Genomic DNA, 54,522 nt, shown 5'->3' with positions numbered 1-54,522 from the left:
CACATGAAAAATTCGGTTATATGCAGGGGCTTGCATTAAAAGAATCACTTTCTGTCCAAAACCGCGACAATCAATGGAAAGTCAGAAAACCGCGGTTTGTCATCGACCTGAACGAAACGAAAGACGCCATCACCCGCTTTGCACCCGGAATCTGGGAAGAGTTGCGCGGATTGCAAGAAGCGCTGGAATGGCCGATGGAAAGAGTTTTGCAGGAATTTGGCGGCTACCGGGTGGACTGTGCAAAATCAGGCTGCTCGATTTTAACAGGCGATGGCTATCTTATCCGCAACTATGATTACCATCCAAAAACCTATGAAGGCCGCTATGTCCTGTACCAGCCAAGCGATCAGGGATACGCGATTGCCGGGCCGAGCCAGCGCGTCACCGGACGGATGGACGGCATGAATGAAAAAGGGCTCGCCATCGGCTATACGTTTATCCATCGAAAAAGTCCCGGCGACGGGTTTATTTGCTGCATGATTGGCAGGCTGCTATTGGAATCATGCGCAAATATTGACGAAGCCGTTGCCCTATTAAAAGAAATTCCGCACCGCCATTCATTCAGCTATGTAGTTTACGATAAAAGCGGGGAAAACCGGATTGTCGAAGCATCTCCGCGCGCGGTCGCCGTGCGGAACGGAAACACTTGCACCAATCATTTTGAAACCCTCGGCAAAGAAAACCGGCATCATCTCAACGATTCGATGCGCAGAACCGCCATTTTGGAACAGGAAAAAGGGCATCTGTCCAGCGCCCGGGATGCGTTTCAATTATTAAACAGCCGGGAAAAAGGCGTTTTTTCAGAATTATACAGCAGCTGGGCAGGCACGATTCATACTTCCGCTTACCTGCCGAAGCAAATGGAAGCCTGGTTCGCTTTAGGCGGGGACTGCGAACCGGTGAAAATCGACTTTGATAAATGGCTGTCAGGAGAAGACTTGCCCATTGAAAAGATCACCGGCGAAGTGGATACGGATATTCCCTTCCTCCATATGGACAAAGGGGCCGACTGGTTTCGAAAATAATCAAAATAGCGGCCATGGCAGCAGGAATCCTTGCCGGAAAAATCGCTCCGGCTGCGAAAATGGAATCATCAGGCGCCCTGGGTCGTATGGAGCAAAAACCATGGACTCTTTTTTCATGGGCCGCCAGCATTGGAAGCGTTCCCACTGTATCGTGTATATTGTACTCCAGCTGGGAAAATTTTATTTATGCGTTTACTGTCCAATTGGCAGAGGAACGAGAAAGCACGGCAAAAACCGGATACCCAATCAGGTTCCGGTTTTAATTTGCCGTCTTTTCTTCTGAGATCTTGCGCAATGCTACCTTTTCCTCCTTTTCCCTTTGGGAGCGCTTTAAAAAATACGGAAGCGCAAGCAGCTGATAAGCATTGCAGATGAGAAGCGGGAAAAGCATAAGATAAAGCGAGGTTATGCTATTGGCACGCAAAGACGGCACCCATTCGAGAATGGTCACTGCCACCATGAAAAAGAAGGCAGGAATAAAAGTCCTTGCACTTTTCGCCTGCTTTGTCTTAGCAGCTGCCGCCGCGAGCGCGGACACAAGGATCAGTGCCGCAAACAGCAAGGACTGGCGGGTATCCGCGCGGAAGTACACAAAATCGAACAGTACATAACAGGCTGCTACGAGCTGAACGGCCTGCCAAACAAGCCGCGAACGGAAAATATCAAGCCCGAGCTGGTGCACGGTTAACCAGGCGAAGAAACCGACCTGGCTGACAAGACTGAAAATCAAGCCCAACCCCGCAAACCAGAAAAACGCGCCGGCGATGGATAAAAGATCCGCCCGCGCAAAATAAGGTGCCATTTCCGGCCAGCGTACGAAAAACCCGAGAATCCCGGCTGACACCCCTCCGATTGCAAGAGCGGCAAAAAAGAAACGAACCCAGTTCCGGCTTGTCAATCCCCATCCCCCTTTGCCATTAAAGTACCTCTATTGTAACAGAGAATAATTAGAAAAATCCAGCACATCACGCCGGCTTTTCCCAAATGTACCGTTTTACCAATACGCACGATGAAGCCGGTTTTTGCAGACCTGCACGCCGGCCTTAGCGGGAAAAACTTCCACTGCTTTTAAGCCTCCCCGCCGGGCGCATAATCCGAAAAGAACTTCACATATTAAAGATAGAATGAAGAAGGGAGCCAAAAGCATGAAACCAAGAACCGTTTTGCTCCTGATCAGCCTTTGCGCTGCCCTTACAGCCTGCTCGGGCGAGGCTTCAACAGGCGGGCAAGCGGATTATAACCAGACGAAAAAAATGGTCATTGACATATTGAAAACCGATGAAGGAAAAAAAGCGCTGCAGGACGTGATCACAAGCGATGGAATGAAAAAGAATTTGGTCATTGACAAGGCGTACATGAAAGAAGCGATCGAACAAACATTAACTTCCGATAAAGGCAAGACTTTTTGGAGAGAGGCCATGCAGGATCCGAAATTTGCCGCCGCGGTTGCAGACAGCATGAAAACCGAAAACAAAGCGCTGTTGAAAAGTTTGATGAAGGATCCGGATTACCAGGCGATGATGATCGATATTTTAAAAGACCCGGCTTACGAAAAAGAAGTACAAACGATGCTAAAAAGCAAAGAAATGCGGAAAACCATGCAGGGTGTTGTCATTGATACGTTTAATGACCCGGCTTTTAAAGCGAAAATGGAAGACAGTTTACTGAAGGCAGCCAAAGCAATGAATGAGAAAAAGTAGCGGCGGGGCGGGTTCCGCCGCATTTTCTTATCATGGAAAAAATAAAGTTGGAACCAGTGGCGGCCGTTTGTCCATTTAGCAGGGCCTAATTGGACATCTCAACCCGCCCTGCCTGCTCTTTTGTCCTTCATCCCGCTTATGAAGGACATTTCAACCTGCGGCTCGCTGCCTTTTGTCCTTCATCCCGCTTATGAAGGACATTTCAACCTGCAACTCGCAACCTTTTGTCCTTCATCCCGCTTATGAAGGACATTTCAACCTGCAACTCGCAACCTTTTGTCCTTCATCCCGCTTATGAAGGACATTTCAACCTGCAGCTCGCTGCCTTTTGTCCTTCATCCCGGTTATGACGGACATCTCAACCTGCCCCGCTTGCTCTTTTGTCCAATTAGCCATCCTATCGGGACAAAACACACCGCCGACACCGATCTTTTGTCTATCCTGAAAATATACGCCGGCTGGTTTTCATTCTTCTGCTGGTGCCGCTGTTCTGCGGCATGGGCGTTCATTGGATCCCCTATTGAGACAAAACACACGGCCAGCCCAATTGGACACACCTTTCCAAATGCCGCTTCCATTCCTATGGGGACAGAGGCCGCCTGTTTTCCTTTCATTATGAAAAAGACGGCAAGGCACTCACAAGAGAAGTGTCTTGCCGTCTTTTTTCGGCAGCCTTGCGGAGGGGCGGGCTTTTCACGAAGTGGATGCTCCGCCGAAAATTCCTCCTCTGTTTCCGGCTGCTTCAAAACTGCGGGTTTTTCGCGAAAGGAAAGCTTCACTTTTTCAATTTGTCCACAATCTTTTGGGCAATCTCCCTGTAAATCTGCCCGAGCCGGTGGTCTTCAGCATAAATGGACGGCGCGAAATCATGTTCATTCCAGTCCGGCTGCTGGAGCGGGAGCTGGCCGAGCACTTCGGTCCGCAATTCTTCGGCAAGTTTTTCCCCGCCGCCGCGGCCAAATACATACTCGCGTTCGCCGGTCACCTTGCTTTCAAAATAAGCCATATTTTCAATGACACCGAGCAAATTGTGTTCCGTCCGGAGTGCCATCGCGCCGGCCCTTGCCGCAACAAAAGCCGCAGTCGGATGCGGGGTCGTCACGATAATCTCATTGCAGCGCGGCAGCATCGAATGGATATCGAGCGCCACATCCCCGGTGCCCGGCGGCAAGTCCAGCAGCAAATAATCGAGGTCGCCCCATTCCACTTCATGGAAGAAATTGTTCAGCATTTTGCCAAGCATCGGCCCGCGCCAGATAACCGGCGCATTGTCTTCTACAAAAAAGCCCATCGAAATGACCTTGACCCCGAACCGTTCCACCGGGATAATTCTTTCGCCGCGGACAACTGGACGCTGCATAATGCCCATCATGTCCGGCACGCTGAACCCGTAAATATCGGCATCAATCAGGCCGACCTTTTTCCCGAGGCGGGCGAGTGCAACCGCCAAATTGACGGAAACGGTCGATTTCCCAACGCCGCCCTTGCCGCTTGCAATGGCGATGAATTCCGTTTTGGCGGAGCCGAGCGGATTTTTGTTGTCTTCCTGCAACAAATCGCGGAACCGGCCGAGCGTCTCTTTCGGCAGTTCGCCGAAGCGGATGCCGACTGTGTTCGCGCCGATCCCCTTCAATGCTTTCACAATGGCCATCTGCAGCTGCAGCTGTTCGCTTGTGCCGGTTTTGGCAATCGCCACTTTGACACTGACATGCTGGATCTCTTCTTTGATTTTGATTTCGAGGATCCCTTTTGTTTCTTCCAGCGTTTTATGTAAAAAAGGATCTTCAAACCCTTTTAACACGTCGTAAACCTGTTGTTCCGTCAACATTTTCTACACCATCCTTAAAATGAAGTCGTTTCCAGCTTGATTCCAGTATACCATACAATGGCAGTGTTTTGCGCTGGAACGGCTCCGGATGCTTGTCATTTCTTTAAGTCCTTTTCTTTTGTAAAGTAGCGCATAATCCCTTCATAAATAGAAGCCGCCACCTTTGTCTGGTACGCATCGGATTTTAATTGCTCCCGCTCCCCGGGATTGGACAAAAACCCGATTTCCACAAGGCAGCCCGGTTTTTTCGCATGCTTCAGCAAATACACATTGGATAATGTTTTGGAAGCCCGGTTTGTATTTTCGAGATTCCGGACCAGCTCCGCCTGGATAAACGTGGCGATCCTTTTATTTTCAATCATGGTCGGGGCGTAAAAAGTCTGGGCGCCGTGCCACTGCGATTGCGGAATAGCGTTCAGATGGATGCTGATAAAAAGGTCCGCTTCCGACGCGTTAATCAGGGAAAGCCTTTTTCTTAAATCCTCCACTTTGCGGCGGCTGTAGCCCTTTGTCTCGTTATCAGCAAGGTCTGTGTCCGTTTCGCGCGTCATAATAACAAGCGCCCCCTGCTGCTGAAGATAGTCTTTGATTTTGCTCGCCACACTCAAGGCAACATCTTTTTCCAGCACTTCATCTCCCGTTGCCCCGCCATCCGGCCCCCCGTGCCCCGGATCCAAATAGATGATTTTCCCGGAAAGCGGCAGATTCCACGGGCGCCACGTATCTTTTTGGAAAAACTCAAACTGCACAAGTAAAAATAAAAGGGTGACACCAAGCAGAAACCCCGCAATTTTGATTTTCCGTTTCATCACAATCTCCCTCTCCCTGTCCTTACTGAAAAGTTATGGGACAAGGGAGGAAAATAGAACTGGAAAAAAGAGAGCCGCAAACGGGCATCCCCTAATGAAGCCGCAGTTTCCGCCTTTGTTCGCCTTTTTTAAAGCCGTAAGACCAAAAGTAGTCGGCAAACTGCTCGCATGTATAGGAAATGGACTCCTGCATCGTATCATTGCCGAATGTCCAATAAAGCCAAAAATTGTACAGCGTATCTGTAATATGCTTTAATTCGGTTTCGCACCGTTTCTTTGCCTGCTCGGCTGGCTCTCCGTAATACCCGAACCGGCTATAATGGCCGCCCAATAAATAGGCTTCAATGGCGACATCGTAACACCCTTCTTCGATCCCCTGCTCCATCCACGCTCCCCCGTTGATCCGGAACGAACCGAAATGGGACTGGAAGCTTTTCTTCAGCACTTCAACCGGCAGTTCGCGGAGCAAATTGCGTTCCGCTTTCATTTGCCTCTCCCGTCTTTTCGCAGACAGGGTGGTAATGACTTCATTCATCTCTACCCACTCCTTACCGGTATTGTACGCGGGTGTAGAGGCGTCGATACTTTATAATGATTTCCAAACAAGGAACCGATATCGCAACATGGGCGCGCGCTTTAAGCCAACACACCGCTCAGGGGCACGCATCCTTTTTTTCAGTATGCTCCGGCTCCTGGTCAAATCCCCGGTCATCAATCCGGCATGCCTCAAGCGGGATGACTTTTGTCCGCTTTACGAGCTTGTAGCCGAGCCAAATGATGGCAAAAAGCGGGATGCCGAGATACGCGGCAATGGCGCTCATCCAGTCGATACGACCGCCGAGGAATGCCTGATAATCCTGCGCAAGAATGACGATCACGCCGACAATCAGCGCAAAAATCGGGCCGAACGGGTACCATTTCGCATGGTAAGGGAGGTCGTCAAGTGAACGTCCCTGTGCGAGATACGCTTTCCGGAAACGGTAATGGCTGGCGGCAATCCCGAGCCAGAAAATAAAGCCCGTGACGCCCGCTGCATTCAACAGCCAAATATAAATGGCGCCGTCCCCGAATGCGGATGCGAGAAATGCAAGCGCGCCGACAATGGTCGTGGCAACAAGGGCTGCGACCGGCACGCCGCGTTTGTTCAGTTTGCCGAAAAACTTCGGCGCCTGGCCTTCATGGGCCATTGCATACAAAATCCTTGTTGAAGCATACAGGCTCGAGTTTCCCGCCGACAGCACAGCCGTTAAAATGACCGCATTCATTAGGGATGCAGCAAACGCAAGCCCCGCTTTTTTAAAGACAAGTGTAAACGGGCTCACCATTACATCCGTACTTTGCAAACTTTTTGTCGTATAAGGGATAATCAGCCCGATGACAAGAATTGCAAGGACATAAAACAACAAAATGCGCCAGAAAATGCTTTTGATTGCTTTCGGGACGTTTTTGCGCGGATTCTCGCTTTCCCCAGCTGCAACGCCGACAATTTCCGTCCCCTGGAATGAAAATCCGGCTGTAATGAACACGCCAAGCACGGCAAGCGCACCGCCGTGGAAAGGCGCATCCCCGATTGTAAAGTTTTTAAAGCCGGCCGGTGCCCCGCCCAATATGCCAAATATCATGCATAAGCCGGTAACAATAAAAAGGATAATGGTCGCCACTTTGACAAAGGAAAACCAGTACTCTCCTTCGCCATAGCCTCTCACGGACAAAATGTTCAAAAGAAAAATCACGAGCAAAAACAGGCCGCTCCACAACCAGCTGGGGCTGTGCGGAAACCAAAATTTCATGACCAGCGTCGATGCCGACAGTTCCGCTGCAAGACAAATGGCCCAGCTGTACCAATAATTCCAGCCGAGCGCAAAACCGAGCGCCGGATCAATAAAGCGGGTTGCATACGTACTGAATGCCCCGCTTGTCGGCATAAATGAAGCCAGTTCCCCGAGGCTTGTCATAATAAAATAGACCATCACACCGATAACCAAATAGGCAAGCAGTGCTCCCCCCGGGCCAGCCTGGTAAATTGCGGCGCCGCTTCCGAGAAAAAGCCCGGTCCCGATCGAGCCGCCGAGTGATATCATGGTCAGATGCCGTGCCTTTAAACGCCGTTTCAGGCCGGATTTTTGTGTTGCCATCGTATGTTCATCTCCATTTATCTATCATACGCATCTGGTTAAAATAAATCACAACGTCCATACCATAGCACAAAAAATTCCGGATGAAAACAGGATTTTGCATATTTCCAGCATTTTGTTGCATAATCTTACATACCTATGTAGAAAAACGTGCAGCAAGGTTTTGCACCTGCTGCACGTTTGCCGTTTATAAAACCGGCTGCTTTTCGATGTACCCTTTTTCTTCCAAAAAGCGGATTACCTGCCCGACAGCCTGTTCCAGCGGCTGTTTATGGGTTTCCACGACAAGTTCCGGATGTTCCGGGGCTTCATAAGGGGCATCTATGCCGGTAAAATTTTGTATTTCCCCATTGCGGGCTTTTTTGTATAAGCCTTTCGGGTCCCGCTGTTCACATGCTTCCAGCGGGCAATTCACGTAAATCTCTACGAATTCATTGCCTTCGACCAGTTCGCGCACCATGTCCCTGTCAGCACGGTACGGTGAAATGAATGCCGTCAGCACCATTACGCCGGCATCCACGAACAGTTTTGACACCTCTCCGATGCGGCGGATATTTTCTTTCCGGTCTTCCGGGGAAAACCCGAGATTTTTATTCAACCCGTGGCGGATATTATCGCCATCGAGGATATACGTGCGGATCCCCCGCCTGTGGAGTTCCTGTTCAACGGCGACGGACAGCGTTGATTTCCCCGCACCGGATAACCCGGTAAACCAGAGGACTGCGCTAGAGTGCCCGTTTAACCTCCGGCGGTCTTCTTTTTTAATTTGGGTTTCATGCCATGTGATATTGGTTGCTTTCGCCATGCGGCCGGTTCCCTCCTTATGATTTGCGGACGTTTAATTGTGCACTTTCATCCCTTTGATCAGCACTTCTGCCACTTCCGGCCGGGAAAATTCTTTCGGCGGTTTTTGGCCGGCGCGCAGCATTTCGCGCACTTTTGTCCCGCTCAAATGAATATGGTCTTCTTTTCCGTGCGGACAGGTTTTCGTTGTGGCCATATTGCCGCATTTCGTGCAGTAAAACGCATGCTCAAATTTTAAAATGGTAATGCCCAGTTCCTGCTCCACAGTGCTGATCAGTTCCTGTGCTTCATACGTCCCATAATAATCGCCGACGCCGGCATGGTCCCGGCCGACAATGAAATGGGTGCAGCCGTAATTTTTACGGACGAGCGCATGCAGGATTGCTTCCCGCGGGCCTGCATAGCGCATGGCGGCAGGGTAAATAACAAGGCGCACACGGTCTTTTGGATAATAATGTTTCAAAATCACTTCGTAACTTTCCATCCGGATATCCGCCGGAATATCATCGCTTTTTGTCTCGCCGACAAGCGGGTTTAAAAGCAGCCCGTCAACGATTTCAAGCGCGCTTTTCTGAATGTATTCATGGGCGCGGTGGACCGGGTTGCGCGTCTGGAAGCCGACAATCGTTTTCCAGCCGAGGGATGCAAACAATGCCCTTGTTTCTTTCGGATCTTTATAATAAGCGGCAAACTCGTCATGATTCGGGCGGTTTAAAAGCGTAACCGGCCCTGCAAGATATACATCCCCGTTTTCATATAAGCGTTTAACGCCGGGGTGCGCCGGGTCGGTTGTCCCGTAAACGAGCCTTGCTTCCCGTTCTTTATCCACTGTATACTTTTCTTCCAGTGTGAGCGTGCCATAGATTACGCCGTCTACGCCTTTTAATGCGAGCGTTTCGCCGGTATCAAACCTTTCCGCTTCCTCTTCTGTTACGGGAAGCGTGATCGGAATACTCCAGATAAGGCCGTTTGAAAGCCGCATATTTTCCACAACCGTTTCATAATCCTGCTTCCCCATAAACCCGGTCAGCGGGCTGAAGCCGCCGATGCCGATCAGCTCCAAGTCGGAGATGCTCCAGTCGGAAACGGTTAATGCCGGTAATTGTTCTGCCTGTTTTAAAGCTTCCGCACTGTGGTTTTCCCGGTTTACCAATATACCGCCGTGCGGGATGCTCGTTGAAAAAGCCATGTTCCAATTTCCTCCACTCGTTTACATTTTTCCTATAAAAACAATTGGAATACTTCCGTAATATTTATTTTAGCATTAAACAGATTATTTTTGCATTTATTTTTTGCAAATTTTGACGGATCATGGGTGAGCGCGCTGTCCTCTTTCAAATCGCTTCTCGACACGCTCATGATAGGCTCCGGACTGAAAAACTTCCTGCGATGTTGTTCCTTCAAGGGCAAGCAAGTATAATGCCTTTACATCCTCAGCGATGTCTTCACACTGCATAAAATCATCAAGGCTTGTATGGTTGTGGCTCGTTTGCAGTGCCGGGTCAATAAACGATTCGATTTTCTGCCTCAGCTCCGTTTCGTCTTCCTGCAACAGCAAATGAAGGGTGCTAGCGGGTTTTTTTTGGACATAAAAAAGACCCTCCCCACATAAGTGAAGAGAGCCTTTGAAATGCCAATAATTTAACGTTTCGAGAACTGAGGTGCACGACGAGCGCCTTTGAGACCGTATTTCTTCCGTTCTTTCATACGGGCGTCACGTGTCAGAAGGCCTGCGCGTTTTAACACTGCACGATATTCAGGATCAGCCTGCAGCAATGCGCGGGCAATACCGTGGCGGATTGCGCCAGCTTGGCCTGTGAAACCGCCGCCTCTTACGTTTACGAGAACATCGTAGCTGCCGTTTGTTTCTGTTATATTCAATGGTTGTTTAATCACTTCAACTAAAGCTTCGAACGGAATGTAATCTTTTACATCGCGCCCGTTAACCGTAATATTGCCGTTTCCAGGAACTAAGCGGACACGTGCAACAGAACTTTTGCGGCGTCCGGTCCCGGCGTATTGTACTTGTGCCAAAATAATGCCCTCCTTTTAAAATTATCCGCGAAGTTCGTAAACTTCCGGTTTTTGTGCTTCATGCGGATGCTCTGCGCCAGCATACACATGCAACTTTTTAAACATCTGGCGTCCAAGGGAACCTTTCGGAAGCATGCCTTTAATAGCAAGTTCCAGCATTTTTTCCGGATAGTTCGCACGCATTTCGCCTGCTGTGCGCTGTTTCAAACCGCCTGCAAACTGGCTGTGGCGGTAGTAAATTTTGTCTTCCAGTTTTTTGCCTGTCAATTCTACTTTAGAAGCATTCAGGATGATCACATGGTCGCCCGTATCCACGTGCGGTGTGAAAACCGGTTTATGTTTGCCGCGTAAAATGGATGCCACTTCAGAAGCGAGGCGCCCAAGGGTCTTGCCTTCAGCATCCACTACGTACCATTTACGTTCAACTTCGTTTGCTTTTGCCATATAAGTCGTACGCATGAGTTACCCTCCTAAAAAATATTCACAAAAACACAGTCATGATCTATTGTCATTATCACAATAAGTTTCCGGGGCTTATCGTGGAGTTAAAAAAACAATACCATAGGTTATAATATCGTTTTGGGGCAAGAATGTCAAGCAAATGTTACGCCTGGGTCGGTTGTTTTTATCTTCTTTTTATCATGCGGATCCATGCCCCGTCAATAAGTTACTTTCCATAAATACAATCCTTCCGGCGGCGCGGTTTTGCCCGCATAGATCCGGTTGCGTTTTTCAAGGATTTCGCGCATTTCACCGGGCTCGCGCTTGCCGCTGCCGATTTCAAGCAAAGTGCCGGTTAAGATCCGCACCATATTGTATAAAAAGCCGTTTCCTTTAAAACAGATCACCAATTCATCGTCCTGCCGCAAAAACCGGATCTCTTTCAACGTGCGGACCCTGTCTTCCGCCTCCGTTTTTGCCGAGCAAAAACTCGTAAAATCATGGGTGCCAAGCACGGCGTTTGCCGCCGCTTCCATTGCCCCGGTATCAAGCGGAAACCAGACTCTTAACGCGTAACGGTGCTTAAATGGGCTGCGGACATGGGAAAAATAGATCCGGTAGCGGTATTCCTTCTCTTTTACCGAGTAGCGCGCGTGAAAACCGGGGCCCACATACGCCGCTGCCGAAACTGAAATATCGCCGGGAAGCAGGCTGTTTAAAGCGGCCGGCCAGCTTGTTTCCGGAATAGAAAGATCCGTATCGAAATGGACCACCTGCCCCATCGCGTGCACGCCGGCATCCGTCCTTCCGGAAGCCGCCGTTTTCACGGGGCGGCCTTTATGAAGAGCGGCCAGCGCCTTTTCGATTTCCTGCTGGACCGTCCGCTGCCCCGGCTGGACCTGGTACCCCGCGAACCGGGAACCGTCGTAACTGACCGTACATTTTACGCGCTTCATAAAATCCCCCCGTCACGGAACAGCACGAGCAGGATGATAACGGCGGCCAGGGCGCAAATGGACAGCGTATCAGCCGTGCGCCAGATGAGCAGGCGGTATTTTGTCCGCCCCTCCCCGCCCTGGTAGCCGCGGGCTTCCATTGCCGTTGCCAGCTCTTCCGCACGTTTGAACGAACTGACAAACAGCGGAATTAATAAAGGAATAATGGCTTTCACCCGGTCTTTTATACTCCCGCCGGAAAAATCGACACCCCGGGCCATCTGCGCCTTCATGATTTTTTCCGTTTCGTCCATTAATGTCGGAATGAACCGCAGTGAAATGGACATCATTAACGCCAGTTCATGGACCGGAAATTTTACTTTCCGGAGCGGCGCAAGTAGCATTTCAATCCCGTCTGTCAGCGAGATTGGCGTTGTCGTCAGCGTCAAAAGCGATGTTAAAAAGATCAACAGCATAAACCTGAGCGAAATAAACACGCCCTGCCGGATCCCTTCACTATAAATATGAATAAATGCATAATGGAAAACAAGGCTGCCCTCACGATTGAAAAACAGCTGCAGAAAAAAGGTAAAAATGACCAGCCATAAAATCTGCATTAACCCTTTAATAAAAAAACGGACAGGGACTTTTGAAACCAGCATAACAAGCAAGGTAAAGATTACGAGAATCCCGTAGGTGGCCGCATTATTGGCCAAAAATACAATACAAATAAAGACGAATACAAAAATCAATTTCGAACGCGGATCCATCCGGTGAATGACGGAATCGCCCGGAATATAACGCCCGAAAATCATTTTTTCCATCATGCGCGCCCACCCCGTTTCAAAACCGATTGCAATGCTTCCGCAAGTTCTTCTACTGTCAGGCATGTCTTTTTGAACTTCATACCGGTTTTTTTCTCGAGCATGGTCTGGAAGCGGACAATCTCCGGCACGCTTAATCCCCATTTTTCAAGCAACCCGGGATCGGAAAAGATGTCACGGGGTGCACCTTTTTTCATCAATTTCCCCTGGTGCAAAATGACGAGTTCATCGGCATACAGGGCGGCATCTTCCATGCTGTGGGTAACAAGCACAGTCGTTAAATGCTTCTTCCGGTGCAATTCGTAAAACATGCCCATCATCTCGTGGCGCCCGCGCGGATCAAGGCCGGCAGTCGGCTCGTCCAGCACAAGCACATCCGGTTCCATCGCAAGCACACCGGCGATGGCAACCCGCCGCATTTGCCCGCCTGACAGGTCAAACGGCGATTTTGCAAGAATCTCTTCTGAAAGCCCGACAAGCCGGATGAGTTCCCTTGCCCGCTGTTTCGCTTCTTCATCCGGAACGCCGAAATTTTTCGGGCCGAAACAGATGTCTTTTTCCACCGTTTCTTCAAACAGCTGGTGTTCAGGAAACTGGAACACAATCCCGACTTTTTGCCGGATCGTCTTCAAGTTTTTTTCCTTTTTTCCGCCTTCAATCACCCGGCCGCCGATCGTTACTTTTCCTTTTGTCGGCTGGAGCAGGGCATTCAAATGCTGCAGCAGCGTCGATTTGCCTGAACCGGTATGCCCGATCACGGCGATATAGCGGCCGGACGGGATGGCGAGGGAAATGTCATAGAGCGCAAGCCTTTCAAACGGCGTATTCGGCTGATACCGGTATTCTACTTGTTCAAATGCAATGTCCATAGTGCATCCACCAATTCTTCATCTGTTAAATAAATTTCCGGTAAGTCCAGGCCCCTTGCTTTAAGCGCTTTTGCCATTTTGACCGGGAACGGAATATCGAGGCCAAGCGCGGTCAATGTCTCATCCATTTGAAAAATGTCACGCGGTGTGCCTTCCCGGTAGACCTCCCCGCGGTTCATCACGATCATTCGTTCCGCCTGGGCGGCTTCTTCAAGATCATGGGTAATCGAGATGACGGTCAGCCCCGCTTCTTGTTTCAACTGGCGGATCGTCTCCAGCACTTCTTTGCGGCCGACCGGATCGAGCATGGATGTAGCTTCATCCAAAATGATCACTTCCGGCTTAAGCGCGATGATCCCGGCAATCGCCACCCGCTGTTTTTGCCCGCCTGATAGATGGTGCGGTTCGCGGTCCAGAAAGTCCGACATCCGAACCCGCTTTAAAGCATCATGGACGCGTTTCACCATTTCCTCACGCGGCACACCGTGGTTTTCCAGCCCAAATGCGACATCATCCTGAACGGTTGTGCCGACAAACTGGTTATCGGGATTTTGAAACACCATGCCGACGCGCCTTCTAATTTCCCAGACATTTTCATCCGACAACTTGAGGCCGGAAACCGTTATCGCGCCTTTTCCGGGAAACTGCAAGCCGTTCAGGAGCCTCGCCAGCGTAGACTTTCCGGATCCGTTATGCCCGACAATGGCCAGCCACTCGCCTTTATAAACTTGAAAAGAAATATTTGTTAGTGCATATGTTTCCTGTTCCGGGTAACGGAAGGAAACCTGGTCGATGTCAATGATCACGTTCGCGCTGTCTGCCAATGCCGGATTCCTCCTCTGTAACCTGCTTTCTTTGCACGGTTCAAACATGCCAAGCAATCCTTCTTCATCCTCTTCAGCATCATTTTCATCCTGATGGCGGCGCCTTAAAGTTGCAGCAGGGGCAGCCTTCATGCGCCTGCCCCTGCGCCGGCAACAGCCCGTTTAAAAACGGTTTATCTCACGAACGACGATGCCAATGTTTCGCCTGTTTGCTTGTATTTATATTCTACCGTATTGTCGTGCAGTTTGGCGGGTAAAATATCCCCATAATAAAAAAGCCTGCACCCCTCTTCAGTGTAGACGTTAACAATCCGGCGTACAGAAATAAAAAGGGGTGCAAGAGCTAGACGGGCCACAAAATGCGCCCATCGTAACACTCACAGTTTGTTGCATCACGCATAAAAGAAAAGGTTTCATAAACACAGGCTGCCCTCTAGCTGCAAGCCTGCGATGACGAACCGAAAAAAGATAGAAAAAGGGCAAAGAAGCAGTTAAGATTCTTTCAACTGTCCAGCCCTTGAGAAAATCATTCGTTTACTTGCTCTTGGTCTTGCTCTTGCTCTTGCTCTTTCTTTTCAACGAATTCAATAATCGCAACCGGCGCACCATCCCCGCGGCGCGGGCCTACTTTCAAGATGCGGGTGTAACCGCCCTGGCGATCCGCGTAACGTTCTGCAATGACCGAGAATAATTTTTGAACAGCATCCTGTTTTGTTTCTGCGTCAGCTGTTTCATGGCGTACATATGCAGCAGCCTGGCGGCGGGCATGAAGATCACCGCGTTTTCCAAGCGTAACTAATTTTTCAACAACCGAGCGTAATTCTTTTGCGCGTGCTTCAGTTGTTTCGATGCGTTCATTAATGATAAGGTCTGTTGCCAAATCGCGCAGTAATGCTTTACGTTGGGCGCTTGTGCGTCCTAACTTTCTGTAAGGCATGAAGTTCCCTCCCTTATGTTGGATTAATCGCTTTGCCTTCTAACCGGCTCAGTCGTCTTTGCGCAAACCCAAGCCCAAATCTTCGAGCTTTGCTTTGACTTCTTCAAGGGACTTGCGGCCAAGATTCCGGACTTTCATCATATCTTCTTCCGTTTTGTTGGCCAGTTCCTGAACGGTATTGATGCCGGCACGTTTCAGGCAGTTATAAGAACGGACTGAAAGATCAAGTTCCTCAATTGTCATTTCAAGCACTTTTTCTTTCTGGTCTTCTTCTTTTTCCACCATAATTTCCGCATTTTGTGCTTCATCCGTCAGTCCGACGAAGATGTTCAAATGCTCGGTTAAAATTTTGGCGCCTAAAGCAATTGCTTCTTTCGGGCCGATGCTGCCGTCAGTCGTGACATCCAGTGAGAGCTTATCATAATTGCTGACTTGCCCTACCCGGGTATTTTCGACCTGGTAGCTCACGCGTTGAACCGGGGTATAAATAGAATCTATTGGAATGACACCAATTGGATGGTCTTCCCGCTTATTTTGATCAGCAGGAACATAGCCGCGGCCTTGGTTGGCAGTCATGCGCATACGCAAATGCCCGTTTTCGGCAACCGTCGCAATATAGAGATCCGGATTTAAAATCTCCACATCGCTGTCATGCGTAATATCGGCTGCTGTCACAGCGCCTTCTCCCTGTATATCAATCTCAAGCGTTTTTTCCTCATCGGAGTAGATTTTCAAAGCCAGCTTTTTGAGGTTCAAAATAATGCTGGTCACATCTTCAACAACGCCTTCGACTGTCGAGAATTCGTGCATCACGCCATCGATTTGGATGGATGTGACAGCGGCACCCGGGAGTGAAGATAATAGGATACGACGTAAGGAGTTACCCAAAGTAGTACCATATCCACGCTCAAGCGGTTCTACGACGAACTTGCCATAAGTAGCGTCATCGCTGACCTCAACCGTTTCAATTTTTGGCTTTTCAATTTCAATCATTCAAATTAACCCTCCTTCAAAACGTCGAAACCCCGTATAGCACCCCAGAAAGAGCCCTATTCGAAATTCCCCATGCAAAATTCCCTATTATGCATAACAACTGGATCATTCAAATCATTTTTTTGCAGATTATGCATCATATCCCATTATAGACAAGGATACAAAATCTATACAAAAAAATCAGACACGGCGACGTTTTGGCGGGCGGCAACCATTATGCGGCACAGGTGTTACGTCTTTAATGGCTGTAACTTCAAGCCCGGCAGCCTGCAGGGCACGGATAGCGGCTTCACGGCCTGCGCCAGGTCCTTTTACAGTTACTTCCAAAGACTTCATCCCATGTTCCATCGATGCTTTCGCGGCTGTTTCAGCAGCCATTTGTGCAGCAAACGGCGTTGATTTACGAGAACCTTTGAAGCCGAGCGCACCGGCACTGGACCATGCAACAGCATTCCCATGCACATCCGTGATCGTAACGATTGTATTGTTAAAAGTGGAACGAATATGAGCGACACCTGATTCAATATTCTTTCTTACGCGGCGTTTGCGCGTATTTGTTCTGCGTGCCATATGAACAACCTCCTTTGCTTATTATTTCTTCTTACCGGCAACCGTTTTACGCGGGCCTTTGCGTGTACGGGCATTGTTTTTCGTGTTTTGCCCGCGAACAGGAAGACCGCGGCGGTGGCGGAGACCTCTGTAGGATCCGATTTCCATCAGGCGTTTAATGTTCAAGGAAACTTCGCGGCGAAGATCCCCTTCTACTTTCAGCCTGTCCACGATATCACGGATTTTGTTTACTTCATCCTCTGTTAAGTCGCGGACGCGTGTATCTTCAGAAATTCCGGCCTCAGCAAGAATTTTTTGTGCAGTTGATTTACCGATTCCGTAAATGTATGTTAAAGAAATAACAACACGTTTATCACGTGGAATGTCAACACCGGCAATACGAGCCATACAGGTGCACCTCCTTCAAATTTATCCTTGTTTTTGTTTGTGTTTCGGATTTTCACAGATTACCATTACTTTGCCTTTTCTGCGGATAACCTTGCATTTTTCGCAGATCGGCTTCACAGATGGTCTAACTTTCATGGTTTACCCTCCTTAATATACGGAGTACAGGCCCGGTACCCTTTATCCAGACAGATTCCCCGGGCAGACTTTCCGTTTCACCGAAAAAGCCGTGTATCTACATTATTTAAACCGGTACGTAATTCTACCGCGGGTCAAATCATATGGGGACAGTTCAACTGTTACTTTATCGCCCGGCAAAATGCGGATAAAGTTCATCCGGATTTTACCCGACACATGCGCAAGAACAGTGTGACCATTTTCTAATTCTACCTTAAACATGGCATTCGGCAAAGTTTCGCTTACAATGCCCTCAACTTCAATAACGTCATCTTTCGCCATCGAACTATTCTCCCTCCTCCTAACATTTAGGACCTGGCAATGATACTTTTCCAAAACCTTAAAACGATTAGGCTCGCCAAAACTCCCGCTTCAGGAAGCGGCCGGCCTGCTGCATATTCACGTAAACCGGCTGATCCGGGGGACCGGCAGGAGCTGATAAACGTTCCCAAGGTTACATGGTTCTTTCATGTCAGTCTTGACCAATCCCATGTCCGGCATACATGTGAACGAACGAAAGCCATTTGCACAGAATTGAATTGCATGAGAGACGTTCGAATGGCGCTTACTGGCAATCCTGACAACGGAAGCCGCCTTCCTCATCTATTGATTATAAGTTAACTGATGAAGCAAATCGCCAATAAAACAGAGCCGTCATTTCACCCGTGAAATATCCAGCGGTGAAAATGCCACGAAAACCATTATAACCTTTTTAAGCGGAAATTGCATCAAACTTGAAAAGTTTTTTACCGTCAGGACACAGCCGAAAAGCCGTCCGGATAAAACTTCCAAAGGTGGTTTCCATCCAACGTGATTGCGGCTCTCATGAATTCACCAAGTCGTTCACGTTTAACCCAGTTGGCCCAGCAATTGATCGATATCCGCAAAAACTTGATGAATATCCTGCTGGCCGTTTACATTCCGCAAATAGCCTTTTTCCTCATAAAAGTCCAGCAGCGGCCGGGTTTGCTTCATATTGACATCGAGCCGGTTCCCGACAGTTTCTGCGTTGTCATCCGGCCGTTGATACAGCGGGCCGCCGCATTTGTCGCAAACGCCCTCCGTTTTTGGCGGATTAAACACGAGATGGTAAGTCGCACCGCAATTTTCACAAATTCTCCGACCGGTCAGCCGCTCTGTCAGAATCTTCCGGTCCACCTCTATGTTGATAACATAATCAAGCCGTTTGCCAAGGCTGCTTAAAATATTTTCCAAAGCTTCTGCCTGGGCAACCGTCCGCGGGAAACCGTCAAGCAGGAAGCCATTTTTGCAGTCATCCTTGCTTAACCGTTCGCGCACGATCCCGATCGTTACTTCATCAGGGACCAGTTCGCCTTTGTCCATAAAGGACTTGGCTTTAAGCCCCAGCTCCGTTTCTTCCTTTATCGCCGCCCGGAACATGTCTCCGGTGGAAATGTGAGGAATGGCATACTTATCAATGATTTTTTCGGCTTGAGTCCCTTTACCGGCTCCGGGAAGGCCCATTAACACTAAATTCATCGTACAGCCCCCTTATTCCTGACATGGTTTCAAGTGCAAAACCATTTTTATTTGATAAAGCCTCTGTAATGGCGTTTAACAAGCTGTGCTTCCAGTTGCAGCATCGTTTCAAGCGCAACCCCGATCACAACGAGCAGGCTTGTGCCGCCGATTCTGGCGGAAGTCGGGAGCCCGATGACATTCGTGAAAATGACAGGCAGAATGGCAATCACAGCAAGAAAGATTGAACCGACGAATGTCAGCCGGTATAAAACCGAAGTGACATATTGCTGTGTGTTTTTGCCCGGGCGGATCCCCGGAATATAGCCGCCTTGTTTCTTTAAATTGTCGGCAAGCTGCTCCGGATTGACTTGTACGAATGCATAAAAGTACGAAAAAGCGATAATCAACGCCACATAAATCAAAGCTCCGACCGGTTTTGTATAGTCAAAAATATACTGGATGTTGCTTGCCACACTGCTGGAACCGAAAAACGAAGCAATCGTCTGCGGCGCAATAATGAACGAAATCGCAAAGATAACCGGAATGACCCCGGCAGCATTGACCTTTAAAGGCAAATGCGTTGACTGCCTGCCGGTTGTTGCCCTGCCGGAAATGTGCTGGGCATACTGGACCGGTATCTTTCTCGATGCCTGCTGGAAATAGATGACTCCGACCACAATGGCCAGAATGATCAATGCAAGAAAAGCCAGCAAAACAATCTTCAAAAACAGCTGGGAACCGGCATTTTCAATTTGCTGTGCGTAAATCTGGTTGATGGCTGTCGGAATCCCGGCAATAATGCCGGCCATAATCAAAATGGAAATCCCGTTTCCTACGCCTTTGGCCGTAATTTGTTCGCCGAGCCACATCAAAAATGTGGTACCGGCTGTCAACGTCAGTGCGATGATCAAATACGTCCAGAAACCGGACTTCGTAATCAGTGCCCCCTGCGCCAAATTATTAAAGCCATATGACATGCCGAAGCCTTCAATTAAAGCCAGGATAACCGTAAAATAGCGTGTAAACTCACTCAGCTTACGACGCCCCACTTCACCCTGTTTTGCCCACTCGGCAAACTTCGGCACAACATCCATTTGCAAGAGCTGCACAATAATGGAAGATGTGATATATGGCATAATGCCCATTGCAAAAATGGAAAAGTTCTTCAGCGCACCGCCCCCAAAAGTGTTTAGAAAGCCGACTAAACCGTTTTGGGTGGAGGCTTCCAATACGGAAGCATCCACATAAGGAACAGGAATAAAGGCTCCTATGCGGAATACAACCAGCATGAGGAGGGTGAAAATAATTTTATTTCTTATCTCACCCACACGCATCAAATTGGCGATTGTCTTGAACATTAAATCACCTCGGCTGTACCGCCAGCAGCTTCTATGGCTTCTTTGGCAGCAGAGGAGAATTTATGTGCTTTTACGGTCAATTTTTTCTCGAGTTTGCCGTTTGCAAGCACTTTTACGCCCGATTTTTCCTTGCTGATCACACCTGTTTCCAATAAAAGGGCAGGCGTTACTTCCGTGCCTTCTTCAAAACGGTTTAAAACGTCCAGGTTCACAATGGCATACTCTTTACGGTTAATGTTCGTAAAACCGCGTTTTGGCAAACGGCGGAACAACGGGGTTTGGCCGCCTTCAAAACCGAGGCGTACACCGCCGCCGGAACGGGCGTTTTGGCCTTTGTGCCCTTTGCCGGCTGTTTTTCCGTTGCCGGAACCAATACCGCGGCCGACACGGTTGCGTTTTTTACGAGATCCTTCTGCAGGTTTTAATTCATGAAGTTTCATGGTTGCACCTCCTTATCTTAAAATCAAAAATTATTGTTCCGATACAGAAACAAGATGGGACACTTTATTGATCATGCCGCGAATTGCAGCATTGTCTTCTTTCTCAACAGTCTGGTTGACTTTGCGCAGGCCGAGCGCTTTTACCGTATCGCGCTGATCCTGCGGGCGGCCGATGACACTGCGGGTGAGGGTGATTTTCAATTTTGCCATGAGCGTTCCCTCCTTAACCTAATAATTCTTCGACAGATTTATTGCGCAGTTTCGCAACTTCATCCGCACGCTTCAATTGTTTAATGCCGTCCATTGTGGCACGGATCATGTTAATCGGTGTGTTTGAACCAAGCGATTTGGACGTAATATCCGCAATACCCGCAAGCTCAAGGATCGCACGGACAGGGCCGCCGGCGATAACACCGGTACCAGGGGAACCCGGTTTCAGCAGGATTTTGCCTGCACCGAAGTGGCCAACAACTTCGTGCGGAATCGTTGTGCCCGCAATCGGTACCTCTACAAGATTTTTCTTCGCATCTTCAACAGCTTTGCGGATCGCATCCGGCACTTCCTGCGCTTTTCCGGTTCCAAATCCGACATGTCCGTTCCGGTCGCCAACAACGACAAGTGCGGAAAAGCGGAAACGGCGCCCTCCTTTTACCACTTTGGCAACGCGGTTAATCGTAACAACACGTTCCTCTAACTCAAGTTTGTTTGGGTCAATACGTAGCATGTAAAATTTCCCCTCCTTTTTGATTAAAATTGTAATCCGTTCTCACGGGCTGCATCGGCAAGCGCTTTGATACGGCCATGATAGAGATATCCGCCGCGGTCAAAAACAACTTCTTTGATACCTTTTTCCACTGCGCGCTTTGCAATCAATTCGCCCACCTTTTGTGCAGCTTCCACATTTCCGGTTGACTCAAGGCTCAACTCTTTATCGAGCGTGGAAGCGCTGGCCAGTGTGACGCCATTTACATCATCAATCAATTGGGCATAAATGTTTTTGTTGGAACGATAGATACTCAGGCGCGGACGTTCAGCCGTTCCGCTTAATTTTGCGCGGACGCGTGCATGCCTTTTTTTGCGTACTTGATTTTTATCCGGCTTCGTGATCATCGAATTCACTCCTTTCTCATCCTAGGCGGCATTATTTACCGGTTTTACCTTCTTTTCTGCGTACATATTCGCCTTCGTAACGAATCCCTTTGCCTTTATAAGGTTCAGGCGGGCGGACGTCGCGGATGTTGGCGGCAAATGCGCCGACGCGTTCTTTGCTTACGCCTTTTACGACAATTTTTGTATTGGAAGGCACTTCGACTTCCAGGCCTTCTTCCGGTTCAAATTCAACAGGATGGGAGTAGCCGACGTTCAATACGAGTTTTTTGCCTTGTTTTTGGGCGCGGTATCCAACCCCAACCAGTTCCAAAGATTTTTCAAAGCCTTTCGACACCCCTTCCACCATGTTTGCGAGCAGTGCGCGGGTCGTTCCGTGCAAAGCGCGGTGGTTTTTGCTGTCTGAAGGGCGTGTTACGTGAATGATATTGTCTTCTACGGCAATGTTAATATCAGGGTTGAAGCTGCGGGTCAGCTCACCTTTAGGCCCTTTAACCGTAACTGTATCTCCGTTAATGGTTACCGTAACGCCGGATGGAATTTCAACCGGTTTTTTTCCTATACGTGACATAATTTACACCTCCGTTCAACGTCAAATGATTACCAAACGTATGCTAAAATTTCTCCGCCGACATTGTTTTTCCGTGCTTCTTTGTCGGTTAAAACGCCCTGAGAAGTAGAAACAATTGCGATGCCAAGCCCGTTCAGCACTTTCGGCACTTCACCTGCTTTTGCGTATACGCGCAGGCCCGGTTTGCTGATGCGCTTGATCCCTGTAATGACGCGTTCGTTGTTTGCGCCGTATTTCAGGAAGATCCGGATAATCCCTTGTTTGTTATCCTCGATATATTCAACATCACGCACGAAACCTTCACGTTTCAAAATCTCGGCGATCTCTCTCTTAATCTTGGAAGCCGGGACTTCCAATTTTTCATGACGCACTGTATTTGCATTACGGATACGCGTAAGCAAATCTGCAATCGGATCAGTCATGACCATTTCTTTTACCTCCTTCCCAAATTCGAGTTTTACCAGCTGGCTTTTTTCACGCCAGGAATTTGACCTTTATATGCAAGTTCGCGGAAACAAATACGGCAAAGTTTAAATTTGCGAATGACGGAATGCGGTCGGCCGCATCGTTCGCACCGGGTATAAGCCTGAACTTTATACTTCGGTTCACGTTTTTGTTTCGCAATCATTGATTTTTTAGCCACGTTTTCGCCTCCCTTTTTAGCGCCCGCTTTATTTTTGGAATGGCATTCCGAGCAGGCCTAACAGTTCACGTGATTCTTCGTCCGTGTTCGCAGTGGTGACAATGACGATGTCCATCCCGCGCACTTTGCTGACTTTATCGTAATCAATTTCAGGGAAGATCAGTTGCTCTTTAATGCCGAGTGTATAGTTTCCGCGGCCGTCAAATGATTTTTTCGATACGCCGTGGAAGTCGCGCACACGCGGAAGCGAAACTGAAATCAGTTTATCGAGGAATTCGTACATGCGCTCGCCGCGGAGGGTTACTTTCGCGCCAATCGGCATCCCTTCACGAAGGCGGAAACCTGCGATCGATTTTTTCGCTCTTGTCACAACCGGTTTTTGGCCGGAAATCAACGTTAATTCTTCTACTGCATTGTCGAGCATTTTTGCGTTTTGGACAGCATCGCCAACACCCATGTTGATCACGATCTTTTCAACTTTAGGCACTTGCATAACGGATGTATAGTGAAACTTGTTTGTTAAAGCAGGAATAACTTCTTTTTCATATTTTTCTTTTAGGCGGTTCATGTCGTGTACCTCCCTTCATGTTCAACTATTTATCTAAAACTTCACCGGATTTTTTTGCTACACGCACTTTTTTGCCGTCCCTTATTTCATATCCGACACGTGTCGGCTCATTTGTTTTCGGATCAATCGGCATCACATTGGACACGTGAATGGGCGCTTCCATATCGAAAATACCGCCCTGTGGATTTGCCTGGGAAGGTTTCGCGTGTTTTTTGACAATGTTCACGCCTTCCACAATCACACGGTCTTTTTTCGGATATGCCGCAAGGATCGTACCGGTTTTGCCTTTATCTTTGCCGGAGATCACCATTACCTTGTCACCTTTTTTGACATGCATTACAGTCGCACCTCCTTGATTGTCACAAACTGTATCGATTAAAGCACTTCCGGAGCCAGTGATACGATTTTCATGAAATTGTTGTTGCGCAGTTCACGTGCAACAGGCCCGAAGATACGCGTGCCGCGAGGGCTCTTGTCGTCACGGATAATGACGCATGCATTTTCATCGAAACGAATATAAGAACCGTCGCTGCGGCGCACTCCGCTCTTTGTACGGACCACAACAGCTTTCACTACATCACCTTTTTTAACAACGCCTCCAGGTGTTGCTTGTTTTACCGTAGCAACGATGACATCTCCGATATTCGCGGTTTTCCGGCCGGATCCGCCCAATACTTTAATCGTCAAAACTTCACGTGCACCTGAGTTGTCAGCTACTTTTAAACGGGTTTCTTGTTGGATCATCCTCGTTTACCTCCCTTCGGAATCAACCGTATCCGAACTGATACAAATTAGATAATGACTGCTTTTTCAACGATTTCCACCAGGCGGAAACGTTTTGTAGCAGATAACGGGCGTGTTTCCATGATTCTTACGATATCGCCGACTTTGGCTTCGTTGTTTTCATCATGTGCCTTGAATTTTTTCGAGTATTTTACGCGTTTGCCGTACAGAGAATGTTTTTTGTAAGTTTCTACAAGAACAGTAACGGTTTTATCCATTTTGTCTGATACGACACGGCCGGTGTATACTTTGCGTTGGTTGCGTTCACTCATGTATCGCGAACCTCCTCCCATTATCGGTTGGTAATTCCAATTTCTCTTTCACGAATGACGGTTTTCATGCGGGCAATCGATTTACGAACTTCACGAATGCGGGCAGTGTTCTCTAATTGTCCGGTCGCAAGCTGGAAGCGAAGGTTGAACAGCTCTTCCTTCAGCGACTTTACTTTTTGTTCAATTTCGGCAGTGGTTAAGTCACGAATTTCTTTAGCTTTCATTAGATTCACCACCAATTTCTTCACGTTTTACGAACTTGCATTTAATCGGCAGCTTGTGGGACGCAAGGCGCAAAGCTTCGCGTGCGACTTCTTCAGGAACACCGGCAATTTCAAACAAAATCTTGCCCGGTTTCACAACAGCCACCCAACCTTCAGGCGCACCTTTACCGGAACCCATCCGGACTTCAAGCGGTTTTGCTGTATATGGTTTATGAGGGAAAATTTTTATCCATACTTTACCGCCACGCTTCATATAACGTGTCATCGCAATACGGGCAGCTTCAATTTGGCGGTTTGTAATCCAGGAAGCTTCCAAAGCCTGCAAACCATATTCGCCAAATGCAACTTCAGTGCCGCCTTTTGCACGGCCGCGCATTTTTCCGCGGCGTTCACGGCGGTATTTTACACGTTTAGGCATCAACATGATCAGTTTCCCCCTTCCTCGGTTTTTTTCTTGGCAGGAAGGATTTCCCCGCGGTAAATCCAAACTTTTACGCCCAGTTTTCCGTAAGTCGTATCTGCTTCGGCATGGGCATAGTCAATATCCGCACGAAGCGTATGAAGCGGAACTGTACCTTCGCTGTAATGTTCTGCACGGGCAATATCCGCACCACCCAGGCGTCCTGAAACCTGCGTCCGGATTCCTTTTGCACCGGCACGCATCGCACGTTGGATCGCCTGTTTTTGCGCACGGCGGAAAGAAACACGGTTCTCCAGCTGGCGGGCAATGTTTTCCGCAACAAGTTTTGCATCAATATCTGCCTTTTTAACTTCGACAATGTTAATGTGGACTCTTTTTCCTGTTAAAGCATTCAGTGCTTTACGCAATGCTTCTACTTCCGAACCGCCTTTACCAATCACCATGCCCGGTTTTGCCGTGCGGATTGTAATGTTGACACGGTTTGCAGCACGTTCAATTTCCACGCCAGAAACAGAAGCATCCGCGAGGCGCTTTGCGATATATTCACGAATTTTAATGTCTTCGTGCAATAGATCGGCATAATCTTTTTCTGCGTACCATTTCGATTCCCAGTCACGAATCACTCCGATTCGCAAACCGATAGGATTTACTTTTTGACCCACCAATTATCCCTCCTTTTGATCTGATACTACGATCGTAATATGGCTCGTGCGTTTGTTGATCTGGCTTGCGCGCCCCATTGCACGCGGCCGGAAACGTTTCAGTGTAGGACCTTCATCGACATAAGCCTTTTCCACAACAAGGTCGTTTGCGTCCATATCGTAGTTGTGTTCTGCGTTCGCAATCGCAGAGTTGAGTACTTTTTCAATAACCGGCGAAGCAGCCTTTGGCGTAAATTTCAAAATCGAAAGCGCTTCTCCTACTTGCTTTCCTCGAATTAAATCAATTACCAGGCGTGCCTTACGAGGAGCAATACGGACTGTTTTCGCGACAGCTTTTGCTTGCATTGGAATACCTCCTCCCGTTAGCGTCTTGTCTTCTTATCGTCACCGGCGTGACCTTTGAATGTACGTGTCGGAGCAAACTCACCGAGCTTATGGCCGACCATATCTTCCGTGATGTATACCGGAACATGTTTACGGCCGTCATACACAGCGATTGTGTGGCCGACAAATGCAGGGAAAATCGTCGAACGGCGTGACCACGTTTTGATCACTTGCTTCTTGTTGGATTCGTTCAATTTTTCCACTTTCACCATTAAGTGATCGTCAACGAAAGGCCCTTTTTTCAGACTGCGACCCATGAATAGTCCTCCTTCCTGATTAGAGCTACGGTTCAAGCTACGAACCGTAGTTCAACAGCATTATTTTTTACGGCGCCGTACAATAAATTTATCTGAAGTATTTTTCTTCTTGCGCGTTTTGTAACCAAGTGTCGGCTTGCCCCATGGTGACATTGGCGATTTACGGCCGATCGGAGCGCGGCCTTCACCACCGCCGTGCGGGTGATCATTCGGGTTCATAACAGATCCGCGGACAGTCGGGCGTACACCCATCCAGCGTTTGCGGCCTGCTTTACCGATGTTGACCAGTTCGTGCTGTTCGTTGCCAACCTGGCCGACCGTTGCGCGGCAAGTTGCAAGAATCATGCGCACTTCGCCGGAATTCAGGCGGACAAGCACATATTTGCCTTCTTTACCAAGCACTTGTGCTGAAGTACCAGCAGAACGGATCAATTGGCCGCCTTTGCCTGGTTTCAATTCAATGTTATGGATGACCGTACCAACAGGAATTTCAGAAAGCGGAAGTGCATTTCCGACTTTAATGTCTGCATCCGGCCCGGACATCACTTCCATGCCGACAGTTAAATTTTTTGGTGCAAGGATGTACCGTTTTTCACCATCTACATAGTGAATCAAAGCAATATTAGATGAGCGGTTCGGGTCATACTCGATTGTGGCAACGCGCCCTGGTATACCATCTTTATCGCGTTTGAAGTCGATAATCCGGTATTGGCGCTTATGGCCGCCGCCCTGATGACGAACAGTTAATTTCCCCTGGTTGTTGCGGCCTGCTTTTTTCGAAAGCGGAGCAAGCAGTGTTTTTTCAGGCTTATCCGTCGTGATCTCCGCAAAATCCAAAGCCGTCATGCCGCGACGCCCGTTAGAGGTTGGTTTGTATTTTTTGATCGCCATTTTTTTCCCTCCTCTTCAAGTTTGATGGATCGTATTTAAACCTCAAAGATTTCAATTTCTTTGCTGTCAGCTGTTAACGTAACAACTGCTTTGCGGCGCTTGTTTGTATAGCCGGTATAACGGCCCATGCGTTTGAACTTGCCTTTATAGTTCGCAACGTTCACTTTCGCAACTTTGACGCCGAAAATCTCTTCCACAGCATCTTTGATTTCTGTTTTATTCGCTTTAACATCAACTTCAAATGTATATTTCTTATCTGCTGTCAATTCCATTGAACGTTCAGTAATCACGGGGCGCTTCAGAACATCACGTGCATCCATTAACCAAGCACCTCCTCTACTTTTTCAACAGCGGATTTTGTCATAATCAATTGATCATGGTTTACAACATCCAAAACATTTACGCCTGTTGCTTCAACAACCGTAACACCCGGAATGTTGCGTGCGGACAGTACCACATTTTCGTTCAATCCGTCTGTGACAACAAGTGCTTTTTTATCCACTGACAAATTTTTCAGGACAGCAATAAAATCTTTTGTTTTTGGCGCATCAAAACTTAATGCGTCCAGAACCAAAATATTGTTTTCCTTTACTTTTGACGATAGAGCGGATTTAATCGCAAGACGGCGTACTTTTTTCGGCAGTTTGTAGCTGTAGCTGCGTGGAACAGGCCCGAAAACCGTACCGCCTCCGCGCCATTGCGGGGAACGGATCGATCCTTGGCGTGCGCGGCCTGTGCCTTTTTGTCGCCATGGTTTGCGTCCGCCGCCGCGTACTTCAGAACGGCCTTTTACTTTGTGGGTACCTTGGCGGAGCGAAGCCCTCTGCATGATGATCGCTTCAAATAAAACATGTTCATTCGGTTCGATGCCGAATACAGCGTCGTTTAATTCCACTTCACCGACTTGGGAACCGTTTTGGTTGTATAGAGCTACTTTTGGCATTCCTGTTTCCTCCTTTCTTTGCAATTATTTTGCTTTTACAGCTGCTTTAACTGTAACCAAAGCTTTTCTCGGACCAGGAACGTTACCTTTAATCAAAAGCAGATTGCGTTCTGCATCCACTTTGACGATTTGCAGATTTTGAACGGTAACCCGTTCTCCCCCCATGCGTCCAGGGAGTGCTTTTTGTTTAAAGACGCGGTTTGGCGCAATCGGGCCCATTGAACCCGGACGGCGGTGGTAACGCGAACCGTGAGCCATAGGGCCGCGGGATTGTCCGTGGCGTTTAATGACGCCTTGGAATCCTTTCCCTTTTGTAATGCCGGTAACATCTACAATGTCACCTTCTGCAAAAATATCTACTTTGACTTCTTGACCAACTTCAAAATCACTTGTGTTTACGCCGCTGAATTCGCGGATGAAGCGCTTAGGTGCCGTATTGGCTTTCGAAACATGACCCTTTTCCGGTTTGTTTGCCAGGCGTTCCGGTTTGTCTGCAAATCCGAGCTGAATCGCTTCATAACCGTCCGTTTCAACTGTTTTCTTTTGCAGCACAACGTTTGGTGTTGCTTCAATTACAGTGACAGGAATAAGATCGCCGTTCTCGGCAAAAACTTGGGTCATACCGATTTTTCTTCCTAAGATTCCTTTGGTCATCAGTCACACCTCCTGTTAAATATGTCATGTTTTTTTATCATTAAAGTTTAATTTCAATGTCAACGCCGGATGGCAGATCCAACCGCATCAGCGAATCAACCGTTTGCGGGGTCGGATTTACGATATCAATCAAACGTTTGTGTGTACGCATTTCAAATTGTTCACGAGAATCTTTGTACTTGTGGACAGCACGCAGAATGGTGTAAACGGATTTCTCAGTCGGAAGCGGAATCGGACCGGAGACGTTTGCACCTGATCGTTTTGCTGTTTCTACAATTTTTTCTGCAGACTGATCCAGAATTCTGTGATCGTATGCTTTTAAACGAATGCGAATTTTTTGTTTTGCCATTATTTTCCCTCCTTTATCGCCTATTTGCTAATAGACATTCTCCATGGAAATTTTCCTGGCCCACGCGCCATGGCAAAGCGGCCGGGTGTGCCAGCAACCTCCCACTTCATCGCAGTCAAAGACCAACATCAAACATTATACACAAAAGCCGGGTGTAATGCAACATAAACTTTGATATGCTGCTGATTTCAGTGACTTTTTATTATACAGGCCCTGTGGCGCAACATCAAGTTTTGGAAAACGTTGCTGCAACCCGGGCGCGTAAGCATGGAAAAAGCCCGGCCGGGATGACCTGGCCGGGCTTTTTTTAAATAGCCGATTAAGCTTCGATGGAAGAAACAGAACCGGCGCCAACTGTACGGCCGCCTTCACGGATCGAGAATTTTGTTCCTTCTTCGATCGCGATCGGGGCAATCAATTCAACGCTCATTTCAACGTTATCACCAGGCATAACCATTTCAACGCCTTCTGGCAGAGTAATAATGCCGGTTACGTCCGTTGTACGGAAGTAGAATTGCGGACGGTAGTTAGAGAAGAAAGGAGTGTGGCGTCCACCTTCTTCTTTCGTTAATACATAAACTTGTGCTTTAAATTTGGTATGCGGTGTAATAGAACCCGGTTTCGCCAAAACTTGGCCGCGTTGGACTTCTTCACGTGCAATACCGCGGAGAAGTGCACCGATGTTGTCGCCAGCTTCAGCATAGTCAAGAATTTTACGGAACATTTCAACGCCGGTAACCGTTGTTTGTTTTGGTTTGTCGCTCAAACCTACGATTTCAACAACGTCGCCGACTTTCAATTGCCCGCGTTCTACACGGCCGGTTGCAACTGTACCACGGCCGGTAATGGAAAATACGTCTTCAACTGGCATCATGAACGGTTTATCCGTGTCACGTTGCGGAGTCGGGATGTATTCGTCAACAGCATCCATCAATTCAAGGATTTTTGCTTCGTATTCAGGGTCGCCTTCAAGAGCTTTCAAAGCAGAACCTTTGATAACCGGCACTTCATCGCCAGGGAAGTCGTATTCGGAAAGAAGATCACGAACTTCCATTTCAACAAGTTCAAGCAATTCTTCGTCGTCCACCATGTCGCATTTGTTCAGGAACACAACGATATAAGGCACGCCAACTTGGCGGGACAAAAGGATGTGTTCGCGCGTTTGCGGCATTGGGCCGTCAGCAGCGGATACAACCAGGATCGCGCCGTCCATTTGGGCAGCACCAGTAATCATGTTTTTCACATAGTCAGCGTGTCCAGGGCAGTCAACATGTGCGTAGTGGCGTTTTTCCGTTTCATATTCAACGTGCGCAGTGTTGATGGTAATACCGCGTTCGCGTTCTTCCGGAGCACCGTCAATTTGGTCATATGCTCTTGCTTCAGCTTTCCCTTGTTTTGCAAGAACAGCAGTAATTGCAGCAGTCAAAGTCGTTTTACCATGGTCAACGTGACCGATTGTTCCAATGTTACAGTGTTCTTTAGAACGGTCAAATTTTTGTTTAGCCATCAGGAAATCCTCCTTAATATTTTGGATTGAGTAAGTATATGGATGCTTTAAAGCTGAAAGGACAGCTTTAAAGCGCTTTGAACCAACCTAGTAAAGTTATACTTCATTGAAAGCAATAAATCAATTATTCGCCTTTATTTTTTTTGATGATCTCTTCCGCAATGGACTTCGGCACTTCTTCATAATGATCAAATGTCATCGTAAAGACACCGCGTCCTTGCGTGCTGGATCGGAGTGCTGTAGCATAACCGAACATTTCGGACAACGGAACCATGGCACGGACAACCTGGGCATTTCCGCGTGCTTCCATACCTTCCACACGGCCGCGGCGGGCTGTAACTTGTCCCATGATGTCGCCGAGATATTCTTCCGGAATGACAATTTCCACTTTCATGACAGGTTCAAGCAGGACCGGATCGCATTTGGATGCTGCATTCTTCAATGCAAGGGAGGCAGCCACTTTAAATGCCATTTCACTCGAGTCAACATCGTGGTAAGAACCGTCATACAGTTTTGCCTTAATGTCAACGAGCGGATAGCCGGCAAGTACACCGCGCTGCATGGCATCTTCAAGGCCGGACTGGATCGCCGGAATGTATTCGCGCGGAACGACACCGCCGACAATCGCATTTTCAAACTCAAAGCCTTTTCCTTCTTCGTTTGGTGAAAATTCAATCCAAACATCCCCGTATTGCCCGCGGCCGCCGGATTGGCGTACAAACTTACCTTGGACTTGTGCGGATTTGCGGAATGTTTCACGGTACGCAACTTGCGGCGCACCGATATTGGCTTCAACTTTGAATTCGCGTTTCATGCGGTCAACGATAATGTCGAGGTGAAGCTCACCCATACCTTCGATGATCGTTTGTCCCGTTTCCGGATCCGTATGGGCACGGAAAGTCGGGTCTTCTTCCTGCAGTTTTTGCAGCGCCGTCGTCATTTTATCCTGGTCGGCTTTCGATTTCGGTTCAACCGACAACTGGATAACCGGTTCCGGAAATTCCATCGATTCAAGGATGACCGGATTATTATCGTCGCAAAGCGTATCGCCTGTTGTCGTGTCTTTTAAGCCGACAGCAGCAGCAATATCGCCGGCATAAACCATGTCGATTTCTTTCCGGTGGTTTGCGTGCATCTGCAAAATACGCCCGATGCGTTCGCGTTTGTTCTTTGTCGAGTTTTTGACATAAGAACCAGCGCTTAATGTGCCTGAATAAACACGGAAGAATGTCAGTTTACCAACGAACGGGTCTGTCATGACTTTGAAGGCCAAAGCCGAGAATGGCTCATCATCGCTGGAATGCCTAAATACTTCTTCCCCTGTATCCGGAAGCGTCCCCTTGATGGAAGGAACATCCGTCGGCGCAGGCAGATAGTCAACAACCGCATCCAGCATTAATTGGACACCTTTGTTTTTAAATGCCGAGCCGCACAGTACCGGGAAGAATTCAACATTACAGGTTGCTTTGCGGATGGCAGCTTTCAGTTCTTCTTTTGAAATCTCTTCTCCGCCAAGATATTTTTCCATAATATCTTCATCAACTTCAGCAACTGCTTCAAGCAGTTTTTCATGATATTCTTCCGCCTGATCACGGTACTCATCCGGGATTTCGCGCACTTCAATTTTCGTGCCGAGATCATCGCCGTAGAAAATTGCATTCATTTCAATAAGGTCAATGATCCCTACAAAGTTGTCTTCAGCACCGATCGGCAATTGGACCGGATGTGCATTTGCCTGCAGGCGGTCATGCAGGGTGCTGACAGAATACAAGAAATCGGCCCCGATTTTATCCATCTTATTGACAAATACAATCCGCGGTACACCGTAAGTCGTTGCCTGGCGCCAAACGGTTTCAGTCTGGGGCTCAACGCCGGACTGGGCATCGAGGACAGCAACCGCGCCGTCAAGGACACGAAGGGAGCGTTCAACTTCAACGGTGAAGTCCACGTGTCCCGGGGTGTCAATGATGTTGATACGGTGGTCTTTCCATTGCGCTGTTGTAGCAGCGGAAGTAATCGTAATCCCGCGCTCCTGTTCCTGCTCCATCCAGTCCATTTGAGACGCACCTTCATGCGTTTCGCCGATTTTATGAATACGGCCGGTATAATAAAGGATACGCTCGGTTGTTGTAGTTTTACCGGCATCGATATGCGCCATGATACCGATGTTACGAGTCTTTTCTAAGGAGAACTCTCTTGGCATCTCGTACTTTCTCCTTCCTTAATAGGTGTAATGTAGGAGTATCGGAATATTACCAGCGATAATGCGCAAACGCTCTGTTTGCTTCCGCCATTTTATGCGTATCTTCGCGTTTTTTCACGGCAGCGCCTGTATTGTTGGCCGCATCCATGATTTCGTTCGCCAGCCGTTCTTCCATTGTTTTTTCTCCGCGAAGGCGGGCATAATTGACCAGCCAGCGAAGCCCTAAAGTTGTCCGGCGTTCCGGGCGCACCTCAACCGGCACCTGATAGTTTGCGCCGCCGACACGGCGAGCTTTTACTTCAAGTACAGGCATAATGTTTTTCAATGCCTGGTCAAAAACTTCCATTGGATCTTTGCCAGTGCGTTCACGGATAATATCGAAGGAAGAATACAGGATAGTCTGGGCTTTCCCTCTCTTGCCGTCGATCATCATTTTGTTGATTAAACGTGTGACCAGTTTCGAATTGTAAATCGGATCCGGTAATACGTCGCGTTTTGCGACAGGTCCTTTACGTGGCATAAATGATCCTCCTTTCAAGTATGGTTATCGTTCTTATTATTTCTTTTCTTTCGGTTTTTTCGTCCCGTATTTCGAACGGCCTTGTTTCCGGTTTTCAACACCGGCAGTGTCAAGTGCACCGCGCACGATGTGGTAACGTACACCAGGCAGGTCTTTTACACGTCCGCCACGGATTAAAACAACGCTGTGTTCCTGCAGATTATGGCCGATCCCAGGGATATAAGCCGTTACTTCAATACCGTTTGTTAAACGGACACGGGCATATTTACGGAGCGCCGAGTTCGGTTTCTTCGGAGTCATCGTCCCCACACGGGTACATACACCGCGTTTTTGGGGTGAAGAAAGATCGGTATTGATTTTTTTGAAACTGTTATAGCCTTTATTCAGCGCAGGTGACTTGGATTTCTCGATTTTTGATTTACGAGGTTTGCGCACCAATTGGTTAATAGTAGGCATCTGTTTTTCCTCCCTTCGAACAATTTAAGTCCACACATCCAGGTGGTTCATTTAATGGCAAAAACAAATTTTTGCGGATTCTCCAGCAAAAAGTGTTTAATAAATAAGTGCAACAGCTGCAGCTCCGACTTCAATGCCGCATACTTTTCCGAGTTGTTTTTTCGACTCGGTATACGTAATCGGCACATTGAATTGTTCGGCAACGGAAATGACTTTGCCCGTAATATTCGGATCAGCATCTCTGGCAACGAGCAGTTCATCCACATTTCCGGACTTTATCGCTTTCGCTGTTTGTTTTGTCCCTACAACGATTCTTTTCGCCTGATTTACTTTTTCATAAGACATCGCAATATCCTCCAAAGTATACAGGTATTCATAGGAGCACCTTGAATATATTATCACTTTGAAAATCTAAAGTCAACAGCCCGTGTAAAAAAGGCCATGCTTTTTTTTGCTAAAAAACAGAAAAAGGTGCAGCACCGGTTTTTGCCGGTGCTGCCGCCGCATTATTCAGCCGGCACTTCTTCTTCCTTTTTCACCAGTTCAGGAACCGTTTTGCGGTAGCGGGTCATGCCCGTCCCTGCAGGAACCAGTTTCCCGATAATGACGTTTTCTTTCAAGCCGAGCAGTTCATCGCGTTTCCCCTTGATCGCCGCATCGGTTAATACGCGGGTCGTTTCCTGGAAGGAGGCTGCCGATAAGAACGAATCGGTTTCCAAGGAAGCTTTTGTAATCCCGAGCAGAACAGGGCGGCCTGTTGCAGGGCGGTTGCCTTCCTTGAGCGCCTTTTCATTCGCTTCACCGAACTGATGGATATCAAGCAATGTTCCCGGCAGGACATCCGTGTCGCCGGCATCGAGCACCCTTACTTTTCTCAGCATTTGGCGGACCATCACTTCAATGTGTTTGTCGCCAATTTCCACTCCTTGCATCCGGTAAACTTTCTGTACTTCACGAAGCAAGTATTCCTGTACGGTTGTGACATCCGTGACACGCAACAGATCTTTCGGGTCAATGGAACCTTCCGTCAGCTCCTGCCCGCGCACGACGTGGTCATCTACCGCCACTTTCAAGCGGGAAGTATAAGGGGCCGTATAGGTGCGCGTTTCGACAGCGCCCTGAACGACAATTTCATATTGGCGGTCGCGCCCTTCGCTGATGGAAGTAACAACGCCTTCCACTTCGGAAATGACAGCCTGGCCTTTCGGGTTCCGGGCTTCAAACAATTCCTGAATACGCGGAAGACCTTGTGTGATGTCATCCCCGGCAACACCGCCTGTATGGAATGTACGCATCGTCAGCTGTGTGCCAGGTTCGCCGATCGATTGGGCGGCAATAATCCCGACTGCTTCGCCGACTTCCACTTCCTGGCCGGTGGCAAGGTTGCGGCCGTAGCATTTTTTACATACGCCATGGCGGGTATTGCAAGTGAAGGCCGAACGGATCCAGACTTTTTCATAGCCGGCATCGACAATTTCCTTCGCGATATCTTCCGTGATAAAGCCGTTTTCCTCAATGATCACTTTGCCTGTTTCAGGATGTTTGATCGTTTTTCTTGAATAACGGCCGGTTAACCGTTCTTCAAGCGATTCAATGATTTCATTGCCTTCTTTCAACGCACTGATCAAAAGCCCGCGGTCTGTGCCGCAGTCGTCTTCACGAATGATGACATCCTGCGCCACATCAACAAGCCGGCGTGTCAGATAACCCGAGTCTGCCGTCTTAAGGGCAGTATCGGCAAGGCCTTTACGGGCACCGTGCGTCGAAATAAAGTACTCTTGCACGGTTAAGCCTTCACGGAAGCTGGACTTAATCGGCAATTCAATAATCCGGCCGGCCGGGTTGGCCATCAAACCGCGCATGCCGGCAAGCTGTGTAAAGTTCGACGCGTTACCCCGGGCCCCCGAGTCACTCATCATAAAAATCGGGTTCCGTTTATCGAGCGATTCCATCAGTTTGCCCTGGATCGTGTCTTTAGCCCCGCTCCAGATCGAAATAACGCGGTCATAGCGTTCGTCTTCGGTAATTAAACCGCGGCGGAACTGTTTCATGACCGTATCGACTTTTTTCTGGGCATCCGAAAGAATTTTTTCCTTCTCGCCTAAAACGACGATATCCGCAACACCAACGGTAATCCCGGCTTTTGTCGAATAATGGAAGCCAAGATCTTTTAAGCGGTCGAGCATTTTGGATGTTTCCGTAATCTTGAACCGTTTGAACACTTCGGCAATGATGCTGCCAAGGAAGCCTTTTACAAACGGGCGGATTAACGGCTGTTCTTTAATATGCGCTTTTACGTCAATCGAAGGATCAACAAAGTATTTATCCGGCGTTTTTTCTTCAAGATTTGTTTTCGTCGGTTCATTAATATATGGGAAGCTCTCCGGCAAAATTTCATTGAAGATCACTTTCCCGACTGTGGTAATCAGCAGCTTCTTGTTTTGCTCTTCCGTGAACGTCGGGTTGTTCAGCGACCCGGCATAAATGGCAATTCTCGTATGGAAATGCACGTAGCCGTTGTAATAAGCCATGTACACTTCATTTACATCTTTGAAGACAGATCCTTCACCGACTGCATCTTCACGTTCAAGCGTTAAGTAGTAGTTGCCAAGTACCATGTCCTGGGACGGGGTAACGACCGGTTTCCCGTCTTTCGGATTCAAAATATTTTGTGCGGCAAGCATCAACATGCGCGCTTCCGCCTGTGCCTCAGCGGATAACGGAACGTGGACCGCCATTTGGTCGCCGTCAAAGTCCGCGTTGTAAGCCGTACATACGAGCGGATGGAGACGGATCGCACGGCCTTCCACAAGCGTCGGTTCAAACGCCTGGATCCCGAGCCTGTGCAAAGTAGGCGCACGGTTCAACAGGACAGGGTGTTCTTTAATGACTTCTTCAAGGACATCCCAAATTTCAGGCTGCAAACGTTCAATTTTCCGTTTTGCGCTTTTAATATTATGGGCGAGGCCTTTTTCAACCAGTTCTTTCATCACGAACGGCTTGAACAGTTCAATCGCCATTTCGCGCGGCAGGCCGCATTGGTACATTTTCAGGTTTGGGCCGACAACAATAACGGAACGGCCGGAATAGTCAACCCGTTTCCCGAGCAGGTTTTGGCGGAAACGGCCCTGTTTCCCTTTCAGCATATGGGAAAGCGATTTTAACGGGCGGTTCCCCGGGCCGGTTACCGGACGTCCACGGCGGCCGTTGTCAATCAGAGCGTCAACAGCTTCCTGCAGCATCCGTTTTTCATTTTGGACAATGATGCTTGGCGCGCCAAGATCAAGCAAGCGTTTCAGGCGGTTGTTCCGGTTGATCACACGGCGGTACAGATCATTTAAGTCGGATGTCGCAAAGCGGCCGCCTTCCAGTTGTACCATTGGCCGCAGTTCAGGCGGAATGACCGGGAGAACGTCCAGCACCATCCATTCCGGTTTATTGCCGGAATTACGGAAAGCTTCCAGTACTTCAAGGCGTTTGATGGCGCGTGTACGGCGCTGCCCCTGGGCAACTTTCAGCTCTTCTTTCAGCATTTCGCATTCTTTGTTGACATCTACATCTTGCAGCAGCTTTTTAATGGCTTCCGCGCCCATGCCTGCCTGGAATTTGTTGCCGTATTTTTCACGGTAGGCACGGTATTCTTTTTCGGAAAGAAGCTGTTTCTTTTCCAAAGAAGTGTCGCCTGCTTCCGTTACGACGTAAGATGCGAAGTAAATGACTTCTTCCAGGGCGCGCGGGGACATGTCAAGCACAAGGCCCATGCGGCTTGGAATCCCTTTGAAGTACCAAATATGCGAAACAGGGGCGGCAAGTTCAATATGCCCCATTCTTTCCCGGCGCACTTTTGATCTTGTTACTTCCACGCCGCAGCGGTCACAAACCACGCCTTTGTAACGAACGCGTTTATATTTCCCGCAATGGCATTCCCAATCTTTCGTCGGCCCGAAAATCCGTTCGCAAAAAAGCCCGTCTTTTTCAGGTTTTAACGTCCGGTAGTTGATTGTTTCCGGTTTTTTTACTTCACCGTATGACCAGGATCGGATTTTATCCGGTGAAGCAAGACCGATTTTCATGTACTCAAAATTATTTACATCCAGCAAGGGGCCAGCCTCCCTTTCGTCTTTAGGTTCGTACCTTAAAACACACGCAGAAGAAACAGAAACAGAAGCCGGATTGTACGAATGCATACAATCCGGGCAAAAGCCTCTGTTTGTTCCAAGCAACATAAACGATTAGTCTTTGGATGCCCCGATTCCTTCCGGTTCTTCTTTTGTCTCGGGCGCAATATTCAGCGTATCGGCCTGATTCAGGTCATCGTCGTCTTCGAGATCGCGCATTTCAATTTCCTCGTCGTCGCCGGAAAGAATCTTCACGTCCAGTCCCAAACTTTGAAGTTCTTTGATCAGCACTTTGAACGATTCCGGGACACCCGGTTCAGGGACATTTTCCCCTTTGACGATCGCTTCATAAGTTTTCACACGGCCGACAACATCGTCCGATTTAACAGTCAGAATTTCCTGGAGCGTATAGGCTGCGCCGTAGGCTTCAAGCGCCCATACTTCCATTTCGCCAAACCTTTGGCCGCCAAACTGTGCTTTACCGCCGAGCGGCTGCTGGGTGACAAGCGAGTAAGGGCCTGTTGAGCGGGCATGCAGTTTATCATCAACCATGTGGGCGAGCTTGATCATATACATAATCCCGACAGATACACGGTTGTCGAAAGGTTCACCGGTGCGGCCGTCATAAAGGACCGTTTTTGCATCGCGCGCCATGCCGGCTTCTTCAATCGTTTCCCATACATCTTCTTCACGTGCACCGTCGAATACAGGCGTCGCGACGTGAAGGCCGAGTTTTTTGGCCGCCATGCCGAGGTGGAGTTCAAGCACCTGCCCGATATTCATCCGGGAAGGCACGCCAAGCGGGTTCAACATGATCTGGATAGGTGTGCCATCCGGGAGGAAAGGCATATCTTCTTCTGGAAGAATCCGGGAGATAACCCCTTTGTTCCCGTGGCGCCCGGCCATTTTGTCGCCCTGGTGGATTTTCCGTTTCTGTACAATATAGACGCGGACAAGCTGGTTCACGCCAGGCGGAAGTTCATCCCCGGCTTCACGTGTAAACACTTTGACATCGAGCACGATGCCGCCGCCGCCGTGCGGAACGCGGAGTGATGTATCCCTGACTTCGCGCGCTTTTTCACCGAAAATCGCATGGAGCAGACGTTCTTCCGCTGTTAATTCCGTAACGCCTTTCGGGGTGACTTTTCCGACAAGCAAATCGCCGTCTCTTACTTCGGCACCAATCCGGATAATCCCGCGTTCGTCAAGGTTTTTCAAAGCATCTTCCCCGACGTTCGGGATATCACGGGTTATTTCTTCCGGCCCGAGCTTTGTATCGCGTGCTTCAGATTCGTATTCTTCAATATGGATAGAAGTATACACATCTTCTTTTACAAGTTTTTCACTCATAATAATGGCATCTTCATAGTTGTAACCTTCCCATGTCATAAAGGCAACGAGCACGTTCTGGCCAAGGGCAAGTTCACCTTGGTCCATTGACTGGCCGTCCGCTAAAATTTCGCCTTTTACCACACGGTCGCCTTTTTTCACAATCGGGCGCTGGTTGATGCACATGCCATTGTTGGAACGTTTGAATTTTTGCAGGCGGTATTTGTCAAGGTCGCCCTTTACTTCCTGTCCGTCGACATCGATCACACGGCGCACCCAGATTTCCCGGGCTTCCACATGTTCAACAATGCCGTCATATTTGCAGATGAGTGCCGCGCCGGAATCCTTCGCATTGACATATTCCATCCCGGTGCCGACAATCGGCGCTTGCGGCTTCATAAGCGGAACCGCCTGGCGCTGCATGTTTGCACCCATCAGCGCACGGTTCGAGTCGTCGTTTTCAAGGAACGGAATACATGCCGTTGCAGCCGATACAACCTGCTTCGGCGAAACGTCCATATAATCAACGCGGTCTGTTTTTACAACAATGTTTTCACCGCGGAAACGCGCATATACTTCATCGTCAACAAAAAAGCCGTTTTCATCCAGCTGTGCGTTCGCCTGTGCGACGACGTAATTGTCTTCTTCATCAGCCGTTAAATAATCAATATGCTCCGTAACACGCCCTGTATCCGGATCAACCCTGCGGTAAGGCGTTTCGATAAAACCGAAACGGTTTACTTTTGCATACGTTGATAAAGAGTTGATCAACCCGATGTTCGGGCCTTCAGGCGTTTCAATCGGGCACATGCGGCCGTAGTGGGAATAGTGCACGTCACGCACTTCCATCCCGGCGCGCTCACGGGTCAAACCGCCCGGGCCGAGCGCCGACAACCGGCGTTTATGGGTCAGTTCCGCAAGCGGGTTTGTCTGGTCCATAAACTGGGACAGCTGTGAACTGCCGAAAAACTCCTTAATGGCCGCAATGACCGGACGGATATTGATCAGCTGCTGCGGCGTAATGGTGTTAATGTCCTGGATCGACATTCTTTCACGGACAACGCGTTCCATCCGGGAAAGGCCGATGCGGAACTGGTTTTGCAGCAATTCGCCGACAGACCGTAAACGGCGGTTGCCGAGGTGGTCGATATCATCCGTATTGCCGACGCCATGCAGCAAATTAAAGAAGTAGCTGATGGAAGCCACAATATCCGCAGGTGTAATATGTTTAATGCTTTCATCAACATAAGCATTTCCGATTACATTGATCACTTTTTCGTTATCGTCAATCGGGGCATAAATTTTGATGGACTGCAATGTGATATCATCATCAACAACGCCGCCAGCCTGGCTGTACGTTTCAAACTTCAGGCCTTTTTCGAGAAAAGGCACAATTTTATCAAGCGTACGCCGGTCTAAAACGGTTCCTTCCTCCGCGATGATTTCACCGGTTTCAGGGTCTGCGATCGATTCAGCCAGCCGTTGCCCGAACAGGCGGAATTTCAGGTGAAGCTTTTTATTCATTTTGTAACGCCCGACATTGGCCAGATCATAGCGTTTCGGGTCAAAGAAACGCGAAATCAGCAGGCTTTTTGCATTTTCAACGGTCGGGGGTTCGCCCGGACGGAGGCGTTCATATATTTCAAGAAGCGCTTTTTCCGTGCTTTCGGTATTATCTTTCTCAAGCGTATTTCTTAAGTACTCATTATCGCCGATCAGATCAATAATTTCCTGGTCGGAGCCGAAGCCGAGCGCCCTGAGGAGAACGGTAATCGGCAGTTTTCTTGTGCGGTCGATGCGGACATAAGCCACATCTTTCGCATCTGTTTCATATTCAAGCCAGGCGCCGCGGTTCGGAATTACCGTTGCGGTGTAGCCGTATTTCCCGTTTTTGTCCATTTTGCTGTTAAAATAAACACTAGGGGAACGGACAAGCTGGGATACAATAACACGTTCCGCGCCATTAATGATGAAAGTCCCCGTTTCGGTCATTAACGGGAAATCGCCCATGAATACGTCCTGGTCTTTTACTTCACCGGTTTCCTTATTGACAAGGCGCACCTTTACACGAAGCGGAGCAGCGTACGTTACGTCGCGCTCTTTGCATTCGTCGATGGAATATTTCGGTTCGCCGAGGCTGTAGTCAATAAACTCCAGCGACAGGTTTCCGGCAAAATCCTCGATCGGAGAGATGTCCTGGAACATTTCACGCAAACCTTCGTCAAGGAACCATTGGTAAGATGCGGTTTGGATTTCGATAAGGTTTGGCAGCTCTAAAATTTCTTTGATGCGCGCGTAACTTCTGCGCTGGCGGTGCCGTCCATACTGAACTAGTTGATATGACAACTGATTCACCCCTCAAATCAAGCGTTTTGTTTGCATCTTTCGTCAAACAACAATAAAGCTAAGGCAAAAAGAAAAAGGGTTTTTTATGAAAAAACCACATATCGCATGACGAGCTTATGATTTTATAAGTATTTTCCAATTCATCCAAAATATATACTTGACAAGTATAGCTTAGATTGCATAAAGAACCTTAATCTATTGGCATTTTATAATTTTAACATATATGAAATCGGGAGTCAAATTTTTTTGGCTTTAAAAACAAAATATCCTTTTTCTTTTCCAACACAATTTACCTCATCAAATATGCTTTCTAATTTTTTCCTGGCAGAAGGGGCCCCCTGCTTTTTCCGGATGACCACCCAAAGTTCGCCGTTGTTTGCGAGATATTGGTAACTTTCTTCAAAAATCCGGTGCACAATCTGCTTTCCGGCGCGGATCGGGGGATTTGTGGCAATCAAGGCAAACGGGCCGCTTTTCACATTTTCAAAAAGATTGCTTTCGTATATGGAAACATTTGAAATATGGTTCCGGGCAGCATTTTTCTTTGCCAGCTCGACCGCTCTTGTATTAATATCCGCCATATGCACATGGCGGCCGGGAAAAGATTTTGCAAGCGCGAGGCCGATCGGTCCGTAACCGCAACCCATATCAAGGACCGGCCCTTCCGTTTCAGGCATGGCCACAAGATCGAGCAAAACGCGGGAGCCGAAGTCGACTTCTTTTTTTGAAAAAACCCCTTGGTCTGTTTGAAAATGAAAGGCATGCCCTCTCAATGTAAAGGTGAAATCTATCGGTTGATGCTTTGCTTCTGGGTTTTGCGAGTAGTAATGTTCAGCCATGAAAAGTCCCACTCTTTCTTGGAGGATTCAGGAAGAAGAGATGTTGAAAAAAGCCCGCCAAATGCGGGCTTTTTCTTTAAAAAGGGCCTTACTTCACTTCTACGCCGGCTCCAACTTCTTCAAGTTTCGCTTTAATTTCTTCGGCTTCTTCTTTCGCTACGCCTTCTTTAAGCGGTTTTGGAGCATTGTCAACAAGTTCTTTTGCTTCTTTAAGGCCAAGACCTGTGATTTCGCGGACAACTTTGATGACTTTGATTTTTTGTGCGCCGGCTTCAGTCAGCACAACATCAAATTCCGTTTTTTCTGCAGCAGCTTCCCCGCCTGCAGCGCCGCCAGCAACAGCAACCGGTGCAGCAGCGGTTACGCCGAATTCTTCTTCAATGGCTTTCACAAGATCGTTCAATTCAAGCACTGTCATTTCTTTGACAGCAGAGATGATTTCTTCTTTCGTCATTTTCATATCCTCCTACAAGATATTTTTTAAAGTATATTCCGTAAAACTTATGCGCTTTGTTCTTCTTTTTGATCTGCGACTGCTTTTGCAGCAAGAGCAAAGTTGCGGATTGGCGCCTGCAGTACGCTGAGAAGCATGGAAAGCAGGCCTTCGCGTGAAGGAAGCGTTGCGAGTGCTTTGATTTCATCAACGGTTGCAACATTGCCTTCAATGACACCTGCTTTGATTTCCAAAGCTTCGTGGTCTTTTGCGAAATCATTAAGGATTCTCGCAGGCGCAACCACGTCTTCCGTACTGAATGCGATCGCATTCGGGCCGGTCAGCGCGCTGTTCAATCCGTCCATCCCAGCTGCTTCTACAGCACGACGCGTCATCGTGTTTTTATACACTTTAAATTCAACGCCCGCTTCGCGCAGCTGTTTACGCAGCTCAGTTACTTCAGCCACGTTTAAACCGCGGTAATCGACAACCACAACGGCTGTACTTGATTTGAATTTATCGGTGATTTCATCCACCAGTTGTTTCTTTTGTTCAATTGCACTGCCCATCTTGACACCTCCTACAGATATTCTTGATGAACATTTATACCAAAACAAAACCTCCATATCCCGAGACATGGAGGTTTCATGCATGCGGAGGCCTTAAGGCGCCCCCGGATTTATACGCATTACCTCGGCAGGAAATTAAGCCCTCCGGCACCTGCTGTCTACGGTACAAATGTTTACTTTTTAAAACCGTTCTTCATTATAGCAGCCCGCAGGCAGCATGTCAAATCATTATTTTGCTGCCACAAAAGAAGACGGGTCTACTTTGATGCCAGGCCCCATGGTCGATGTGACAGAAATATTCTTCATGTAAGTGCCTTTTGCAGCTGACGGTTTTGCTTTCATCAATGTGTCAAACAAGGTTGACAGGTTTTCAACCAACTTTTCCGGTTCAAAAGAGGCTTTCCCGATCGGGGCATGGACATTGCCCGCTTTGTCAACACGATATTCGACTTTACCGGCTTTAATGTCCTGGACCGCTTTTGTCACATCAAATGTTACCGTGCCGGTTTTCGGGTTCGGCATTAATCCTCTAGGCCCAAGGATGCGCCCGAGTTTACCAACTTCGCCCATCATATCCGGCGTTGCCACGATGACATCAAAATCAAACCAGCCCTGCTGGATTTTGTTGACGTAGTCTGTATCGCCGACATAATCCGCACCGGCTGCTTCCGCTTCTTTTGCTTTTTCGCCTTTTGCAAAAACAAGCACGCGCTGGGTTTTCCCTGTTCCGTTTGGAAGCACGACAGCACCGCGGATTTGCTGGTCCGCTTTTTTCGGGTCAACGCCGAGGCGGAATACAGCTTCAACTGTTGCATCAAATTTTGTAAAACTTGTTTTTTTCACCAGTTCAATGGCTTCCTGAACCGGGTAAGCTTTGGAACGGTCAACGAGTTTCAAAGCGTCAACATATTTTTTTCCTTTTTTCGCCATTTGTATTTCCTCCTCGAATGTGGTTTTAACGGAATAACCTCCCACGAAAAAGGTTGCGAGCCAGTATCGCATCGCAACCCCGTTGGACATAACCAGTACTGCATGGATTAGTCTTCGATCGTAATCCCCATGCTGCGCGCCGTGCCTTCCACCATGCGCATTGCCGCTTCAACACTTGCCGCATTTAAGTCAGGCATTTTTGTTTCTGCGATTTCACGCACTTTGTCACGCTTCACAGTTGCCACTTTTGTACGGTTCGGCTCGCCAGAACCGGATTCAATGCCGGCTGCTTTTTTCAGCAGAACTGCAGCTGGCGGGGTTTTTGTGATGAATGTAAATGAACGATCTTCAAACACCGTGATTTCAACAGGTATAATCAAGCCTGCCTGATCTGCAGTACGAGCGTTGAATTCTTTACAAAATCCCATAATATTGACGCCGGCCTGGCCCAGTGCAGGACCAACAGGCGGTGCAGGGTTTGCTTTACCGGCAGGAATCTGCAATTTAACAATTTTTACTACTTTTTTAGCCACGAGACACACCTCCTTAAGTCCGTGATGTGGTAACAGGGGCTGAGCCCTCCCACTCATCTGTTTGATTGAATCCCCCACGGCTGAAGCCGCGAGCTTCCTGCAGACACCGAAACATGCTCCGCTGTCTACGCAGGCTATCCCCGCAAGTTCCTGCGGTTAGCCGGACAATTGGCGTGCCGAAAAGGCAAGCCTTATCCGAATCCAATTCATCTCATGACCCGCGTCACGAGTGTATCATAAGAATCATGTGATTGCATCGTGTCTGTTCGCGCGGGCGCCCGGTCAGGCGGGCCATCCGCAAAGAACATACTGACTTATAACATATTAACATCTCAGCATATGGATTTCAAGTTTTATCCCGTTATATTTTATCAATTTGTTCAAAAACAAGCTCTACCGGCGTATCCCGCCCGAACATATTGACCATGACTTTTGCCCTGCCTTTGTCGCGGTCCATTTCCACAATCTTGCCGGCAAAATTCGCAAACGGCCCTTCTTTTACCGTCACCGTCTCGCCGATTTCAAAGTTCACATCGGCCCGTTTTTCTTCCATGCCCATCCGTTTCAAGATGGTATTAATTTCTTCTGGCAAGAGCGGCGTCGGCTTGGAACCGCCTCCCGACGACCCAACAAAACCGGTGACGCCCGGCGTGTTCCGGACGACATACCAGGAATCATCCGTCATCACCATTTCCACCAGGACATAGCCCGGGAAAACTTTTCGTTTCACCACTTTTTTCTTCTCATTTTTCACTTCAAGTTCTTCTTCTTCCGGTACCACTACCCGGAAAATTTTATCCTGCATCCCCATTGATTCCACGCGCTTTTCCAAATTGGTTTTAACTTTATTTTCATAGCCTGAATACGTATGGACAACATACCAGTTTTTTTCCATCTAATAGGACTTGATGTCCGTCCCTCCCTGTTGGTCTTTTGATTTTTTGGGCAAATGAAAAAACCCGCTAACCGGGTTTGAGTCGTTGCTTATGATACTCCCATTATACCATGTTTTATCATTGGATATTCAAGTGTAAAATGATCATTTTACAATGAGTTTTCAGCCCACCGGATCACTGCGGAAATGCCGAGATCGATGACAATAAAGAACAATGTCAGGAAAGCAACCGTTACAAGGACTGTAATCGTGTATTTGACCAGCTCTTTGCGCCCCGGCCAGCTGACTTTTCGCATTTCGGAAGCTACATTACGAAAAAATTTTGTGATGGACATGTATTTAAGACCTCCAAGTAAGTTCATGTTCGTTGTTATTTTGTGCCGCGGTGGATGGTGTGTTCGTTGCAGTGCTTGCAAAACTTCTTTAATTCCATTCTTTCAGCCTTTCCGTTGCCCGTTGTGGTCGTGTAATTGCGCGAACCGCAAACCGAACAGGCAAGTACCATTTTTTTCTGCATCTCATCACCAGCTGTCTTATGGTCTTACGGTGTTAACGGAACCTGCCGCTGTAAAGAACCTCTCCCGGAAAACCGGGAGAGTCTTTTGGGCGCCGCCGGTTCCGTACCGGTATCGTATCAAAACATAAACTCCTACAAATCAACATAACACGGCAGAAAGCTTGTGTCAATCAGTAGCAGAAGAAGGGATGTGCCGGGTTTTTCCCGAAAGCATTGAATACCAGGCATTGAAAGATAGCTTTTTGTACGCCTTAATGCCGCACTTGCATCCGGGAAAAACGGCCTGGCGGAAATACGGCTTACAACACCTTTTCAGTAAGTCAGCTCCCTCCTTTCCAACAGGCGCTCCAGCTTCTTTTTGACGCGTTGTAAAGCGTTATCAATTGATTTTACATGGCGGTTCAATTCTTCTGAAATTTCCTGGTAGGACTGCCCGTCCAGGTAAAGGGCGAGCACTTTTCTTTCCAGATCGCTTAACAGCTCGGATACTTTTACTTCTATATGGACATATTTTTCGCGGATTAAAATCAATTCTTCAGGATTGGAAATTTTCGCGCCGGTGATGACATCCATCAACGTACGGTCGGATTCTTCATCATAAATTGGCTTGTCCAGGGAAATGTAAGAATTAAGCGGTATGTGCTTTTGGCGGGTGGCAGTCTTAATTGCGGTAATCATTTGCCGGTTGATGCATAATTCAGCAAAAGCCCTGAAAGACGTGAGCTTGTCCTCTCTGTAGTCGCGTATGGCCTTATACAGACCGATCATGCCTTCCTGGATAATATCCTCACGGTCGGCCCCGATGATAAAGTAAGAACGCGCTTTTGCCCTGACAAAGTTTCTGTATTTTTGGATCAAGTAATCCAGCGCTTCGCTTTCGCCGTTGTGTATCCGTTCAACCAACTCTTCGTCCTGCATCGTGCCATATCTTTCTTCATATGCTGCCTCAATGTTCAGGTTCACCTGTATCCCCCCATGAGCATTCGATAAAAGCTATTATACAGTACAGAATTTTCAATCGTCAACCGCTCATCTTTTCCCCCTGCGTAATTTTTCGAAAATTTCCATGACCTCCTGGCTTAACGGTATTCTTGTTGCCGGCTTTTCCTCTTGAATTGATTTTACATTTCTTTTAATCTTTTGTTCAATCACTTCCACTTTGGTCAACAGTTCGCGTGCTGAAATTCTTAAAGCGCCCTGGCCGAATATTTGCCACTGCTCAGTAAAATCGGATGTGGCCACATAAATCTGCGTGCGGATGTTGTTCAGTTTAATGGCCATTTTTTCAATCCGTTCATCTGCCGTTTCATTTTCTTTTGTAAAAATGACTTCCACTTTGTGATAGCGGTACTTTTTTTCCAGGCCTTTCACCCCGTAAGCATCAAAAACGACGATGACTTTGTCATCCGTATAGCCCTGGTATTCCGCCATGATCTCAACAAGCCGGTCTCTGGCGGCGCCAAGGTCTTTTTGTTTCAATTTTTGCAGTTCCGGCCAGGCGCCAATGATGTTATAGCCGTCCACCAGCAAAATATTCATTTTATTCACCAAGCGGATGGCGCTTCCTGTAAACCTCGTACATGAGCAGGCCGGCAGCAACGGACGCATTGAGCGAAGTCACATGCCCTGCCATCGGAAGGCGGATCAGAAAGTCGCATGCTTCTTTTACGATCCTGCTCATTCCCCTGCCTTCACTGCCGATGACAAGGCCGAGCGGCAGATCCGCATCCATTTGCCGGTAATCGGTCGTCCCGGAAGCATCGGTTCCCGCAATCCACAACCCTTGCTGCTTTAAGCCGGCAATCGTTTGCGAAAGGTTTGTTACCCGCGCCACCGGGATATGTTCAATCGCGCCGGTTGAAGCTTTCGCCACCGTTGCTGTTAATGCGACCGAGCGCCTTTTCGGAATAATGACGCCGTGTGCGCCGACCGCATCGGCCGTCCGTAAAATCGAGCCAAGATTATGCGGATCCTCCAATTCATCAAGAATCAGGATAAACGGGTGCTCATTCCGCTCTTTGGCAAGCTTGAACATATCGCCTGTTTCTGCATACCGGTAAGCGGCAACGAGTGCCAGTACGCCCTGATGCGCCCCGTCCGCCACCTGGTCAATCCTTTTCTTCGGGACAAATTGGACGGCCACTTTTCTTTCCCTTGCAAGCTCCATCACCTGCTTCGTGGCGCCTTTTTGTGAACCTTCCGCAATCCAGATTTTGTTGATTTCCCGGCCCGCTCTTAATGCTTCCAGCACCGGGTTTTTGCCTGCAATATACTCCTGGTCCATCAGCGCACCCCTCCTTTCTGGCCTTCGACAATGCCAATTGCTTTTTCAATCAGCGCTTCCATCCGCTCCCGGCTGCCGGACAAATAATGGTAGCCGATCAGCGCTTCGAATGCAGTGCTGTGCCGGTATGTCTGGACATCCGTATTTTTCGGAACCGTGCCCGACTTCGCATTTCTGCCGCGCCGGACAACAGCGGTTTCCTCTTCTGTTAAAAGATCTTCGTTCATCATCTGTTTTAAAACTTGAGCCTGCGCCTTCGCTGAAACAAAGCGGATCGCTTCCCGGTGGAGGCGGTTTGGCTTCGTTTTTCCCTGCAAAAGGACATGGTGCCGGATATATTCTTCATATACCGCATCCCCCATATAGGCAAGCGCAAGGCTGTTCAATTGTTTCGGATCAAGGGTGACCGTCATAAGCGTCTCCATCTCACCCCTTGGGGCGTATCTTCCAGAATGATATTCATGCTTTTCAGCTTGTCGCGGATTTCATCAGCCAGTTGGAAATTACGCGCCTTTCTTGCTTCATTCCGTTTTTCAATCAGCGCTTCAATTTCTTCGTCCAAAAGCGCTTCTTCCTCGAGTTTCAGGCCGAGCACGCCGGCAATCGTTTCGAACTCTTTTATAAATGCCCGGAGAACGGTTTCTGTCGTATTTTTCCCCCGCAAGTAATAATTGGCCTGCTTCGACAGTTCGAACAAAACAGAAATGCCGTTTGCCGTATTGAAGTCATCGTCCATCGCCCCGATAAACTGGCGATGGAGCGAACGGGCCTGTTCCAGCCATTTTTCACCATCTTCCGCCAGATTTGCACTGGATTCGAGCCGGTGCTTTACATTTTGGTACGACGTCTTGATCCGTTCAAGCCCTGCCTTCGCATTGGCAAGCAGTTCCTCGCTATAGTTGATCGGATGGCGGTAATGCACCGACAGCATGAAAAAGCGCAAAACTTGCGGATCATGCCGTTTGATGATGTCATGGACAAGCACAAAGTTTCCGAGCGATTTCGACATTTTTTCGTTATCAATATTGATATAGCCGTTATGCAGCCAGTAACGAGCAAACGGTTTGCCTGTCAAAGCTTCTGACTGGGCAATTTCATTTTCGTGGTGCGGAAAAGTCAGGTCCTGCCCGCCCGCGTGGATGTCAATCGTATCGCCAAGATATTTTCTTGCCATGGCCGAGCATTCAATATGCCATCCCGGCCGGCCTTTCCCCCACGGGCTGTCCCAGGAGATTTCCCCCGCTTTTGCCGCTTTCCAAAGGGCAAAATCAAGGGCGTCTTCTTTCTTTTCCCCTACTTCAATTCTCGCACCCGATTTCAATTCGTCAATAGATTGATGGGACAATTTACCGTAATCCGGAAAACTTCTCGTGCGGTAGTAAACATCACCGTCTGATTCGTAGGCATGACCTTTTTCAATTAATTTTTCAATAAACGCAATGATCGTATCCATATTTTCTGTCACGCGCGGATGGACGTCCGCATGGCTGCAACCGAGCGCATCAATATCTTCAAAATAGGCCTGAATAAAACGCTCGCTGATCACCGGCACTTCTTCCCCGAGTTCTTTCGCGGCTTTAATGAGTCTATCATCCACATCGGTGAAATTCGACACATAATGGACATCATAACCCCGAAACTCCAAATAGCGCCGGACCGTGTCAAATACGATCGCCGGCCGCGCATTTCCAATATGGATATAATTATAGACAGTCGGGCCGCATACATACATTTTCACTTTCCCCTCTTCAAGCGGGATAAACGGCTCCTTCTTTCTTGTTAACGTATTATATATCTGAATGCTCATACGTTCTTGCTCCTTCCTTTCTCAGTTGTTCTAATTCCGACCGCAAAGCCTCGATTTCCTGCTGCATGCTGTTCAGGCGGTCCGCAACAGGGTCAGGCAGCTCATTATGTTTTAAATCTTTTTTGATTTTGACGCCGTCCTGGACGACGACCCTGCCCGGAATGCCGACCACTGTCGAATTGGGCGGGACATCCTTTAATACGACAGAACCTGCCCCTATTTTTGCATTTTCCCCAATCGTAATCGAACCTAAAACTTTCGCACCGCTTGCGATTAACGCATTGTCTTTAATCGTCGGATGGCGCTTGCCCTTTTCCTTTCCGGTGCCGCCGAGCGTAACGCCCTGGTAAACCGTCACGTTATCGCCGATTTCGCACGTTTCCCCGATCACTACCCCCATGCCGTGGTCGATGAAAAACCGCCTGCCGATTTTTGCACCGGGATGGATTTCAATTCCGGTAAAGAAGCGGCTGAGCTGCGAAATCACCCGGGCAATAAAAAACATTTTCTTTTTATAAAAAAAGTGCGCAATCCGGTGTGCCCAGATGGCGTGAAGACCGGAGTAAGTCAAGATCACTTCAAAATACGTCCGTGCTGCCGGATCCTGATCAAAAACCACTTCAATGTCTTCCTTCAACCGCTTAAACATGTGCTACTCCCCTTTCGTTTGTTTCTTTCCCATTCCCTGTCCGGTTATAAAATTTCTTCCGCTTTGCATTTCCATCAGCCGGATCGGCACCGATCTTTTCTTTAACGGAGCCTGCCATTTAAAAAAGAAGCGCCTCTGCAACGGACAGAGACGCTTCTTGATCGCGCGGTTCCACTCTGTTTGGCGGCAGGCCTTGCCCGCTGCCCAACTTTCCCTGTTAACGGGCGGCCCCGCTGCATCCTACTGGCGAGCGCGTTCAGATACAGGCTCGAAGGTGCATTTCAGAAAAGGAGGGGCTTAAACCACTTTCAGCCGGCGATGGTTTTCTCTTTGAAGCGTCCTCTTCCTACTTCTCCTTCTCAACGCTTTTTCACACATCCATTTTAACCATATCATATCCTATTTTCGCAAAAATGTTAACCCGTGATTCTTTCTAGGCGTTTCTTCACTTTTTCTCTGCCGAGCAGTTCGATCAGGCTTTGCAGTTCCGGGCCGTGTGTCTGGCCGCTAACGGCAACACGGATCGGCATAAACAGCTTTTTCCCCTTTTGCCCGGTTGCTTTTTGCACCGCTTTGATTCCTTTTTTTATTTCGCCTGCTTCAAATGGTTCGATCCTGTCCAGTTCTTCAAGGAATGCACGGAGCACTTCCGGAACGTGTTCTTCCGACAAAATCGCTTTTGCTTCGTCGTCATATGTGATTTCATCCGTAAAGAAGAGCGGTTTCGACAGCTCGACAATTTCCGCGCCGTAGCTCATTTGTTCCTGATAGAGGGAGATGAGTTTGCGCACCCATTGTTCTTCTTCAGGTGTCCGGTTTTCCGGGACGAGCCCTGCTTTTACAAGATGCGGCAACGCAAGCTCCACAACTTTATCCAGATCGAGCTTTTTCATATACTGGTTGTTCATCCATGCCAATTTTTGGCGGTCAAACAAAGCGGGCGATTTCGACAGCCGTTCGGGGTCAAAAATCTGGATGAATTCTTCCCGCGAAAAAATTTCTTCCTCGCCCTTCGGTGACCAGCCGAGCATGGCAATAAAATTAAACAACGCTTCCGGCAAATAACCGAGTTCCGCGTACTGCTCAATAAACTGGATGATGCTTCCGTCGCGTTTGCTCAGTTTTTTCCGGTGCTCATTGACAATCAGCGTCATGTGGCCGAATACCGGCGGTTCAAAACCGAATGCTTCATAAATCATCAGCTGTTTCGGCGTGTTGGAAATATGGTCGTCCCCCCGGAGCACGTGGGAAATTTTCATTAAATGATCATCGATCGCAACCGCAAAATTATAAGTCGGCATCCCGTCTTTTTTAACGATGACAAAGTCGCCAATTCCGTCCGATTCAAAAGATACTTCGCCTTTTACGATATCGTTGAACGTATACACTTTGCCTTCCGGAACATGGAAACGGAGGCTCGGTTTCCGGCCTTCCGCTTCAAGCCGCTTCCTGTCTTCTTCTGTCAGATGGCGGCATTTCCCGGAATAACGCGGCATTTCCCCGCGTGCAAGCTGGGCTTCACGTTCGGCTTCCAGTTCTTCTTCCGTACAATAGCATTTATAAGCCAGCCCGCGGTCAAGCAGCTCTTCATAATATTTTTTATAAATATCGAGGCGTTCCGACTGGCGGTAAGGCCCGTATTCGCCGCCGACATCAATGCTTTCGTCCCAGTCGATGCCGAGCCATTTCAAATATTTCAGCTGGCTTTCCACGCCGCCTTCCACATTCCGCTTCTGGTCGGTATCTTCAATCCGGATAATGAACTTTCCACCTTTGCTGCGCGCAAATAAATAATTGAATAATGCGGTACGGGCATTCCCGATATGCAAAAAACCGGTCGGGCTCGGAGCGTACCGTACTCTGATTTCGTTTGCCATGTCGATTCTCCTTTAAATTGTCGCTTTTTGTCTTATTTTATTGTATCACCGTCTGAAAAAGCCGTAAACCGGTGGCTCGTTCCGGCCCGGCGGATGAAAGATGTTTTACGTGATGTTAATCACACATCTTGCAGGCAAAATCTCTGCTATTATGCTTGTTCCAGCAGCATTACAGGACCTAAACCGCCTGGCTTGTCCCGCTCGCGCCCACTCTTTTGCAGCTATACCCCAACTATACTTGTTCCAGCGAAAAACGGGTTCCCGTAAACAGGCGCCCGGCTCCGTTACACCATTTTCGACGAAACATCTGCTGCCATACACCGGTTAAAAGGTTCCTGCAGGCAGTACGCGCCCTAAACTGCCCGGCTTGTTCCAGCACCATGCAGCCATACCGGTTAAGCCTGCTCCAGCAGTACTGCCGCCTGCGCAGCAATGCCTTCTTCACGCCCGGCAAAGCCGAGTTTTTCCGTCGTGGTCGCCTTGACATTGACCTGCCCGTTCTCTGCTTCCAAAATGCGCGCGATCGTTTCCCGCATTTTCCCGATATAGGGCGCCATTTTCGGCTTTTGGGCAATAATCGTGCAATCAAGATTGCCGAGCTTGTACCCTTTTTGTTTCACAAGCCGAAAAACATGCGCCAAAAGCGCCGCAGAATCCGCATCTTTAAATGCCGCATCTGTATCCGGAAAATGCCGGCCGATATCCCCTTCCCCAATGGCCCCGAGGCAGGCGTCCGCTACGGCATGAAGCAACACATCCGCGTCGGAGTGGCCGAGCAAACCTTTTTCATACGGAATTTCAACTCCCCCGATCATCAGGGGACGCCCCTCCCCGAACCGGTGCACATCAAAGCCTTGTCCGATCCTGAACATCTTCATCCTCCCCCCTGCTTTTTTAAAATCGCTTCTGCAAAATAAAGGTCTTCCGGTGTCGTAATTTTAATATTATCATAACTTCCCGGCACAATATGTACAGCATGGCCGATCCGTTCGACCAGCGAGGCTTCATCCGTTCCGAGAAAGCCGTCCCGTTCCGCCGCTTTATGCGCATTTTTCAAGACAGACGTGCGAAAAGCTTGTGGCGTTTGGATCTGCCACAAGCTGCTCCGCTCAATCGTCTCGGTTACAATCTGGTCTTTTGCTCTTTTGATCGTGTCTTTTACCGGGACAGCCGCTATCGCCGCCCCTTTCTCCCCGGCCATTGCCGCCAGTGCTGCAATGAATCCGGTGCTGATAAACGGCCTTGCACCGTCATGGACAAGAATGACGCTGCAGCTTCCGGCAAGTTCCAGCCCGTTCCGCACGCTATATTGCCGTTCAGAACCGCCGCGGGCGAATACTATTTTTTCCGAGCGGGGCAAAATACGCTTCATCTCTTCCAAATCATGCGGCTGCACGGGAAGTATCAACTTT

68 protein-coding genes and 2 other annotated features (2 of these 70 only partly in view) are annotated in these 54,522 nt (G+C 48.4%); of the genes, 2 read left to right on the top strand and 66 right to left on the bottom strand.

Annotated elements, in window-relative coordinates; all coding sequences use genetic code 11:
• A protein-coding gene (locus tag NSQ19_RS00900; RefSeq protein WP_327077246.1) for a C45 family peptidase crosses the window boundary here: on the top strand, window positions 1-1,025 show its 3' portion. 40 nt of this gene lie to the left of the window's left edge; 1,025 of the gene's 1,065 nt are visible here — the last part of the coding sequence; its start codon lies beyond the left edge, outside the window; it ends in the stop codon at window positions 1,023-1,025.
• Between the two features lie 259 nt (window positions 1,026-1,284).
• Here NSQ19_RS00900 and NSQ19_RS00895 read toward each other — a convergent pair whose 3' ends face one another.
• Complete coding sequence (locus NSQ19_RS00895; protein WP_019722040.1) at window positions 1,285-1,923, bottom strand: KinB-signaling pathway activation protein; 639 nt, start codon at window positions 1,921-1,923, stop codon at window positions 1,285-1,287.
• Window positions 1,924-2,170: 247 nt separating this feature from the next.
• On the opposite strand from NSQ19_RS00895, the gene gerD reads away from it, so the two are divergent.
• Complete coding sequence (gene gerD, locus NSQ19_RS00890) at window positions 2,171-2,725, top strand: spore germination lipoprotein GerD (RefSeq protein WP_061566922.1); 555 nt, start codon at window positions 2,171-2,173, stop codon at window positions 2,723-2,725.
• Window positions 2,726-3,500: 775 nt separating this feature from the next.
• On the opposite strand, the gene NSQ19_RS00885 is transcribed toward gerD, so the two are convergent.
• The 65 genes from NSQ19_RS00885 to ispD all read right to left on the bottom strand — a co-directional run.
• Window positions 3,501-4,553 carry an Mrp/NBP35 family ATP-binding protein gene (locus tag NSQ19_RS00885; RefSeq protein WP_013858116.1) on the bottom strand — a complete coding sequence of 351 codons (1,053 nt, stop codon included), beginning with the start codon at window positions 4,551-4,553 and terminating at the stop codon, window positions 3,501-3,503.
• A gap of 95 nt (window positions 4,554-4,648) precedes the next feature.
• Window positions 4,649-5,362 (bottom strand): N-acetylmuramoyl-L-alanine amidase CwlD, encoded by a 714-nt coding sequence (cwlD, locus tag NSQ19_RS00880; protein WP_340702179.1) that lies wholly within the window; start codon window positions 5,360-5,362, stop codon window positions 4,649-4,651.
• Window positions 5,363-5,453: 91 nt separating this feature from the next.
• Window positions 5,454-5,897: a YbaK family protein gene (locus tag NSQ19_RS00875; protein ID WP_340702178.1), complete on the bottom strand. Its 444-nt coding sequence runs from the start codon at window positions 5,895-5,897 to the stop codon at window positions 5,454-5,456.
• 118 nt (window positions 5,898-6,015) lie between these two features.
• Window positions 6,016-7,497, bottom strand: coding sequence for an amino acid permease (locus NSQ19_RS00870; protein WP_340702177.1), 1,482 nt, complete (start codon window positions 7,495-7,497; stop codon window positions 6,016-6,018).
• A gap of 187 nt (window positions 7,498-7,684) precedes the next feature.
• The gene (gene cysC, locus NSQ19_RS00865) at window positions 7,685-8,302 is read right to left on the bottom strand and encodes an adenylyl-sulfate kinase (protein ID WP_340702176.1); all 618 of its coding nucleotides are present in this window, start codon (window positions 8,300-8,302) and stop codon (window positions 7,685-7,687) included.
• 33 nt (window positions 8,303-8,335) lie between these two features.
• Window positions 8,336-9,490 carry a sulfate adenylyltransferase gene (gene sat, locus NSQ19_RS00860; protein WP_327077236.1) on the bottom strand — a complete coding sequence of 385 codons (1,155 nt, stop codon included), beginning with the start codon at window positions 9,488-9,490 and terminating at the stop codon, window positions 8,336-8,338.
• Window positions 9,491-9,942: 452 nt separating this feature from the next.
• Window positions 9,943-10,335 (bottom strand): 30S ribosomal protein S9, encoded by a 393-nt coding sequence (rpsI, locus tag NSQ19_RS00855; protein WP_013858111.1) that lies wholly within the window; start codon window positions 10,333-10,335, stop codon window positions 9,943-9,945.
• Window positions 10,336-10,356: 21 nt separating this feature from the next.
• Window positions 10,357-10,794: a 50S ribosomal protein L13 gene (gene rplM / locus NSQ19_RS00850; protein WP_013858110.1), complete on the bottom strand. Its 438-nt coding sequence runs from the start codon at window positions 10,792-10,794 to the stop codon at window positions 10,357-10,359.
• Window positions 10,795-10,994: 200 nt separating this feature from the next.
• Entirely contained in the window at window positions 10,995-11,732 is a 738-nt protein-coding gene (gene truA / locus NSQ19_RS00845) for a tRNA pseudouridine(38-40) synthase TruA (RefSeq protein WP_029141992.1), read from the bottom strand.
• Complete coding sequence (locus NSQ19_RS00840; protein WP_340702175.1) at window positions 11,729-12,538, bottom strand: energy-coupling factor transporter transmembrane component T family protein; 810 nt, start codon at window positions 12,536-12,538, stop codon at window positions 11,729-11,731. Before NSQ19_RS00840 ends, truA begins: the two co-directional genes overlap by 4 nt.
• On the bottom strand, window positions 12,535-13,404 hold the full coding sequence (locus NSQ19_RS00835; protein ID WP_019722048.1) for an energy-coupling factor ABC transporter ATP-binding protein: 870 nt from the start codon (window positions 13,402-13,404) through the stop codon (window positions 12,535-12,537). Before NSQ19_RS00835 ends, NSQ19_RS00840 begins: the two co-directional genes overlap by 4 nt.
• Window positions 13,380-14,228, bottom strand: a complete 849-nt coding sequence (locus NSQ19_RS00830; RefSeq protein WP_013858106.1) for an energy-coupling factor ABC transporter ATP-binding protein — start codon at window positions 14,226-14,228, stop codon at window positions 13,380-13,382. The genes NSQ19_RS00835 and NSQ19_RS00830 overlap by 25 nt, the downstream gene beginning before the upstream one ends.
• A gap of 526 nt (window positions 14,229-14,754) precedes the next feature.
• Window positions 14,755-15,165 (bottom strand): 50S ribosomal protein L17, encoded by a 411-nt coding sequence (rplQ, locus tag NSQ19_RS00825; RefSeq protein WP_029141994.1) that lies wholly within the window; start codon window positions 15,163-15,165, stop codon window positions 14,755-14,757.
• A gap of 48 nt (window positions 15,166-15,213) precedes the next feature.
• Entirely contained in the window at window positions 15,214-16,158 is a 945-nt protein-coding gene (locus tag NSQ19_RS00820) for a DNA-directed RNA polymerase subunit alpha (RefSeq protein WP_340702174.1), read from the bottom strand.
• A 180-nt stretch (window positions 16,159-16,338) separates the two neighbouring features.
• The gene (gene rpsK / locus NSQ19_RS00815; protein ID WP_013858103.1) at window positions 16,339-16,728 is read right to left on the bottom strand and encodes a 30S ribosomal protein S11; all 390 of its coding nucleotides are present in this window, start codon (window positions 16,726-16,728) and stop codon (window positions 16,339-16,341) included.
• 21 nt (window positions 16,729-16,749) lie between these two features.
• The gene (rpsM, locus tag NSQ19_RS00810; RefSeq protein ID WP_013858102.1) at window positions 16,750-17,115 is read right to left on the bottom strand and encodes a 30S ribosomal protein S13; all 366 of its coding nucleotides are present in this window, start codon (window positions 17,113-17,115) and stop codon (window positions 16,750-16,752) included.
• A gap of 21 nt (window positions 17,116-17,136) precedes the next feature.
• Window positions 17,137-17,250: a 50S ribosomal protein L36 gene (gene rpmJ, locus NSQ19_RS00805; protein ID WP_003156543.1), complete on the bottom strand. Its 114-nt coding sequence runs from the start codon at window positions 17,248-17,250 to the stop codon at window positions 17,137-17,139.
• A 102-nt stretch (window positions 17,251-17,352) separates the two neighbouring features.
• Window positions 17,353-17,571: a translation initiation factor IF-1 gene (gene infA / locus NSQ19_RS00800; protein WP_013858101.1), complete on the bottom strand. Its 219-nt coding sequence runs from the start codon at window positions 17,569-17,571 to the stop codon at window positions 17,353-17,355.
• Between the two features lie 567 nt (window positions 17,572-18,138).
• Window positions 18,139-18,789, bottom strand: a complete 651-nt coding sequence (locus NSQ19_RS00795) for an adenylate kinase (protein ID WP_340702173.1) — start codon at window positions 18,787-18,789, stop codon at window positions 18,139-18,141.
• A 47-nt stretch (window positions 18,790-18,836) separates the two neighbouring features.
• Entirely contained in the window at window positions 18,837-20,129 is a 1,293-nt protein-coding gene (gene secY, locus NSQ19_RS00790) for a preprotein translocase subunit SecY (RefSeq protein ID WP_340702172.1), read from the bottom strand.
• Entirely contained in the window at window positions 20,129-20,569 is a 441-nt protein-coding gene (gene rplO, locus NSQ19_RS00785) for a 50S ribosomal protein L15 (protein ID WP_340702171.1), read from the bottom strand. The genes secY and rplO overlap by 1 nt, the downstream gene beginning before the upstream one ends.
• A 30-nt stretch (window positions 20,570-20,599) precedes the next feature.
• Complete coding sequence (rpmD, locus tag NSQ19_RS00780) at window positions 20,600-20,779, bottom strand: 50S ribosomal protein L30 (RefSeq protein WP_013858096.1); 180 nt, start codon at window positions 20,777-20,779, stop codon at window positions 20,600-20,602.
• 13 nt (window positions 20,780-20,792) lie between these two features.
• Entirely contained in the window at window positions 20,793-21,293 is a 501-nt protein-coding gene (rpsE, locus tag NSQ19_RS00775) for a 30S ribosomal protein S5 (RefSeq protein WP_013858095.1), read from the bottom strand.
• Between the two features lie 23 nt (window positions 21,294-21,316).
• On the bottom strand, window positions 21,317-21,679 hold the full coding sequence (rplR, locus tag NSQ19_RS00770) for a 50S ribosomal protein L18 (protein WP_340703156.1): 363 nt from the start codon (window positions 21,677-21,679) through the stop codon (window positions 21,317-21,319).
• Between the two features lie 31 nt (window positions 21,680-21,710).
• On the bottom strand, window positions 21,711-22,247 hold the full coding sequence (gene rplF / locus NSQ19_RS00765) for a 50S ribosomal protein L6 (protein ID WP_017554010.1): 537 nt from the start codon (window positions 22,245-22,247) through the stop codon (window positions 21,711-21,713).
• A gap of 29 nt (window positions 22,248-22,276) precedes the next feature.
• Window positions 22,277-22,675 (bottom strand): 30S ribosomal protein S8, encoded by a 399-nt coding sequence (gene rpsH, locus NSQ19_RS00760; protein ID WP_013858092.1) that lies wholly within the window; start codon window positions 22,673-22,675, stop codon window positions 22,277-22,279.
• 29 nt (window positions 22,676-22,704) lie between these two features.
• Entirely contained in the window at window positions 22,705-22,890 is a 186-nt protein-coding gene (locus NSQ19_RS00755; protein WP_014096494.1) for a type Z 30S ribosomal protein S14, read from the bottom strand.
• A 28-nt stretch (window positions 22,891-22,918) separates the two neighbouring features.
• Window positions 22,919-23,458: a 50S ribosomal protein L5 gene (gene rplE, locus NSQ19_RS00750; RefSeq protein ID WP_340702170.1), complete on the bottom strand. Its 540-nt coding sequence runs from the start codon at window positions 23,456-23,458 to the stop codon at window positions 22,919-22,921.
• Window positions 23,459-23,483: 25 nt separating this feature from the next.
• On the bottom strand, window positions 23,484-23,795 hold the full coding sequence (gene rplX, locus NSQ19_RS00745; protein WP_013858090.1) for a 50S ribosomal protein L24: 312 nt from the start codon (window positions 23,793-23,795) through the stop codon (window positions 23,484-23,486).
• Between the two features lie 38 nt (window positions 23,796-23,833).
• Complete coding sequence (gene rplN, locus NSQ19_RS00740) at window positions 23,834-24,202, bottom strand: 50S ribosomal protein L14 (protein WP_013858089.1); 369 nt, start codon at window positions 24,200-24,202, stop codon at window positions 23,834-23,836.
• A gap of 47 nt (window positions 24,203-24,249) precedes the next feature.
• Window positions 24,250-24,513: a 30S ribosomal protein S17 gene (gene rpsQ / locus NSQ19_RS00735; RefSeq protein WP_013858088.1), complete on the bottom strand. Its 264-nt coding sequence runs from the start codon at window positions 24,511-24,513 to the stop codon at window positions 24,250-24,252.
• A 20-nt stretch (window positions 24,514-24,533) separates the two neighbouring features.
• Complete coding sequence (rpmC, locus tag NSQ19_RS00730) at window positions 24,534-24,737, bottom strand: 50S ribosomal protein L29 (protein WP_340702169.1); 204 nt, start codon at window positions 24,735-24,737, stop codon at window positions 24,534-24,536.
• Window positions 24,727-25,161, bottom strand: a complete 435-nt coding sequence (rplP, locus tag NSQ19_RS00725; RefSeq protein WP_340702168.1) for a 50S ribosomal protein L16 — start codon at window positions 25,159-25,161, stop codon at window positions 24,727-24,729. The genes rpmC and rplP overlap by 11 nt, the downstream gene beginning before the upstream one ends.
• A gap of 2 nt (window positions 25,162-25,163) precedes the next feature.
• Entirely contained in the window at window positions 25,164-25,820 is a 657-nt protein-coding gene (rpsC, locus tag NSQ19_RS00720; protein ID WP_026104594.1) for a 30S ribosomal protein S3, read from the bottom strand.
• A gap of 3 nt (window positions 25,821-25,823) precedes the next feature.
• A complete protein-coding gene (gene rplV, locus NSQ19_RS00715; protein ID WP_013858084.1) occupies window positions 25,824-26,165 on the bottom strand; it encodes a 50S ribosomal protein L22 in 342 nt (113 codons plus the stop codon).
• A gap of 17 nt (window positions 26,166-26,182) precedes the next feature.
• Window positions 26,183-26,461: a 30S ribosomal protein S19 gene (gene rpsS / locus NSQ19_RS00710; protein WP_013858083.1), complete on the bottom strand. Its 279-nt coding sequence runs from the start codon at window positions 26,459-26,461 to the stop codon at window positions 26,183-26,185.
• Window positions 26,462-26,521: 60 nt separating this feature from the next.
• The gene (gene rplB, locus NSQ19_RS00705; RefSeq protein WP_071452227.1) at window positions 26,522-27,352 is read right to left on the bottom strand and encodes a 50S ribosomal protein L2; all 831 of its coding nucleotides are present in this window, start codon (window positions 27,350-27,352) and stop codon (window positions 26,522-26,524) included.
• Window positions 27,353-27,387: 35 nt separating this feature from the next.
• Complete coding sequence (gene rplW / locus NSQ19_RS00700; RefSeq protein WP_017554006.1) at window positions 27,388-27,672, bottom strand: 50S ribosomal protein L23; 285 nt, start codon at window positions 27,670-27,672, stop codon at window positions 27,388-27,390.
• On the bottom strand, window positions 27,672-28,295 hold the full coding sequence (gene rplD / locus NSQ19_RS00695; protein ID WP_013858080.1) for a 50S ribosomal protein L4: 624 nt from the start codon (window positions 28,293-28,295) through the stop codon (window positions 27,672-27,674). Before rplD ends, rplW begins: the two co-directional genes overlap by 1 nt.
• Window positions 28,296-28,319: 24 nt before the next feature.
• On the bottom strand, window positions 28,320-28,949 hold the full coding sequence (gene rplC, locus NSQ19_RS00690) for a 50S ribosomal protein L3 (RefSeq protein WP_013858079.1): 630 nt from the start codon (window positions 28,947-28,949) through the stop codon (window positions 28,320-28,322).
• Window positions 28,950-28,989: 40 nt separating this feature from the next.
• Window positions 28,990-29,298, bottom strand: a complete 309-nt coding sequence (gene rpsJ / locus NSQ19_RS00685; RefSeq protein ID WP_013858078.1) for a 30S ribosomal protein S10 — start codon at window positions 29,296-29,298, stop codon at window positions 28,990-28,992.
• 319 nt (window positions 29,299-29,617) lie between these two features.
• The gene (gene tuf / locus NSQ19_RS00680; protein WP_013858077.1) at window positions 29,618-30,805 is read right to left on the bottom strand and encodes an elongation factor Tu; all 1,188 of its coding nucleotides are present in this window, start codon (window positions 30,803-30,805) and stop codon (window positions 29,618-29,620) included.
• A 124-nt stretch (window positions 30,806-30,929) separates the two neighbouring features.
• Window positions 30,930-33,008 (bottom strand): elongation factor G, encoded by a 2,079-nt coding sequence (fusA, locus tag NSQ19_RS00675; protein WP_340702167.1) that lies wholly within the window; start codon window positions 33,006-33,008, stop codon window positions 30,930-30,932.
• 49 nt (window positions 33,009-33,057) lie between these two features.
• Complete coding sequence (rpsG, locus tag NSQ19_RS00670; RefSeq protein ID WP_017554003.1) at window positions 33,058-33,528, bottom strand: 30S ribosomal protein S7; 471 nt, start codon at window positions 33,526-33,528, stop codon at window positions 33,058-33,060.
• A gap of 36 nt (window positions 33,529-33,564) precedes the next feature.
• A complete protein-coding gene (gene rpsL, locus NSQ19_RS00665; RefSeq protein WP_017551222.1) occupies window positions 33,565-33,984 on the bottom strand; it encodes a 30S ribosomal protein S12 in 420 nt (139 codons plus the stop codon).
• Window positions 33,985-34,080: 96 nt separating this feature from the next.
• Window positions 34,081-34,329 carry a 50S ribosomal protein L7ae-like protein gene (locus tag NSQ19_RS00660; RefSeq protein WP_013858072.1) on the bottom strand — a complete coding sequence of 83 codons (249 nt, stop codon included), beginning with the start codon at window positions 34,327-34,329 and terminating at the stop codon, window positions 34,081-34,083.
• A gap of 161 nt (window positions 34,330-34,490) precedes the next feature.
• Entirely contained in the window at window positions 34,491-38,084 is a 3,594-nt protein-coding gene (rpoC, locus tag NSQ19_RS00655; protein ID WP_013858071.1) for a DNA-directed RNA polymerase subunit beta', read from the bottom strand.
• A gap of 132 nt (window positions 38,085-38,216) precedes the next feature.
• Entirely contained in the window at window positions 38,217-41,777 is a 3,561-nt protein-coding gene (gene rpoB / locus NSQ19_RS00650; protein ID WP_340702166.1) for a DNA-directed RNA polymerase subunit beta, read from the bottom strand.
• 236 nt (window positions 41,778-42,013) lie between these two features.
• Window positions 42,014-42,616: a class I SAM-dependent methyltransferase gene (locus NSQ19_RS00645; RefSeq protein WP_013858069.1), complete on the bottom strand. Its 603-nt coding sequence runs from the start codon at window positions 42,614-42,616 to the stop codon at window positions 42,014-42,016.
• Window positions 42,617-42,704: 88 nt separating this feature from the next.
• Complete coding sequence (gene rplL / locus NSQ19_RS00640; protein ID WP_017551227.1) at window positions 42,705-43,070, bottom strand: 50S ribosomal protein L7/L12; 366 nt, start codon at window positions 43,068-43,070, stop codon at window positions 42,705-42,707.
• A 47-nt stretch (window positions 43,071-43,117) separates the two neighbouring features.
• Window positions 43,118-43,618: a 50S ribosomal protein L10 gene (gene rplJ / locus NSQ19_RS00635; protein ID WP_013858067.1), complete on the bottom strand. Its 501-nt coding sequence runs from the start codon at window positions 43,616-43,618 to the stop codon at window positions 43,118-43,120.
• Between the two features lie 35 nt (window positions 43,619-43,653).
• Window positions 43,654-43,800 (bottom strand) — a sequence feature (ribosomal protein L10 leader region).
• A gap of 46 nt (window positions 43,801-43,846) precedes the next feature.
• On the bottom strand, window positions 43,847-44,548 hold the full coding sequence (gene rplA / locus NSQ19_RS00630; protein WP_340702165.1) for a 50S ribosomal protein L1: 702 nt from the start codon (window positions 44,546-44,548) through the stop codon (window positions 43,847-43,849).
• A 107-nt stretch (window positions 44,549-44,655) separates the two neighbouring features.
• On the bottom strand, window positions 44,656-45,081 hold the full coding sequence (rplK, locus tag NSQ19_RS00625) for a 50S ribosomal protein L11 (protein ID WP_014096513.1): 426 nt from the start codon (window positions 45,079-45,081) through the stop codon (window positions 44,656-44,658).
• Between the two features lie 361 nt (window positions 45,082-45,442).
• On the bottom strand, window positions 45,443-45,976 hold the full coding sequence (nusG, locus tag NSQ19_RS00620) for a transcription termination/antitermination protein NusG (RefSeq protein WP_061565123.1): 534 nt from the start codon (window positions 45,974-45,976) through the stop codon (window positions 45,443-45,445).
• Window positions 45,977-46,125: 149 nt separating this feature from the next.
• On the bottom strand, window positions 46,126-46,311 hold the full coding sequence (gene secE, locus NSQ19_RS00615; RefSeq protein WP_017551230.1) for a preprotein translocase subunit SecE: 186 nt from the start codon (window positions 46,309-46,311) through the stop codon (window positions 46,126-46,128).
• Window positions 46,312-46,346: 35 nt separating this feature from the next.
• Window positions 46,347-46,493: a 50S ribosomal protein L33 gene (gene rpmG / locus NSQ19_RS00610; protein ID WP_017551231.1), complete on the bottom strand. Its 147-nt coding sequence runs from the start codon at window positions 46,491-46,493 to the stop codon at window positions 46,347-46,349.
• 312 nt (window positions 46,494-46,805) lie between these two features.
• Complete coding sequence (gene sigH, locus NSQ19_RS00605) at window positions 46,806-47,411, bottom strand: RNA polymerase sporulation sigma factor SigH (protein ID WP_071452439.1); 606 nt, start codon at window positions 47,409-47,411, stop codon at window positions 46,806-46,808.
• Between the two features lie 111 nt (window positions 47,412-47,522).
• Window positions 47,523-48,032 carry an NYN domain-containing protein gene (locus NSQ19_RS00600; RefSeq protein ID WP_026104597.1) on the bottom strand — a complete coding sequence of 170 codons (510 nt, stop codon included), beginning with the start codon at window positions 48,030-48,032 and terminating at the stop codon, window positions 47,523-47,525.
• 1 nt (window position 48,033) lies between these two features.
• Entirely contained in the window at window positions 48,034-48,777 is a 744-nt protein-coding gene (rlmB, locus tag NSQ19_RS00595; protein ID WP_013858061.1) for a 23S rRNA (guanosine(2251)-2'-O)-methyltransferase RlmB, read from the bottom strand.
• A complete protein-coding gene (locus tag NSQ19_RS00590) occupies window positions 48,777-49,190 on the bottom strand; it encodes a Mini-ribonuclease 3 (protein ID WP_017551234.1) in 414 nt (137 codons plus the stop codon). The genes rlmB and NSQ19_RS00590 overlap by 1 nt, the downstream gene beginning before the upstream one ends.
• The gene (gene cysS / locus NSQ19_RS00585) at window positions 49,187-50,584 is read right to left on the bottom strand and encodes a cysteine--tRNA ligase (protein WP_019722058.1); all 1,398 of its coding nucleotides are present in this window, start codon (window positions 50,582-50,584) and stop codon (window positions 49,187-49,189) included. Before cysS ends, NSQ19_RS00590 begins: the two co-directional genes overlap by 4 nt.
• Entirely contained in the window at window positions 50,565-51,233 is a 669-nt protein-coding gene (gene cysE / locus NSQ19_RS00580; RefSeq protein ID WP_017553269.1) for a serine O-acetyltransferase, read from the bottom strand. Before cysE ends, cysS begins: the two co-directional genes overlap by 20 nt.
• A gap of 143 nt (window positions 51,234-51,376) precedes the next feature.
• Window positions 51,377-51,605: a binding site (T-box leader), on the bottom strand.
• 44 nt (window positions 51,606-51,649) lie between these two features.
• The gene (gene gltX / locus NSQ19_RS00575) at window positions 51,650-53,110 is read right to left on the bottom strand and encodes a glutamate--tRNA ligase (RefSeq protein WP_013858056.1); all 1,461 of its coding nucleotides are present in this window, start codon (window positions 53,108-53,110) and stop codon (window positions 51,650-51,652) included.
• A gap of 395 nt (window positions 53,111-53,505) precedes the next feature.
• Window positions 53,506-53,982, bottom strand: coding sequence for a 2-C-methyl-D-erythritol 2,4-cyclodiphosphate synthase (ispF, locus tag NSQ19_RS00570; RefSeq protein ID WP_019722060.1), 477 nt, complete (start codon window positions 53,980-53,982; stop codon window positions 53,506-53,508).
• A gap of 2 nt (window positions 53,983-53,984) precedes the next feature.
• Window positions 53,985-54,522, bottom strand: partial view of a 2-C-methyl-D-erythritol 4-phosphate cytidylyltransferase gene (ispD, locus tag NSQ19_RS00565; RefSeq protein ID WP_017551237.1) — the 3' portion only. 143 nt of this gene lie beyond the right edge of the window; 538 of the gene's 681 nt are visible here — the last part of the coding sequence; its start codon lies beyond the right edge, outside the window — the gene reads right to left on this strand; it ends in the stop codon at window positions 53,985-53,987.

The organism is Weizmannia sp. FSL W8-1119 (genome assembly GCF_038008605.1).
In the GTDB taxonomy this organism is placed as follows: Bacteria; Bacillota; Bacilli; order Bacillales; family Bacillaceae_C; genus Weizmannia; species Weizmannia coagulans.
This window is presented reverse-complemented; position numbering and strand designations above follow the sequence as displayed.

Excerpts from the sequence above, each read along its gene's own strand:
- gerD (WP_061566922.1), top strand. The coding sequence starts at position 2,171 with ATGAAACCAAGAACCGTTTTGCTCCTGATCAGCCTTTGCGCTGCCCTT.
- NSQ19_RS00885 (WP_013858116.1), bottom strand. The coding sequence starts at position 4,553 with ATGTTGACGGAACAACAGGTTTACGACGTGTTAAAAGGGTTTGAAGAT.
- cwlD (WP_340702179.1), bottom strand. The coding sequence starts at position 5,362 with ATGAAACGGAAAATCAAAATTGCGGGGTTTCTGCTTGGTGTCACCCTT.
- NSQ19_RS00875 (WP_340702178.1), bottom strand. The coding sequence starts at position 5,897 with ATGAATGAAGTCATTACCACCCTGTCTGCGAAAAGACGGGAGAGGCAA.
- NSQ19_RS00870 (WP_340702177.1), bottom strand. The coding sequence starts at position 7,497 with ATGGCAACACAAAAATCCGGCCTGAAACGGCGTTTAAAGGCACGGCAT.
- cysC (WP_340702176.1), bottom strand. The coding sequence starts at position 8,302 with ATGGCGAAAGCAACCAATATCACATGGCATGAAACCCAAATTAAAAAA.
- sat (WP_327077236.1), bottom strand. The coding sequence starts at position 9,490 with ATGGCTTTTTCAACGAGCATCCCGCACGGCGGTATATTGGTAAACCGG.
- rplM (WP_013858110.1), bottom strand. The coding sequence starts at position 10,794 with ATGCGTACGACTTATATGGCAAAAGCAAACGAAGTTGAACGTAAATGG.
- truA (WP_029141992.1), bottom strand. The coding sequence starts at position 11,732 with ATGAAGCGCGTAAAATGTACGGTCAGTTACGACGGTTCCCGGTTCGCG.
- NSQ19_RS00840 (WP_340702175.1), bottom strand. The coding sequence starts at position 12,538 with ATGATGGAAAAAATGATTTTCGGGCGTTATATTCCGGGCGATTCCGTC.
- NSQ19_RS00835 (WP_019722048.1), bottom strand. The coding sequence starts at position 13,404 with ATGGACATTGCATTTGAACAAGTAGAATACCGGTATCAGCCGAATACG.
- rplQ (WP_029141994.1), bottom strand. The coding sequence starts at position 15,165 with ATGCCTTACAGAAAGTTAGGACGCACAAGCGCCCAACGTAAAGCATTA.
- NSQ19_RS00820 (WP_340702174.1), bottom strand. The coding sequence starts at position 16,158 with ATGATTGAAATTGAAAAGCCAAAAATTGAAACGGTTGAGGTCAGCGAT.
- rpsK (WP_013858103.1), bottom strand. The coding sequence starts at position 16,728 with ATGGCACGCAGAACAAATACGCGCAAACGCCGCGTAAGAAAGAATATT.
- rpsM (WP_013858102.1), bottom strand. The coding sequence starts at position 17,115 with ATGGCTCGTATTGCCGGTGTTGACATTCCACGTGATAAACGTGTTGTT.
- rpmJ (WP_003156543.1), bottom strand. The coding sequence starts at position 17,250 with ATGAAAGTTAGACCATCTGTGAAGCCGATCTGCGAAAAATGCAAGGTT.
- infA (WP_013858101.1), bottom strand. The coding sequence starts at position 17,571 with ATGGCGAAAGATGACGTTATTGAAGTTGAGGGCATTGTAAGCGAAACT.
- NSQ19_RS00795 (WP_340702173.1), bottom strand. The coding sequence starts at position 18,789 with ATGAATTTAGTGTTAATGGGCCTTCCCGGAGCCGGTAAAGGGACTCAA.
- secY (WP_340702172.1), bottom strand. The coding sequence starts at position 20,129 with ATGTTCAAGACAATCGCCAATTTGATGCGTGTGGGTGAGATAAGAAAT.
- rplO (WP_340702171.1), bottom strand. The coding sequence starts at position 20,569 with ATGAAACTTCATGAATTAAAACCTGCAGAAGGATCTCGTAAAAAACGC.
- rpmD (WP_013858096.1), bottom strand. The coding sequence starts at position 20,779 with ATGGCAAAATTGAAAATCACCCTCACCCGCAGTGTCATCGGCCGCCCG.
- rpsE (WP_013858095.1), bottom strand. The coding sequence starts at position 21,293 with ATGCTACGTATTGACCCAAACAAACTTGAGTTAGAGGAACGTGTTGTT.
- rplR (WP_340703156.1), bottom strand. The coding sequence starts at position 21,679 with ATGATCACGAAGCCGGATAAAAATCAAGTACGCAAAAAAAGGCATGCA.
- rplF (WP_017554010.1), bottom strand. The coding sequence starts at position 22,247 with ATGTCACGTATAGGAAAAAAACCGGTTGAAATTCCATCCGGCGTTACG.
- rpsH (WP_013858092.1), bottom strand. The coding sequence starts at position 22,675 with ATGGTCATGACTGATCCGATTGCAGATTTGCTTACGCGTATCCGTAAT.
- rplE (WP_340702170.1), bottom strand. The coding sequence starts at position 23,458 with ATGAACCGCCTAAAAGAAAAATATGAAAAAGAAGTTATTCCTGCTTTA.
- rplX (WP_013858090.1), bottom strand. The coding sequence starts at position 23,795 with ATGCATGTCAAAAAAGGTGACAAGGTAATGGTGATCTCCGGCAAAGAT.
- rplN (WP_013858089.1), bottom strand. The coding sequence starts at position 24,202 with ATGATCCAACAAGAAACCCGTTTAAAAGTAGCTGACAACTCAGGTGCA.
- rpsQ (WP_013858088.1), bottom strand. The coding sequence starts at position 24,513 with ATGAGTGAACGCAACCAACGCAAAGTATACACCGGCCGTGTCGTATCA.
- rpmC (WP_340702169.1), bottom strand. The coding sequence starts at position 24,737 with ATGAAAGCTAAAGAAATTCGTGACTTAACCACTGCCGAAATTGAACAA.
- rplP (WP_340702168.1), bottom strand. The coding sequence starts at position 25,161 with ATGTTGATGCCTAAACGTGTAAAATACCGCCGTGAACGCCGCGGAAAA.
- rplV (WP_013858084.1), bottom strand. The coding sequence starts at position 26,165 with ATGCAAGCAAAAGCTGTCGCGAAAACAGTCCGTATTGCTCCTCGTAAG.
- rpsS (WP_013858083.1), bottom strand. The coding sequence starts at position 26,461 with ATGGGTCGCAGTCTGAAAAAAGGGCCTTTCGTTGACGATCACTTAATG.
- rplB (WP_071452227.1), bottom strand. The coding sequence starts at position 27,352 with ATGGCGATCAAAAAATACAAACCAACCTCTAACGGGCGTCGCGGCATG.
- rplW (WP_017554006.1), bottom strand. The coding sequence starts at position 27,672 with ATGGATGCACGTGATGTTCTGAAGCGCCCCGTGATTACTGAACGTTCA.
- rplD (WP_013858080.1), bottom strand. The coding sequence starts at position 28,295 with ATGCCAAAAGTAGCTCTATACAACCAAAACGGTTCCCAAGTCGGTGAA.
- rplC (WP_013858079.1), bottom strand. The coding sequence starts at position 28,949 with ATGACCAAAGGAATCTTAGGAAGAAAAATCGGTATGACCCAAGTTTTT.
- rpsJ (WP_013858078.1), bottom strand. The coding sequence starts at position 29,298 with ATGGCAAAACAAAAAATTCGCATTCGTTTAAAAGCATACGATCACAGA.
- tuf (WP_013858077.1), bottom strand. The coding sequence starts at position 30,805 with ATGGCTAAACAAAAATTTGACCGTTCTAAAGAACACTGTAACATTGGA.
- fusA (WP_340702167.1), bottom strand. The coding sequence starts at position 33,008 with ATGCCAAGAGAGTTCTCCTTAGAAAAGACTCGTAACATCGGTATCATG.
- rpsG (WP_017554003.1), bottom strand. The coding sequence starts at position 33,528 with ATGCCACGTAAAGGACCTGTCGCAAAACGCGACGTATTACCGGATCCG.
- rpsL (WP_017551222.1), bottom strand. The coding sequence starts at position 33,984 with ATGCCTACTATTAACCAATTGGTGCGCAAACCTCGTAAATCAAAAATC.
- NSQ19_RS00660 (WP_013858072.1), bottom strand. The coding sequence starts at position 34,329 with ATGTCTTATGAAAAAGTAAATCAGGCGAAAAGAATCGTTGTAGGGACA.
- NSQ19_RS00645 (WP_013858069.1), bottom strand. The coding sequence starts at position 42,616 with ATGGCTGAACATTACTACTCGCAAAACCCAGAAGCAAAGCATCAACCG.
- rplL (WP_017551227.1), bottom strand. The coding sequence starts at position 43,070 with ATGACGAAAGAAGAAATCATCTCTGCTGTCAAAGAAATGACAGTGCTT.
- rplJ (WP_013858067.1), bottom strand. The coding sequence starts at position 43,618 with ATGGGCAGTGCAATTGAACAAAAGAAACAACTGGTGGATGAAATCACC.
- rplA (WP_340702165.1), bottom strand. The coding sequence starts at position 44,548 with ATGGCGAAAAAAGGAAAAAAATATGTTGACGCTTTGAAACTCGTTGAC.
- nusG (WP_061565123.1), bottom strand. The coding sequence starts at position 45,976 with ATGGAAAAAAACTGGTATGTTGTCCATACGTATTCAGGCTATGAAAAT.
- secE (WP_017551230.1), bottom strand. The coding sequence starts at position 46,311 with ATGTCCATCACAAAATTTTTTCGTAATGTAGCTTCCGAAATGCGAAAA.
- rpmG (WP_017551231.1), bottom strand. The coding sequence starts at position 46,493 with ATGCAGAAAAAAATGGTACTTGCCTGTTCGGTTTGCGGTTCGCGCAAT.
- sigH (WP_071452439.1), bottom strand. The coding sequence starts at position 47,411 with ATGCAGGACGAAGAGTTGGTTGAACGGATACACAACGGCGAAAGCGAA.
- NSQ19_RS00600 (WP_026104597.1), bottom strand. The coding sequence starts at position 48,032 with ATGAATATTTTGCTGGTGGACGGCTATAACATCATTGGCGCCTGGCCG.
- rlmB (WP_013858061.1), bottom strand. The coding sequence starts at position 48,777 with ATGGACCAGGAGTATATTGCAGGCAAAAACCCGGTGCTGGAAGCATTA.
- NSQ19_RS00590 (WP_017551234.1), bottom strand. The coding sequence starts at position 49,190 with ATGACGGTCACCCTTGATCCGAAACAATTGAACAGCCTTGCGCTTGCC.
- cysS (WP_019722058.1), bottom strand. The coding sequence starts at position 50,584 with ATGAGCATTCAGATATATAATACGTTAACAAGAAAGAAGGAGCCGTTT.
- cysE (WP_017553269.1), bottom strand. The coding sequence starts at position 51,233 with ATGTTTAAGCGGTTGAAGGAAGACATTGAAGTGGTTTTTGATCAGGAT.
- gltX (WP_013858056.1), bottom strand. The coding sequence starts at position 53,110 with ATGGCAAACGAAATCAGAGTACGGTACGCTCCGAGCCCGACCGGTTTT.
- ispF (WP_019722060.1), bottom strand. The coding sequence starts at position 53,982 with ATGTTCAGGATCGGACAAGGCTTTGATGTGCACCGGTTCGGGGAGGGG.